The sequence below is a fragment of the Streptomyces sp. NPDC000941 genome (genome assembly GCF_053599555.1).
In genome coordinates this window covers 1-47167 of sequence record NZ_JBSFMM010000077.1, presented here as the reverse complement: position 1 = coordinate 47167, position 47167 = coordinate 1, and the positions used below count along the sequence as shown (strand labels likewise).

Sequence of the window (47167 nt, the reverse complement as noted above, 5' to 3'; positions counted from 1 at the left end):
TGGCGTTGACTTTTGGCACGCTGTTGAGTTCTCAAGGAACGGACGCTTCCTTCGAAACCGTTTCACCGGTTTCTCCGGGCGCTTCCCTTCGGTGTTTCCAACCTTACCAGATCCGCTTTCCGGTCCGTTTCCGGTCCGAATTTCATTTCTGATGGCCGTTGGAGTGGCCTTTGCCTTTCGGCTGTTCCCGACTTTATCAGAATTCTCTGAGCCGGATTCCCACCCGCCTTCCGGGTCATCCTTCACACGCTGAGTGCTCGGGGTTCCCGTTGTGGCGGAGCCGTAAACGTACTGGAGCGGGGCTCCCGGATGCAAATCGGGGAGCCCCGCTCGTGAGTCGGCGCAGTGCGGGTGCTGAGGCTGCGTCAGACCTCGACGACGATGGGGAGGATCATCGGGCGCCGGCGGTAGCTGTCGGACACCCACTTGCCCACCGAGCGGCGCATCAGCTGCTGCAGCTGATGCGGCTCGACGACGCCGTCGGAGGCGGACCTGGCCAGGGCTTCCTCGATCTTCGGGATGACCGCGGAGAAGGCGGAGTCCTCGATGCCGGAACCCCTCGCCTGGATATGCGGGCCGCCCACGATCTTGCCGGTCGTGCTGTCGACGACCACGAAGACCGAGATGATGCCCTCCTCACCAAGGATGCGGCGGTCCTTGAGCGAGGACTCCGTGACGTCCCCGACCGAGAGGCCGTCGACGTACACATAACCCGCCTGCACCTTGCCGACGATCTTCGCGACGCCGTCGACCAGGTCGACCACCACCCCGTCCTCGGCGATGACGCAGCGGTTCTTGGGTACGCCGGTCAGGGCGCCCAGTTCCGCGTTGGCGCGCAAGTGGCGCCATTCGCCGTGCACCGGCATCAGGTTCCGGGGCTTGCAGATGTTGTAGAAGTAGAGCAGTTCCCCGGCCGAGGCATGCCCGGAGACATGAACCTTGGCATTGCCCTTGTGGATCACGTTCGCGCCCCAGCGGCTCAGACCGTTGATCACGCGGTAGACCGCGTTCTCGTTGCCCGGGATGAGCGAGGACGCCAGGATCACCGTGTCGCCCGGGACGATGCGGATCTGGTGATCGCGGTTGGCCATCCTGGACAGCGCGGCCATCGGCTCGCCCTGGGAGCCGGTGCAGACGAGGACGATCTCGTCGTCCGGCAGATCGTCGAGCGTCTTCACATCGACGACGAGCCCGGCCGGTACCCGTAGATAGCCCAGGTCGCGCGCGATGCCCATGTTGCGGACCATCGAGCGGCCGACGAAGGCGACCCGGCGCCCGTACTCATGGGCCGCGTCGAGGATCTGCTGGATGCGGTGGACATGGCTGGCGAAGCTCGCCACGATGATCCGCCGCTGTGCGTCGGCGAAGACCTGACGCAGCACGCCGGAGATATCGCGCTCGGGCGGGACGAAGCCGGGGACTTCGGCGTTCGTGGAGTCGGAGAGCAGAAGGTCGATGCCTTCCTCGCCGAGCTTCGCGAACGCGGGCAGGTCCGTGAGGCGGCCGTCGAGCGGCAGCTGGTCCATCTTGAAGTCGCCGGTGTGCACGGCCATGCCGGCCGGGGTGCGGATGGCGACCGCGAGGGCGTCCGGGATGGAGTGGTTCACCGCCACGAACTCGCAGTCGAAGGGGCCGATCCGCTCGCGCTGGCCCTCCTCCACCTCGAGCGTGTACGGGCGGATGCGGTGCTCCTGAAGCTTCGCCTCGATCAGGGCGAGGGTCAGCTTGGAGCCGATCAGCGGGATGTCCGACTTCTCGCGGAGCAGGAACGGGACGCCGCCGATGTGGTCCTCGTGGCCGTGCGTGAGCACGATGCCGTCGATGTCGTCGAGCCGGTCCCGGATGCACGTGAAGTCCGGCAGGATCAGGTCGACTCCGGGCTGCTCCTCCTCGGGGAAGAGCACTCCGCAGTCGACGATCAGCAGCCGACCGCCGTATTCGAAGACCGTCATGTTGCGGCCGATCTCGCCGAGCCCGCCGAGCGGGGTGACGCGGAGTCCCCCCTCGGGGAGCTTCGGCGGAGGGCCGAGTTCAGGATGCGGATGGCTCAAAAGACTCTCCTCACCACGCGCGCCACGTGCCCCCCTGGGGCACATGGCGCGCGTGACATTCGTGCACTTGCTTGATGTGTCTGTATGAACTTGTGAAGTACGAAGTTGCGAAAATCGCCACTAGTTACAGCTGTACCCCGCCAGCGGCCAGATCGCGCTTGAGCTGCCCCGTTTCCTCGGCGCTGAGCTCGACCAGCGGCAGGCGCAGCGGCCCGGCCGGCAGTCCCTGAAGGGTGAGCGCGGCCTTCGTCGTGATGACGCCCTGGGTGCGGAACATCCCGGTGAAGACCGGGAGGAGCGTCTGGTGGATCTCGGTTGCCTTCGCGACATCGCCCGAGAGGTGGGCTTCGAGCAGCGCGCGCAGCTCGGGCGTGACGAGATGGCCGACCACCGAGACGAATCCGACGGCACCGACGGAAAGCAGCGGCAGGTTCAGCATGTCATCGCCGGAGTACCAGGCCAGGCGCGAGCGGGCGATGGCCCAGCTGGCGCGGCCGAGGTCGCCCTTGGCGTCCTTGTTGGCAACGATGCGTGGGTGCTCGGCGAGCCGGACGATGGTCTCGGTGCTGATCGGTACGCCGCTGCGGCCGGGGATGTCATAGAGCATGACCGGCAGCTCGGTGGCATCGGCGATGGCGGTGAAGTGCCGGAAGAGGCCTTCCTGTGGGGGCTTGCTGTAGTACGGCGTGACGGCCAGCAGACCGTGGGCGCCCGCCTGCTCGGCAGCCCGGGCGAGCTCGAGGCTGTGCCGGGTGTCGTTGGTGCTCGCTCCGGCCACGACATGGGCACGGTCACCGACCGCCTCCACCACGGCCCGTACAAGCTGAGCTTTCTCCGCATCGCTGGTGGTCGGGGACTCTCCGGTGGTGCCGTTGACCACCAGACCGTCATTGCCGGCGTCGACCAGATGGGCGGCGAGTCGCTGAGCGCCGTCGAGGTCGAGCGCGCCATCAACGGTGAATGGCGTGACCATGGCGGTCAGCATGCGCCCGAAAGGGGTCTGCGATGTGGATGTCGGTGCCATGGGTCCCACGCTACTCGTAGCACGCCTCGCGGTGCTCCCTCGGGGCAGCGACCGGGACGGCGGTCATGGGACCCGGCACTGCCTGCTCGGGGGTTCAGACAGTGCCGGATCCGTTTGTTCAGCCTAGATGAACTTCACGAAACGCCGCAATACGGACACCGCTCGCGCATGACCCGTCCGAGGAGTGACCAGGGGAGTGTCCGAGGACCGCCATGCGCCGCGGTGCGGGCGGCGCTACGGGGCTACGCGCCCGTTGGCGTTGAAGGCGGCGTGGGTGAGCGGCATCAGCTCGGCCCATATCGCCTCCATCTTCTCGCCGACCATCTCGATCTCCCGTTGCGGGAAGGACGGCACGGCGGCCTGCTCGTGCTGGGTGCGCAGACCGAGGAAGTGCATCAGCGACCGCGCGTTGCACGTCGCGTACATGGAGGAGAACAGGCCGACGGGCAGGACGGAGCGGGCCACCTCCCGGGCGACACCCGCGGCCAGCATCTCCTGGTACGCCTCGTACGCGTGGCGGTAGGCGTCCTCCATCACGCGGCCGGTCAGCTCGTGCTGCGCCGCTGTGCCCTCCACGAACTCGTACTTGCCCGGGCGGCCCTGCTGGATCAGCTTGCGGGACTCCCCGGGGACGTAGAAGACCGGCTGGAGCTCGCGGTAGCGGCCGGACTCCTCGTTGTACGACCAGCCCACGCGGTGCCGCATGAACTCCCGGAAGACGAAGATCGGGGCGTTGATGAAGAAGGTCATCGAGTTGTGCTCGAAGGGGCTGCCGTGCCGGTCCCGCATCAGGAAGTTGATCAGCCCCTTGGAGCGCTCGGGGTCCTTGGTGAGCTCCTCGAGGGACTGCTCGCCGGCGGTGGACACCCGGGCGGCCCACAGCACATCGGAGTCGGCCGCGCTGTGCTTGACCAGCTCGACGGTCACATCGCTGCGGAAGCCGGCCTTCTCGCTCTCGGTGGGGATATCGGTCACCAGCGGGTCCTTCCATGGTTCATCGCTCAGGGCGCGCCCAGCTTACGGGGCGGCTCCGACATCCCCTCCGACCGGTCGTAACGCTGAAAATGCCGAAGGAAGTCGTTGAAAAAGGGCACCTCGTCCCTCGTTCACGCGTCCTACCTACTGAAGTACCCACGTTCGAGGTTCCAAGGAGAGCCCCCGTATGTCCCGCCGGCGCGAGCCCGTCCCCTTCGCCTTCATCGCCGAGGCCGACCAATTCCGCAGCAATGTCACCCCGCCGCCCCGGCCCCGCGCCACCCCGTCGCAGATAGCGGGCCGCACGCTCATCACCCTGACGATCATCGCCGGGTTCGTGGGCTCGCTGATGTTCGGGTTGCCCGCGCTCGAGAGCGGGCCGCGGACCACTCACCAGGTACAACAGTCGGAGGCGTCGGACGGCCGTTGAGCCCCTGGGATAGCCTCAGCCAGCACAGGCCCATCCGGACGTGTGTGTGAGTGAGGACCTTCCGTGCCCCTGCCTTTCCTGACAGCGGACCGCGCCCTTGACGAAGACGGACCGGCGGCCGGAGACGCCTCCTTGCCGTACGAGGACCCGAGCCGCCGGCGCCGACCCTACCGGCCGGGTCCCTGGAGGATCGGCGGAGGCGCGCTTCTGTTGCTGCTCGCTTCGTATGTGCTCTTCTCCGCGATGATCATCGCCCTCGCGGGATCGGTGCCCGCCGCCGGCATCTGTGTCGGGGGCGCCGCGGTGGTGATCCTGTGCGCCGTCCGGCTGGTGCGTGCGGGGGTGTGGATCGACGAGAAGGGGCTGCGGCTGACGGGCCTGTTCTCCGCCACGACGGTGCGCTGGTCTCAGATCACGGCGATACGCACCACCCAGCAGCCGGTGCGGTGGCTGGGGCTGCCGCGCAGTGTCCAGGGGCAGGCGGTGCTCATCGAGCTGACGGAGGGCGGGGCCCCGCGGGTGGCCTTCACCGATCACGGCGCCGACTTCCTCGGCCGCCCCGAAGCCTTCGTCATGGCGGCCGACGCGATCGAGAGCCGGGCGGCCCGTTACCGCTGAGGCCGCCCCGAACCGTCTGACGATCCCGCCGCCGTCTGAACGATCCCGGCTGATCCCGGGCTCCCGGAGCCCGGGATCAGCCTTGGGCCCAAGATCAGCTCTGGGCCCGAGGTCAGCTCTGGGCCCGTACCGGTCGGCCGTCGTGCAGGGCGATGGCGCGCTGCATCGCCTTACGGGCGCGCACCGTGTCACGCGCGTCGTGGTAGGCGACGGCCAGTCGGAACCAGGAGCGCCAGTCGTCCGGCGACTCCTCCGTCTCGGCCCGCCGTTTGGCGAAGACCGCGTCCGCGGAGTCCCGGTCGATCCGTCCGCCGGGCGTCCGCACCAGCTCGTCGACCGGGAGGCCGCCCTCGGCCTCCAGCTCGCGGGCCAGTCGGTTCGCGCTGCTCGCGAATACGGTCGTCTTCCACAGGAACCACGCGCCGATGAACGGCAGCACCAGCACGGCCACGCCGAAGGCCACCGTCAGCGGCATGCCCTGCTCGATGAGCAGCACGCCCCGGCTGCCGACCAGGACGAAGTACACGACCAGGACGGCCGCGAGGACGAAATACGTGATCTTTGCGCGCACCGCTGTGCCTCAGTCCAGATCGAGGAAGTGTTCCAGGCCGAGGGTCAGGCCGGGAGCGGACACCACACGCCGGACGCCCAGCAGCACGCCGGGCATGAAGCTGCTGTGGTGGGTCGAGTCGTGCCGGATGGTCAAGGTCTCGCCCTCCCCGCCCAGCAGGACCTCCTGGTGGGCGAGGAGCCCGCGCAGCCGTACCGAGTGCACCCGCACCCCGTCCACATCGGCGCCGCGCGCCCCCTCCAGCGCCGTGCTCGTGGCGTCGGGCTGCGGTGCGCACCCCGCCTGCTCCCGGGCCGCCGCGATGAGCTGCGCGGTGCGGGCCGCGGTGCCCGAGGGGGCGTCCACCTTGTTCGGGTGGTGCAGCTCGATGACCTCGACCGACTCGAAGAAGCGGGCCGCCTGTCGGGCGAACTGCATGGTCAGCACGGCGCCGATGGAGAAGTTCGGCGCGATGAGCACACCGGTGCCCGGCGCGGCGTCGAGCCATCCCCGCAGCCGCGCCAGGCGCTCGTCCGTCCAGCCGGTGGTGCCCACCACGCCGTGAATGCCGTGGCGGACGCTGAATTCGAGGTTGCCCATCACCGAGTCGGGGTCGGTCAGCTCGACCACGACCTCGGCGCCCGCCTCGACCATGGTCTCCAGCTTGTCGCCCCGGCCGAGCGCGGCGACCAGCTCCATGTCCTCGGCGGCTTCGACGGCCCGTACGGCCTCGGAACCGATCCTGCCCTTGGCACCGAGAACGGCCACGCGGAGCTTGCTCATCGTTCGAATCCCTTGTGTCGTCCGCCGGTGTACGGCGGTCTTGCGCGGTCTCGCCAGGCGCCAGGCGCTAGGCGACGGCCTCATGCAGGCGCGATGCCTGCTTGTCCTTCAGCGGGCCGATGACGGACAGCGAAGGACGCTGTCCCAGTACATCGCGGGCCACCTCACGCACCTCGTCCGGGGTGACGGCCGCCATCCGCGCGAGCATGTCGTCCACCGACATCTGGTCGCCCCAGCACAGCTCGCTCTTGCCGATGCGGTTCATCAGCGCGCCCGTGTCCTCCAGGCCGAGCACCGTGGAGCCCCGCAGCTGGCCCACCGCGCGCCGCAGCTCCTCATCGGTCAGCCCGTGCTGCGCGACATGGTCGAGCTCGTCACGGCAGATCTTGAGGACGTCCGCCGCCTGGCTCGGGCGGCAGCCCGCGTAGACGCCGAACAGGCCGCAGTCGGCGAAGCCCGAGGTGTACGAGTAGACGCTGTAGGCGAGCCCGCGCTTCTCCCGCACCTCCTGGAACAGCCGGGAGCTCATACCGCCGCCGAGCGCCGTGTTGAGCACGCCGAGCGCCCAGCGCCGGTCGTCGGTGCGCGCGATGCCCGGCATGCCGAGGACGACATGCGCCTGCTCGGTCTTGCGGCCCTGCACCTCGACTCGCCCGGCCGCCCGGATGGTGCGGGTGCCGTCGCGCGGGGCGACGGGGACCGCGTCCGTACGGGACAGGGCGCCCGCCTTGTCGAACGCCTTGCGCACCTGCCGGACGACCGCGGCGTGGTCCACATTGCCCGCGGCGGCGACCACCAGATGGGTGGGGTCGTAGTGCTTCTTGTAGAAGCGGGCGATCTGGTCGCGGCCGAGGCCGTTGACCGTGTCGACGGTGCCGAGGACGGGGCGGCCGAGGGGGGTGTCACCGAGCATGGTGTGCGCGAACAGGTCGTGCACACAGTCGCCCGGGTCGTCCTCGGTCATCGCGATCTCTTCCAGGACGACGCCGCGCTCGGCCTCCACGTCCGCGGCGTCGATCAGCGAGCCGGTCAGCATGTCGCAGACGACGTCGATGGCCAGCGGCAGATCGGCGTCGAGCACCCGCGCGTAGTAGCACGTGTACTCCTTCGCCGTGAAGGCGTTCATCTCGCCGCCGACCGCGTCGATGGCGGAGGAGATGTCGAGCGCGCTGCGCCGCTGGGTGCCCTTGAAGAGCAGATGCTCCAGGTAGTGGGTGGCGCCGTTCAGCACGGGGGTCTCGTCCCGGGAGCCGACGTGCGCCCAGATCCCGAAGGTGGCCGAGCGCACGGACGGCAGGGTCTCGGTGACGATGCGCAGACCCCCGGGAAGGGTGGTCCTGCGGACCGTCCCGATGCCGTTCTCGCCCTGGAGAAGCGTTTGGGTACGGGCGACGGCCCGCCCCTCCGAGGAGGGGCGGGCCGTCGCCGCATGGGCACGGGACGTCACTTGGCGTCCGCGTCGGAGCCGCTGTCGGCGGCGTCCTTCGACTCGTCCTTCGACGCGTCCGAACCCTCTTCGCCCTCGATGACCGGGTGCAGCGAGAGCTTGCCCCGCTGGTCGATCTCGGCGATCTCGACCTGGACCTTGGAGCCGACCGCGAGGACGTCCTCCACGTTCTCCACGCGCTTGCCGCCGGCGAGCTTGCGGATCTGCGAGATGTGCAGCAGGCCGTCCTTGCCCGGGAGCAGGGAGACGAAGGCACCGAAGGTGGTGGTCTTCACGACCGTGCCCAGGTAGCGCTCGCCGACCTCGGGCATCGTCGGGTTGGCGATGGCGTTGATGGTGGCGCGGGCGGCCTCGGCGGCCGGGCCGTCGGCGGCACCGATGTAGATGGTGCCGTCGTCCTCGATGGTGATGTCGGCGCCGGTGTCCTCCTGGATCTGGTTGATCATCTTGCCCTTGGGGCCGATGACCTCACCGATCTTGTCCACCGGGATCTTGACGGTGATGATCCGCGGCGCGTTCGGCGACATCTCGTCCGGGACGTCGATGGCCTCGTTCATCACGTCGAGGATGTGCAGCCGGGCGTCACGGGCCTGCTTGAGGGCCGCGGCCAGCACGGACGCCGGGATGCCGTCCAGCTTGGTGTCCAGCTGGAGGGCGGTCACGAACGTCTTGGTGCCGGCGACCTTGAAGTCCATGTCGCCGAAGGCATCCTCCGCACCGAGGATGTCGGTGAGGGTGACGTAGTGGGTCTCGCCGTCGATCTCCTGGGAGATCAGGCCCATGGCGATACCGGCGACCGGGGCCCTCAGCGGCACACCGGCGTTCAGCAGCGACATGGTCGAGGCGCAGACCGACCCCATAGAGGTCGAGCCGTTGGAGCTGAGCGCCTCGGAGACCTGGCGGATGGCGTACGGGAAGTCCTCGCGGGACGGCAGCACCGGCAGCAGCGCCCGCTCGGCCAGCGCGCCGTGGCCGATCTCGCGGCGCTTCGGGGAGCCGACGCGGCCGGTCTCACCGGTGGAGTACGGCGGGAAGTTGTAGTTGTGCATGTAGCGCTTGCGGGTCTCGGGCGCCAGCGTGTCCAGCTGCTGCTCCATGCGGAGCATGTTCAGCGTGGTGACACCCAGGATCTGGGTCTCGCCGCGCTCGAACAGCGCCGAGCCGTGAACCCGCGGGATCGCCTCGACCTCGGCGGCCAGCGTACGGATGTCCGTGACGCCGCGGCCGTCGATGCGCTTCTTCTCCTTGATCACGCGCTCGCGGACCAGGGTCTTGGTCAGCGACCGGTACGCGGCGGAGATCTCCTTCTCGCGCCCCTCGAACTGCGGCAGCAGCTTCTCGGCGGCCAGGCCCTTGACGCGGTCCAGCTCGGTCTCGCGCTCCTGCTTGCCCGCGATGGTCAGCGCCTGGGCGAGCTCGTCGCGGACGGCGGCGGTGAGCGCCTCCAGGACGTCGTCCTGGTAGTCGAGGAAGATCGGGAACTCGCCGGTGGGCTTGGCAGCCTTGGCGGCGAGGTCCGACTGGGCCTTGCAGAGCACCTTGATGAAGGGCTTCGCGGCCTCGAGGCCCGCGGCCACGACCTCCTCGGTCGGCGCCTCGGCGCCGTCCTTGACCAGCTGGATGGTCTTCGTGGTGGCCTCGGCCTCGACCATCATGATCGCGACGTCGCCGTCCTCCAGGACGCGGCCGGCCACGACCATGTCGAAGACGGCGTCCTCGAGCTCGGAGTGGGTCGGGAAGGCCACCCACTGGCCCTTGATCAGGGCGACCCGGGTGCCGCCGATCGGCCCGGAGAAGGGCAGGCCGGCCAGCTGCGTGGAGCAGGAGGCAGCATTGATCGCGACCACGTCGTAGAGGTGGTCGGGGTTGAGCGCCATGATCGTCTCGACGATCTGGATCTCGTTGCGCAGGCCCTTCTTGAAGGACGGGCGCAGCGGGCGGTCGATCAGGCGGCAGGTGAGGATCGCGTCCTCGGACGGGCGGCCCTCACGACGGAAGAACGAACCGGGGATGCGCCCGGCGGCGTACATCCGCTCCTCGACATCGACCGTGAGCGGGAAGAAGTCCAGCTGGTCCTTGGGGTTCTTGGATGCGGTGGTGGCCGACAGCACCATGGTGTCGTCGTCCAGGTAGGCCACGGCGGAGCCGGCGGCCTGACGGGCCAGGCGGCCCGTCTCGAAACGGATGGTGCGGGTGCCGAAGGCGCCATTGTCGATGACGGCCTCGGCGTAGTGGGTCTCGTTCTCCACCAGGAAAATCTCCTCTTCTGCGTCCCTCGTCCGTGTGACGGAGGAACGGTGGTGGAGCAGCGCCCCTGGCCTTGGTCCGGCGGCCGGGCCGGTCTTCGATCGAAGCCACCGGAATTGCCAGTTCCGGGAGCCACTACCGAGGACCGGCTCCTGTGGCGCCGGTGCCGCGGGGAATGAGGCGCTCCTCCTCGTTCGTTATGACGTTGTTGGGACCAGACTACAAAGCTTCGCCCGTCCTCACGACGGCTGTGGATATCGACGAGGACGGTGCGTGCGCTGCGCGGGCGTCGGCAGGTCCCGGGGCGCGGCGCCCCGCGCGGGTGTTACGGCTCGTACAGCAGCCGATCCGCGGCACGTACGGCAAGCCGATCTGCGGCACGTACGGCAAAGGGAGCGGCCCCCCTGTTCCGGGAACCGCTCCCTACCACGGCGTCTTACTTGGCGCCCGCCGCACCGCGGCGGATGCCCAGGCGCTCGACCAGCGCACGGAAGCGCGTGATGTCCTTCTTCGCCAGGTACTGCAGCAGACGGCGGCGCTGGCCGACCAGGAGCAGCAGACCACGGCGGGAGTGGTGGTCGTGCTTGTGGGTCTTGAGGTGCTCGGTCAGGTCGGAGATGCGGCGCGACAGCAGCGCGACCTGGACCTCGGGGGAACCGGTGTCGCCCTCCTTGGTGGCGAAGTCGGCCATGATCTGCTTCTTCGTAGCGGCGTCGAGCGACACGCGGTACTCCTTCAGGGTTCTTCTGTTCAGCCGCCGAGTGCCCCTGGTCTTGGTCTCAGGGGAGCTTCCGTAACTCGGGAGGCGGGGTCCGCTGGGCGCTGTCTCCAGAGTGCTCATACGAGAGCTCCGGGGGCGCGTACACAAACGGCCGTCACACAGCGTACCAGCCGACGGCCATCCGTTTACCCGTCGGCCTCAGCTGAAGGCTTCGCCCACGGCCCCGCTCCTGCCCCACCCCTGCTTCAGCTGGTCAGGCCCCTGTCCTAGCTGGTCAGGCTGCGCGCGGAGGAGTAGACGTCCAGCACGGCCAGGGCGAGGGGCACCAGGGACAGCAGCAGAGCGCTCTCGGCCAGGTCGGAGAAGCGGCCCCAGAACGGGGAGAGCCCCTTCTTGGGAATGATCAGCGCGATACCGGTGATCAGCGCGGCCCCTGCCACGACGGAGGCGGCGAGCCAGATCGTACGGACGTCCAGCGGCCCGCTGTCATGCCGCACCAGCAGCTTGAACATGGCGTCGGCCGGCGGGTTCAGGGACAGCCCGAGCACAAGCAGCCCCAGGCCGACCAGGCCCGCGGCGAGGACGGAGGCGACCTGCGCGGTGTAGCGGAAGAGGCGGGCGCGCAGCAGCATCGCGAGGCCGGAGACGAGGGCCAGCACCTGGCCCCAGACGTTGTCGGAGAAGCCGAGCACGGCCGAGGCGCCGACGACGACGGCGGAGCAGCCGCCGACCAGGCCGAGCAGCATCTCGTGGCCGCGGCGGGCCTGGGCGGCGATCCGTTCGGCGTCCACGGGCTCGGGGGCGGGCCCGGACGCCGGGTCGAGGTCGTCGTCCTCGGCCGCCGAGCGCGGCGCGGCGTATCCGATGGGCAGCCGGGCGACGCGCGCCGACAGGCCCGGTAGGAACGCGACGGCGCCGATCGCGACGGCGGCGCACGCCGCGGCGGTCTCGGTGGGGCTGACCTCGGTGAGGATCGCGCAGAAGGTGGCGAGGGTGCCCACGGTCGAGGCGAAGACCGCGGCGACGAACGGCGCGTCACCGGTCGGCATGGCGACCACCAGGGCGACCGAGACGACGAGGACGGCGACACACCCGAGCAGGAACTGCAGCCGGCCGATGCCCTCGCCCTTGTCCAGGGCGAGCAGCCCCGAGCCCGCGATCATGGCGTGCGGCAGAGCGGCCAGACCGAGCGCGATCGCGGAGGCGCGGTCCTCATAGACCCGCGCCCGTACCCCCGCGAGGGCCGTGAGCAGCACCGCGACGGCGGCGGCGATGATGCCAGGCAGGCCGTGCATATCGTGTTTGAGAGGATCTGCGAACCAAAGCACGAATCCCATGAGGACCAGCAATAGGGAGCCGCCGAACAGCCCGAAGGCACGCAGGAACCGATCACTCCACAGCGTGCGGTCACGGGTGACGGCGGAGGCGATCGCGTCCGAGACGTCGTCGTAGACGGCGGGCGGCAGCGACTCCGCGAAGGGGCGCAGCGACAGCAGTTCGCCGTCGAGCACCTGCTGGGCGCCCAGCGACAGCGCGCCGTCCAGGACCGTGCCGTCGCGGCGCACCAGGTGGTAGCCGGTGGGGGCGCCCACGGGCTGGGTCTGGCCGGTCAGGCGGAGGATCTCGGGGTAGACGTCGGCGACGGCGATGTCCTCCGGAAGAGCCACATCGATCCGACTGTCAGGTGCGACCACGGTCACCCTGCAGAAGCCGGTCGTGGCGGACGTACTCACCTTAAAGGCCCCCTGTTCGCTGTGGCGCGGCACCGGTACCACCGCGTGCGGCGGCCACCCTACCGGGGCCTGGCAGCTCATACGTCGGTAGGATCGCCGTCTCGCAGAGGGAGTCCGTCGCCACGGGGGTGCCGGAGAGGAACTGTTCATCTGCGTTGAGGGGTTGAGAGATCCGGTGAGCCAGGTCGTCGTCAAGCGCCAACCGCGGGCTCTCCCGCCCGAGGTGCCGAGCGAGGAACTCCGCCTCGAATCGCCCCCTGAGCTGCCGCGAGGCCAGCAAGAGGGCGTCCTGATGCAGCTGCTGCCCACACTGGGCATGGCTTCGTCGATGGTCTACTTCTTCATGCCCGGCGCCGCGCCGATGATGAAGATCATGGGCGTCATGATGATGTTCTCCACGCTCGGTATGACCGTGGCGATGTTCATCAGGCACCGGCAGGGCTCGCAGGGGCAGCTGGCGGACATGCGCCGCGACTATCTCAAGTACCTCGCGCAGACCCGCCGTACGGTACGGCGCACCGCGCGGGCGCAGCGCGACGCCCAGTTCTATCTGCACCCCTCCCCCGACCAGCTGTGGTCGGTGGTGGCCGAGGGCAGCCGGGTGTGGGAACGCCGGGCGAACGACAACGACTTCGGACAGATCCGGATCGGGCTCGGCTCGCAGCAGCTGTCCACCCCGCTGGTCGCCCCCGACACGGCCGCGGTCGACGACCTGGAGCCGCTGACGGCGGGCGCCATGCAGAAGTTCCTGGCGACCCAGGGGTCGCTGGAACACATGCCGATGGCGGTGTCGCTGCGCGCCTTCTACCACGTGACGGTGTCCGGCGAGCCGGACTCGGTACGGGGCACGGCGCGGGCGCTCGTCGGCGAGCTGGCCACCTTCCACTCGCCCGAGGACCTCGTCATCGCGGTGGTCGCGCCGCGCAGCTCGGCGGCCTACTGGGACTGGACGAAGTGGCTGCCCCATGTGCAGCTGCCGGGCGCGCTCGACGGGGCGGGTTCGCGGCGGCTGTTCAGCGACTCCCTCGCGGAGATCGAGGAGCTGCTCAAGGGGCGCCTGGAGGGACGGTCCCGGTTCAGCAAGGACGCCCAGCCGATGCTCGACCAGCCTCATCTGGTGGTCGTACTGGACGGTGGAATGGTGCCGCCGGAGTCGGCGTTCGCGGCGCAGGAGGGTCTGCAGGGCGTCACGGTCATCGAGGTGGTGGCGGGCGACCTGGACGAGCTGCGCGGCGGGCTCTCGGTGATCGTACGGCCGGGCAAGCTGGAGCTGCTGTCGCAGGTGGCGGCGTACGACGGGGCCCCGGAATCGCTGTCTCTCGAGGCCGCGGACGCGCTCGCGCGGCAGCTGGCGCCGCTGCGCATGGGAGGGGGCGACGACGACGAACCGCTGCTGGCCAACCTCGACTTCACCGACCTGCTGGGGCTCGGCGACGCGGGCTCGGTGGATGTCTCCCGCACCTGGCGGCCGCGCTCGGTGTCCGAGCGGCTGCGGGTGCCGATCGGGGTCGGCGAGGACGGCTCGCCGGTCATGCTGGACCTCAAGGAGGCGGCGCAGGACGGTATGGGCCCGCACGGCCTGTGCGTCGGCGCCACCGGCTCCGGCAAGTCCGAGCTGCTGCGCACCCTGGTGCTGGGGCTCGCGGTCACCCACTCGTCCGAGACGCTGAACTTCGTTCTCGCGGACTTCAAGGGTGGTGCGACCTTCGCGGGCATGTCGCAGCTGCCGCATGTGGCGGCGGTCATCACCAACCTCGCCGACGACCTGACGCTCGTCGACCGTATGCGCGACTCGATCACCGGTGAGCTTCAGCGCCGCCAGGAGCTGCTGCGCTCGGCGGGCAACTACGCCAACATCCACGACTACGAGAAGGCGCGGGCGGCCGGCGCCCCGCTGGAGCCCGTGGCCTCACTCGTCCTGGTGATCGACGAGTTCAGCGAGCTGCTGACGGCCAAGCCCGACTTCATCGACATGTTCATCCAGATCGGCCGTATCGGCCGCTCCCTGGGCGTACATCTGCTGCTGGCCTCGCAGCGGCTGGAGGAGGGCCGGCTGCGCGGTCTGGAGACCTACCTGTCGTACCGCATCGGTCTGCGGACCTTCTCCGCCGCCGAGTCCCGTACGGCGCTGGGCGTGCCCGACGCGTACCACCTGCCGTCCGTCCCCGGCTCCGGCTATCTGAAGTTCGGCACGGACGAGATGACGCGCTTCAAGGCCGCGTACGTCTCGGGCGTCTACCGCACCGGGGCGGCGCCCGCCGACTTCGACGGCACCTCGCTGCCCATCGAGCGCCGGCCGGTCATCTTCACGGCCACCCCGGTCCCGGTCACCTACACCACACCGGACCCGGCGGCGCTCATCACCCCATCCCGCCAGGAGGACGACGCGCTGGCCGATACGGTCCTCGACGTCATCGTCCGCCGCCTGGAGGGCCAGGGCGCCCCGGCCCACCAGGTCTGGCTCCCGCCGCTGGACGAGGCCCCCTCCCTGGACCAGCTGCTGCCGGCGCTGTCCCCGGTCGAGGGCCGCGGCCTGACCGCGCCCGAATACCCGCGCCTGGGCAACCTCGTCGTCCCGCTCGGCCTCATCGACAAGCCCTTCGAGCAGCGGCGCGACGTGCTCTACCGCGACTTCTCCGGCGCCGCGGGCCATATGCTGGTCGTCGGCGGCCCGCAGTCCGGCAAGTCCACGCTGATGCGCACCCTGATCTCGGCCTTCGCGCTCACCCACACCCCGGCCGAGGTGCAGTTCTACGGTCTGGACTTCGGTGGCGGCGGTTTGAGCGCCGTGGCCGACCTACCGCATGTGGGCGGCGTCGCCTCCCGACTGGACCCGGAGCGGGTACGGCGCACCATCGCCGAGGTGGCCGGCATCCTGGCCCGGCGCGAGGAGTACTTCCGCGCCAAGAACATCGACTCGATCGGCACCTACCGTCGCCAGCGGTCCCGCGGCGAGCACGCGGAACAGGGCTGGGGCGACGTCTTCCTCATCATCGACGGCTGGGCAAACTTCCGGCAGGAGTACGACATACTGGAAGGGGTCGTGGCCGATATCGCGGGCCGCGGCCTCGGCTACGGCATCCACATCGTGGTGACCGCTTCCCGCAACATGGAAGTCCGCGCCGCTTTGAAGGACCAGCTCCTCAACCGCCTCGAGATGCGCCTCGGCGACACGATGGACTCCGAATTCGACCGCAAGGTCGCCGCGAACGTCCCCCCGGGCGTCCCCGGCCGCGGCCAGCTCCCCGAGAAGCTGCACTTCATGGGCGCCCAGCCACGTATCGACTCGGGCAGCGACCCCGAGGAGATCACGGACGCCGCCGGCGAGCTGGTCCGCGCGGTGACCACCAACTGGAACGGCCCGCACGCCCCCCGCGTACGCCTCCTCCCCCGCCGGCTCCGCGCCGAGGACCTGCCCAAGGGCTTCGAGTACCCCCAGCAGGGCGTCGCGATCGGCATCGACGAGACCAACCTCGAACCGGTCTTCGTCGACTTCGAATCCGACCCCTTCTTCCTCATCTTCGGCGAGAGCGAATCCGGCAAGACGGCCCTGCTGCGGCTCATCGCCAAGCAGATCACCGAGCGGTACGGCCCGGACGAGGCAAAGATCGTGGTCGGCGACTACCGCCGCTCCCTGCTCGATGTCATCCCCGACACCCACCTCCTGGAGTACGCCCCGATCGCCTCGGCCCTCCAGGTCCACACCTCGGCTCTCAACGGCCTCATGGAACGCCGCGCCCCCAAGCCGGACATCACCCCCCAGCAGCTGCGCGACCGCAGCTGGTGGAGCGGACCGCAGTTCTTCATCATCATCGACGACTACGAACTCGTCTCCACCAGCAGCGGCAACCCGATGGCCGTCCTCACCGACAACCTGCCCTTCGCACGCGACGTCGGCATGCGTTTCATCATCGCCCGCAACTCCGCGGGCGCCTCGCGCTCGATGTTCGAGTCCTTCATGCAGCGCATCAAGGAACTCGGCGCCCAGGGCGTCATGCTCTCCGGCGACCCCACCGAAGGCGACCTCCTCGGCGGCGTCCGCCCCCGCCCCATGCCCCCGGGCCGCGGCTTCTTCGTCTCCCGCAAGCGGGGGACGCCGCTTGTGCAGCTGGGGTGGCTGCCGGACCAGTAAGCCCGCACCGTCGATCACGGACAGACCTCTGCCTCAGGCCGCATGGCCCGAGGCAGAGGTCTTTTTGTACGGCGACACGCCCCGTCAGCTACCCGCACGTACGGTCAACTCCCCTAAGCTAAGCGTGACTTATGACTTTGACTCTCGAACACGCACACCAGGGGAGAGAAGCGTGTCGTTCGAAGAAGAGTGGAACGGGCTCCGGGCCGAGGCGACGACGCGCATGCGGCTCAACGAAGCCGGCAAGGGCTCGTCCGGGGGTGGCGGCGGTTCCGGCGACCTGATCGTGCACCAAGACGATCTGGGACGGGTCGGCCACGAGGCCTTCTTACTCCACGACCGCCTCAAGAAGGCGGGAGACATGACCCGTGGAGCAAAGGACGACGGCTCGACCGCCAAGGCCACGAGCGCGCTGACCACCCACCATTTCACCTTGGGCAGCGCTCTCACCACCATGGCCACGACCTGGAACGACCAGCTCAAGACGCTGCTACAGGCCTGCGCCCATATCTCCAACCACCTCGACTACTCGAAGAAGTCGCAGGCCCATACGGACGCGAAGATCGCCACTGACATGGCACGCCGGGACGGAACCGCCATGCCGGTCTCCGAGATTTCCAGGTACTACAAGTAGGGGACGGGGCGGGACCGCATATGGCACACCTGACTTTCGACGACCTGTATCACGTCTCCTTAGCGAGCCTCGGCTCGGCAGCCGACGACTGGAAGGAGATGGTGGATCAACTCGAGACCCTGGCCACGGACGCCAGGGACGGCATGGTGAAGCAATCCGAAGCCGCCCGCTGGGCCGGCGTCAACGCCGATGTAACCAGGCCCTTCGTACGCAAGACCGGTAAAGAGTTCAGCGACGCCCATGCCGAGGCCAAAGCCATCTGGGCCATGCTCCGCGACGCTCACAAGGAGCTCGCGGCACTCCAGTCGGCACTCAAGGAGGCCGTGGACGTCGACGCCAAGCACAAGTTCATTCAGGTCACCGGCCTATCGGACGGCACGGTGTCGTGCGTCTACCTACACCGGCGCGACACCAATGACGTGCAGACGCAGGCGCAACTCGACTACAAGGACCGCCTGGAGAGCCGGATCAACAAACTCATCGCTCAGGCCGATGACATCGACAAGTCCGCGGCACACGCGCTGAAGACGATTCATGGTGGCAACAGTCACGACTTCGGCCACGCAAAATACGACTCCCTGGATGACGCCCAGTCCGCGCGAGCAGTTCAGCTTGCCAGGAAGAGCCTCGCGAAGTACCGGGACGGTGATGAGCTCAGCATCACGGAACTCGCCGAACTCAAGCGGCTTTTCGCGCAAAACTCCAAGGACCGCGAGTTCGCTGTAGATTTCTACAAGGCTCTGGGCCCGAAGGACGCCCTGCGCTTTCAGGCCCAGATTGCACTCGATGCTTCAGCAGAGGGCGACAAGACGCAGTTCAAACTCGCCCACAGCATTCAGACGAGCATGGGCGAGGCACTGGCCACGGCGACCCGGCCGCCCACTGGAAAGGACGACCCCAATACCGCCTTCCGCGAGGACAGGGACTACCTCGGGAAATCTTGGCAGACAGAACTCAAGCGGGTGGGCCGTGAGCGGCTTCCGCTTTCCATGAATGACGCCAGGATTGAACCACGCGGCTATCAAGTGCTCTCGACCCTGCTGCGCCACGGAAGCTACGACAAAGCGTTCCTCACCTCCGTCGCAGACGACATGGTCACCTTCGAGCGCAAGCACCCGAGTGCGTGGGCATGGGCGGACAACGCATACGCGGGCGATGGGATGGATAAGTTCGGCCTCAACCTCGACAAGAAGGGCGGCCCCGGGTGGGACCCCATGACCGGCCTTCTGGAAGGTCTCGCGCACAACCCTGACGCGTCTACGGAGTTCTTCAGCGGATCCACGGGCGAGGGCGAGCACGACGGCCTCAAGAAGCTCAGCAATCTTGACTATTTTCTGGGCGACACGCATGGAGAGAATACGCGTCAGTGGCTCCCCGACGCCACGGGCGGCACGGGCTCCCCGGATGCTGAGGACAAGATCTTCGGCAAGGAAGCACTCGGCCACGCGCTTGAGTCCGCCACGTCCGGGAACCCGTACGGCAGCGACGCCCCTTCAAAACACCACACGCAGACCGAGGCAGATGTCTTCCACTCGATCGTGAAAAAGGTGGCCGCAAACCCAGAGCTCTTCAAGGATGACGGCGAATTCTCTACGATCGTCGGCAGCCTTGGAAATATGTCGGCTGAATACATGCACGATATTCAGCGAGTTTACGCGGGGGGAGATGATAGTGGCTTCATCAGGCACACAGGAGCTGAGCCAGATTTCAGAGGGCAAAGGGATAAACTGGATCTATTCCTGGAAACAACTGCAGAGGATCCTAAGGCATACTCAACCATCACACACGCCCAGCAGGCCGTGACGACTGAAATGTTCCGCGAAGCAGTAGCACAGAGCGGAGACAGCAAGGACCTCAAGGGCGTTGCCGCGATTGCCGCTGAGGCGGGAGCGCGACTCGAGGGCGTCACCGCCGAAGGTCGAGCCAATGCGATAGCAGCAGCCGACAACAGCCTAGAGAAGATCGATGAATACAACGAGTCACTGGAGAAAGGAGACGCATGGCTCGGTCGATTCGTGGACCTAGGGATGAGCACCCTGGATAACATCCCCGTGGCCGGCGAAGTCGCAGGATGGGTAATCGAAGACTTTCGGGAAGCCATCCTGAACCATAAAGTAGAGAGTTCAGACGATGCAGTCGAGCAAATCGAAAGGCACCGGAAGGCATTTCTGGACAACGAGCACGACCGCATAGGCCAGGCATCGAAAAAAGCGTTCCTCCTTGCCGCGAAAGACGCAGGCCTTAGTATGAAAAGCGACAACGTAAAGAATGCCGCCGACAGTGTTTATAACGGGGCATACGACGCAAATTCGGGCGAGAATTCCTGAAGGAAGCAGGCGTTTTACAGATGCGGCTCAAATCATGGAACTCAAGTCGAGGCAGAGGCATTACAGCCACCCTGATCTTGTTGACCGCCGGAATCGGGGCATGGTGGGCTATCTACTCAGACAGCGACGCCACTAGTTTCCCTGAAACGCTCTGCAATCACCGCATATCCGGAGATAGGGCAGAGCCTCTACTGCCCCACAAGGGGGCGAAGCCACAGGAGGACACCTACAACTTCGATTCATGGACATCTCTGGGGCACTGCATCATCAAGAGCGGCGGGGATACGGTTTCCGTAACATATGAGGATGCCCTAGGAGAGAAACCCGCCCAGAACAAGGATATCCCGGTCTCGCTCGGTGACGCCTACGGATATTTGTCACCCAGAGGCGGCATTGAAATGTATTTATCCTGTAGGTCGATCCCTAGATCGGTTTCAAATAAAATTTTGATAGGCGCAACCGCCTCCGTTGTGGAGGACAAGCTGGAGGCAGGAAGTAAGCTCGACGAGTCGACCAGCGGCCTGTCTGCCTTCACCGCGTTTACCGCTCAGGCGCTCCGTGACCTGACCCAGAATTGGTTCAAGTGCCCCGGTGCCGACAAACTTCCGGACGGCCCCGTAACCATCCACTGGGACAAGCCAGTCGTTCGCTAACCTCGATCTTCGTGACGGTCTGTCGTCGGAGTCGGTGGACCGTTTCGCTGTGTGTAGCTGACGTTGGGCAGACCAGCGGCTCGGTTGTCGCACCCGGGTGGGCGCCAGGATCCACTGCTCCGGGTCAGATGGTGCTGTCGCCGGGACGTGGAAAGTGTCGGTCAGCCGGGATTCGGAGTTGAGCGAGCCGGTCGAGGGCGGCCGCGATGTCGCGAGTCCAAGGTCAGCGGCCGGCAAGGCGGAGGATCCAGCGGCGGCCGGTGGTGACGAGTTGTCCGGCCGCGGTGTACAGGCGGAGCCGCAGGCGACGGGGCTCCCAGAGACAGGCCTTGCCGGACAGGGCGAGCATGGGCGTCCAGGCCAGCAGGACGAGCGCGATCTGCACGATCTCCAGCCACACCCGGTTCCGTGCGGCTTCGGGCAGGGGAAGGTTCCGCAGACCGGCGCCCCAGGCACCGTCACGGATCCCGCCGTCCGACGCGGCGGCCGACGTCCAGGCCGCCTTCGGGCCCTTCAGTACGTGCTGGTGGATGGTGTCGGTGATCACCATGCAGACCGGGTAAGACAGCCACCAGGCCCTGCCGGGCGGGCCAGGCGACGAACTCGTCGGTGCCCCGCCTGAGTCGCAACGGATGAGGGTCCGCCGTCCCGCCGGTAGGGCTTGGGCAGTTGGGCCAGAGCGAGGCGGGCAGCAGTGACGTGATCGGCGGCCGTGTTCCAGCCCGTGCTCCCCGGCCGCAGCCCCGTTAGGTGCGTCCTGGCCAGGCCTCAGCATGACGTGACGGCAGTAGTTGACGCCAGCGTCATCGGACAAGGACCGTGTTGTCGGCGTTCGGACCTTGCTCCCCAACTGCGTACGCATGAACGTCCTCAGCTGTTAGGCGACTTTGGTCTCTCGCTCGAGGTCGCTGTCACAGTCCCAGTAACCGCTACGCCCATGGGTGTCGGTCGCGCTCTGATTCGCGCCTACCCCAAGCACATCTGGGCCATGGTTTCTCAGCAAGTTGAAGGCCGCTCATTGAGGATCGGGCTCAGCGCGTCGAGCGGCAGGATGACTTTGCACCACACCTGTTTCACGTCCGTGCCGATGCGGTGCCATCCCCAGCCGGCCGTCAGCGCCGTGACCATATGCAGTCCACGTCCGTGTTCGCCGAGCTCGGCGTTGGGATCATCGGTGATCCGCGGATGCGCATGGGGCCGGTAATCGCCGACCAGGATGCGCAGGCTGGGCGGGCAGTAGGCCGTCGCCTCGCAGAGAATCAAGTCCAGCGAGGCGAGGCCGCCTCCGTGACGCAGAGCGTTGGCGCACAGCTCGCCCACAACCGATTCAATCTGGAAGGCCGCTTCGGGCAGGCGCCACTCCTCGCGAACCCAGGACGCAGCTCTGTGGCGCGCGTGCACCACAACACGGTCGCGACCCAGCACCGGGCCTTCCCAGCCGACTCGCGTCGGTGGACACCCAGACAAGGTTGGGGATGAGGGCACGCCCATGTGATCACCTCGCACAAGGAGTTGGCGGCAGCAGAACGGCAAGCCGTGACGCACTTGCCACGATCCGTAACCATGCCAGTGCAATCTGCTACTCGGCAAGTCAGTAGGAAATATTCCTCGTGTTCGATTGCTCCTCCCCGCACGTCCCACCACACTGTGATCCATGGCTTGGAAGAAGAGCACGGTGTCGAAGTCCGTGTACCGCCGCCAACTTGCATCACGGCTCCGAGAGTTGCGCGAGGACGCGGAGCTGACCCTGGCTGATGTCGCCCGCCTGGTAGAGGTCAGCCAAGGGTCATTGAGCCGCATTGAGACGGGTGATCGCGGCACCACTCCGCTCCTCGTCAAGGCACTTCTCGACTGCTACGAGGTCACCGACACACACCTCCGCGAGGACCTCCTTGATCTGGTCCGGGCCGACCAGGCTCAGAAGCGGCCGTGGTGGAAGAAGTACGCCACGGTGGTCAACACCACGCAGTACGGCGGATATTTGACGCTGGAGTCCAGCGCCACTTCGCTACGTACGTACCAGCCCCTGCTCGTGCCCGGCCTCCTGCAGACCGAAGCGTACGCACGGGAGATCATCACCGAGATGCGCCCCGACCTGTCGGCCCGGCAGGTTCAGGCGCTGGTTGATGTACGCATGCGGCGCCAGGAGATGCTGGATACGGAAAATGCACCCACCCTGTGGGCTGTCATCGACGAAGCTGCAATCCGACGCCACATCCGCTCGGCAGAGGTTGCGAGACAGCAACTGGAGAGGCTAATGCATGCATCTGAGCACCCTCGCATCACTATCCAGTTCCTGCCGTTCACAGCGGGTGCACACGCTGGTCTCTACGGTTCGTTCATGCTCATGGATTTCCCTGCGCCCACTCCCGAAGTAGTGTGGGTCGAGAATCTGACCAACTCCGTCTGCTTTGAGGATCCCGGGGATGTGGACCGATACATCGAGGTTTTCGACCACTTGAGGTCCCGAGCACTGGAACCATCAGAGACTTGCAGACGTTTCCGGACAATCGCGAGGGAGTTGCAGCATGAAGAACATTAACGCCACCCTCTCAGCACTCCATTCCGAAGGCCCTCATTGGCGAAAGAGTTCGTACAGCGGAGGCAATGACGACTGCGTCGAGCTCGCAGTCACCCCAGGCCAGATAGCCATCAGGGACTCCAAGCGCCCCGACCTCACTCACACCTCATTCACCGCCCCCGCCTGGCGCGAGTTCGTATCCGCCATCGCGGCGGGCACCCTTGCCTGAGAGCGCCGAACGAGAAGCATCCTCAACTTAACGTCCCGCTAACCCAAGGCGCCGACGAGATGACTTAAGGTGTCGGGCTACCACGGCTTGGGCCACAGCCACTTCATAGCCCATGAATGGCGCCCGCCGTGGAACCCAAAGAGACGCACGCGCGTCTCACCCCGTAAGTTTCCCTTCCGGACACCACTGATTCGAACCTCCGACACGCCGCGTAGTCGGTACGTCATTCTCCGCAAGGAGAAGCCGTGCGCTCAAGGGCCGAAAGGCGCAAACCGACCGATCGGTCGACCAGTGTGCCCGGAAAGGGGTGAATAACAAGGCACCGGCGTGCTAACTTCGGAAGGCTAATCGCCGTATGCGACGCGCCACTTGATGCCTAGCCATGGGGGAATCATGACCTTTGAGGACGAGTGGTCCAAGCTGCGCACTGATGCTGCCGCGGGGCCGAAGTCCACCCACATGCAGCTCAACCAGACTGCCCCCTCTGGTCCGAGCCTCCCTGGAACGCTCACCCTGAAGTCGAGCTCATCCAGGAAGAAGAGCGCCGTCAATGCTTTGACAACAGACGTCGAGCCGGACACGAAGAAGGCTGGCGAGTGCGTCGACGAAACGACCGAGAAGGCCGAGAAGGAGTTCAAGGACTGGGCCACCGGGAGTGGGATCACCGAGGCCCTCAAGGGCTGGCACACCTCGGTCAAGGCACTTCAAGCACGGCTCTCGCAGGAAAAATCCGCACTGAGCGGGACCAACAAGTATTTCCTGGGCAATGACTTCCAGGTTGGGTCGCAGCTCACCACGGCCGTTCCGTCTGCTCAGTACCCGGACAACGTTCCGTTCTCGTCTCGTATCTCGGACTACTACGGCTAGGGGGGCCCGTGCTCACGTACCACCAGGTCATGACCATCGACCTGTCCCTCCTCGAGACGGCCGCCACCAAGTGGGATGAGGCCGCCAAACAGTTCGAGGCAGTCCGGAAGATTTATGACAGCAAGGTCAAGTCGGTCGGGCTCGACGGGACTTGGAGTGGTGTGTCGCTGCTGGTCGCGCGCCCCAACATGCAGGTGACGGACGAGCAGTTCACGGCGGCGCCGAAGGAAGCCCGTGCCATCGCCTCGATCCTGCGGGACGCACATACCCAGTTCGTCGATCTGCGCGGGAAGGTGAAGTCGGCCGTCGCGGACGCCGTGAAGGCCGGTATGAAGGTCTCGGAGGATGGCATCGCGAGCTATGACTATGCGAAGGCCAGTGCCTCCGAGGCCAATGCCGCGCGTCATGAACCGGAACTGCGCAGCATCGAGCAGTCATGGACCCGGCATATCGAAACGGCAGTCAGGGCGGTCGACGACGCCGACCAGGGCGTAAAGCTCGCACTCAAGGCGGCGGTGCAGGACCCCAACATCCTCGACCCCGCGGCCAGCGGGTTCAACGGCAAGGCGGAAGGCGACATCGAGAAGGTCGAGGCCAAGGAAGCCGAAGACCTCGCTACCCGGATCAACTCCGGCGACAAGCTCAGCGACAAGGAGATGGCTGAGTTCCAGCGGCTGTTCCGGGACAACGAGCACAACAAGGTGTTCAGCCAGACGTTCCTGGCCGGCCTCGGCCCCAAGGGCACCATCGATCTGAACCTCAAGTTCAACGACCTGGCCAAGGGCGACGACAAGAAGGACTTCCGCGCCCTCCAGGAAGGCGTGGCCACCTCCCTGGCCACCGCCACCAAGTCCCCCTCCGACCCCTTCTACAAGAAGTGGCGCGAGGACCTGCGCAAAGCGGGTGCGAAGGACTTCGACGGGGGAACGGTCCCGCTCTACGGGTATCAGTCGTTCGTGGAGCTGATGACACACGGAAAGAACTACGGAAAGCAGTTCTTGACCGACGTCGGCAACGACATCATCGCCCTGGAGAAGAGCGATGACATGGGGACCGGCAGATGGGACTCCTGGGTGGGCGCCGGATTGGCCCCCCACAAGAACATAGCGACCGACCCGCTCGACACCCTGCTCGGCATCATGAGCCAGCAGCCCGACGTCGCGACGTCGTTCCTCGACCCCGGTGCGGACGGCAAGAACGATCACCTGCAGTATTTGCTCAAGGATCGTCATTGGCCGACGACGGCCTCGCCCAACTCCATAGGCATCAGCCACATGGACCTCCCCGGCACCCGTATGGGCTTTGGCGCGGCGCTGGAGGCGGCCGCCACCGGGAATGTACCGGGCTCTGACCACACCCTCGGCTACCACACCGAGGCCGAGTCCCGGGTGATGCACGACACCATCAAGATCCTCGACGACGGCCGGAAGGGCACCGACGTACCCTACAATCTGCGGTCGAACCTGGGCCGCATGCTTGTCGACTACACGCCCGAAACCCATGAAATCCTGAGCGGCACTGGTCCGTACATGGACAAGGACGGCGTGTGGCACGACGGCACGGGTGGCAAGGACGCCCATATGTCCGTTCCCAAAGAGAGCCTCACCCGCATCATGCGTGGTGTGGCAGAGGACGGTAAGGCATTCGGCGAGATGTTCGAAGCCGAGAAGTTCTACTCTGCGGGGACCCTTTCCCAAACGAACTTCAGCGATCCGAACGAACGTGCTGCAGCCATCGAAGGGGCGTCGCACGTCTTCGGTTTCTACGACGGCATCAACTCCGACATCGTTCGCGACGACAAGGACCACGCCGTCTCGCGAGCGAATCACATTCAGACAGCCGAATTCGTCGTCACCGGCGGCATGCAGGCTGCTGCCAGCGCCCTCAAAGGCCAACCCACCGGCTTCATCACGGATGCCGCCTACCGCATTCTCTACGCGGCCACCTACGACTGGAAAGAGGACCAGATCGCTCAGGCGAACGCCGCGGCGGCCCAGCAGACCGAGTATCACTTCACCACCGGCCAGAAGCAGGTGAACCATATGGTCGCGGGGTGGGCCCAGGAGAACGGCTACAACAAGGAAACCGGGCTGTCGCGGCACCTCGTCGGCTCCGGGCAGGAGCGTTACGACAGCGCGCGGTCGGAAGCCCTCATTTATCTGGACTGATGAGCCGACGAGCCGATCGTCCGGGAAACCGCTCGGCTCGCCGGCTCGGCTGCTTGCGTCTGTCTGTCAGCCGCCGGTGGGGGCTTCTGCCTCCCCGGCGGCTTTTGCATACGGCGCAAGAACCGGTCACCGTTCAGCTGTTCAGTGCCTGTGCGGGACTCCGTCAGAACGCCGATGGGGTGGGCGGCGGTGTAACCGCTGCCCACCCCATCGCGGAGGCAAAGCGCTCAGCTCAGTAGCTCACGCTGAACAGCTTCGACGCCTTCACGTCCGTCGCGTGGTACGCGTCCTTGCCCGACTCGACCAGAGTCGCGACCCTGGTCACGAGACCCTGAATGTGGTCGGCCCGGGCCTGGAACTGCTTCTCAGCCGCGAGCATGGCCTGGTGAGCCTCACCCTCCCAGCCCGCGGTGACCTTCTTCACAGCCCCTTGGATGTCCTGCATCTCCTTGCGGACGTTGCCGGCCGCCGTGCGGAGCTGCGTGGCGAGCTGCAGTACCGACTCGTAGTCGACGAGCATTCCGTCTGGTGTGGACACTTGTCCCCCAACTCGATAGTTCTGTATACGTGGTTGTTGGTCGCTGAAGGGGTGCCACGGTGCAATCAGGCACCCCTTGTTGAATGGCTTAGAAGCCGTCGACCTTCGAGTACGAAGCGATCGGGGCGTCGGTGCCGGCACCGAGGCCGCCCACGCTGCTGCCCGGGGTGATGTGTCCGCCAGCGGCAGCGCCGTTGACGTCGATGCCCTTCAGCTGACTGGCGATGTCGTCGTCGTTCGCGCCGCTGGCACGGTGGGTCAGGGCCACGGCCTCACGGATGCCGTCGACCAGGCGACGGACGGCGTCGTGGTCCTGCTCCAGGTCCATCTGAGCCTTCTTGAAGGCGCCAGCGCCCTGCCCCTGCCAGCCCGAGTCCACCGTGGCGAGGATGTCCGCCATGAGCTTCATGTTGCTGGCGAATCCCTGGATGGACTGGTCGAGCTCATTCGTGAATATACGGAACGCGGAGTCACTAACGTGCTGCCTGCTCATTTTCCACCTTCCCCCATGAAGTGTTGGTGAGTTGACATGGGGTTTCGCTCTTCAACTCACCGCTGTGCGCGAATCCCGTGGGATTCATCGTACTGCTTACAGGTGTCCTACACATTGTAGTAAGCGTCCGCAACACCTCGCTCAACGTTCACAGTTATTTCATTTGTTGAACGAGAGCTCAGTGCTCGGCTGCACCCCAGCTCCCCGGGGGTGTCTTGGCGGAGTACCCGGTCCGGCACCCGGCAGTGGCAGCTGGTCATAGGCCGACCGATGCGCTGCCGCGGCGACGGACGAACACGATGGCGACGGCGGCCGCGAGGAGGACGGCGACACCTACGCCAACGGCGATCCAGAAGGTACTGCTATCGTCGTCGTTTTTCTTGGGCTCCGCGACAGTTTTCTTGTCGCCCTTTTTGTCGTCCGTGGCCGTTGGCGTCGACTTTGGGTCGGTGCTTGGGGACTTGGAGGCGGAGGCCGATGCGGAGGGCTTCGGGTTCGTCGCACCCTCGCGGGCAAGCAAGGGGTTGACGCCGGCGGGGCCAGGGGCTCCCTCTCCATCCAGGAGGATCTTACGGGGGCGGATGGTTCCGTAGCCGGCGTAGGAACTCGGGATTTCGCCGGTTTTAGGCCTTCCGGCAGTCTGCATCATGACCCGCAGAACCTGATTATTATTCCATTTGGGGTGCTTGGCCCAGATGAGAGCCGCAGAAGCGGACGCGATGGCAGTGGCCTGGCTCGTACCCCAGGAATTACAGAGTCCCTTGGACTTTGTGCAGTGCGTGGCCATATCAACCCCGGGCGCTACCAAGGCCACTTGGTCACCGGCAGTAGACCACTTGGCCACCTTACCGGTGCTATCAATCGCACCTACCGCAACAACACCAGGGATTGCGGCGGGAAGCTCAACTGGATTGTTCTCGTCTCCGCTGTTTCCCGAGGCAGCAAAGATCAGACTTCCCCTTTTGAGCGCATACTGAACAGCCGACTGAGTAAGAGGGAATTGCTTCGGGAGGCCAATCCCTCCCAAAGAGATGTTGATGATCCGTGCGCCATGGCCTGCAGCATACCGAATGGACCTTCCCAGGATGGCATCAGCAGGGTCGTCCCAGTCACCTGCCGCACTCCTTACAGGAAGGATCTTAGCTTTCGGAGCAAGACCCTTAATCCCGCCTCCAGCACCCGTACCGGCAATCAGAGTGGCCATGTTGGTACCGTGACCATCCGGGTCCTGACGAGGGTTCAATGACTTGTTGGACGCGTCCGCACCTTCCAATACCTGTCCCCGCAACTCCGGCAGCGAAGCGTTAACCCCCGAATCGATGACGGCGACGACAACCCCTTGCCCCTGGCTCACTTTCCACATGTCGTCCGCTTTCATCGCGTCGAGATACCACTGTCTCGAGCGAATATCCTGTGCCTCCGCAGGAGGTGCGATACCTCCTGCGGAAACGAGCACAGCACCGGCCAGAGCCAAAAAGACCCGACGCCGTACTCCGAGGGATGAAAGCAGCATCTAGTGGTTACTCCTCGCGTGAGCAGCTTTCCGTAAGTTATTCAATGACCGGCGGGACGGTGTTACGCCGACCACCGGACCAGGTCTCCTCGTCCTCTACGAGGTAGTCCGGCCTACTCCCGGCGTTACGCTGATTACCACCGTGCGGAAGAGCTGTGGAGTGCGGTGCCACGGCGGGGCCGTGGTTACCACGTACAAGCCCCGAACCTCCCTGAGTGAACTCGGAGCGCCCCTCACGCGGGACCCGCGTCCCTCCCGTGACACCACCAGGCTCCGACGTCAACCGTCGGCCCGAGCCTGTGCCACCAGTAGCGTGCGGGCCGCCGTCGACCGGGTGAACTCCCGCGCTCAGAGGTCCACGAGGCAGAACACCGCGCTCCTCCCCCACGACCATGCTGCGCGGCAAACTCCGCCCAGGCGGGTTGGTTCCCTTCGGGCGGTCAACCATGCCTCCGGGCTCCGTCACAAGTCGTCGTCCGGGAGCGTTGGGGCCGGTGGAGGTGGGGCCGTGGTGCATGTAACCGCCCGGCCCGATGGGGCCGCGGGCCATCGGGGCGTGTGGTTCCTCCCCGACCACCATGCCACGCGGAACCCGCGGCGCGTTGGTCGCCCCGACGTTGCGCTTCCCTCCGACGATTCCATCGTTCGTCGGAATGCGTGGGGGCACACTCGAAGTCCGCGGCGTGGTTGGTGCAGTCGGGGGAAGCTTGCCCAGTTGTCCGGGGCCAGGGACCGGAGTGGTTCGGCTGATAGGCGGAGCAGTGGGGATGACCGGCCGCGGCCCCGGGAGGCCAATGACCGGGGGCACCTTGGGGCCATTCGAGGGGACGTTGGGAACATCCTGCAGGGGAGGAAGAGTGCTGGGCCTATCGATCGTGTCCGGCGCCGGCGGGGTCTTGACAGAGTCGATAGCCGTGTTGGTCGGATCCGGGACGTTCACTCCGGGGATCACGCTGCCGACGTTCGGGGGCACAGGCGTGTGGGGGCTCACTTCAGCAGGGTGTACGGGCGCGGCCTTCGGGCCCGAGACAGTGCGGTCGACAGCGGACAGCGGAGCAGGGCGGGCTGCACTTCCGTAGCCCGACGCTGTCGCCACGGAAGAGTTCCCGAGGGGAGTCTCGCCTCCCTCTCTGCCATCCTTCCGGATCAACTCACTTGGGAGGGTTGGGAAATTCGGCTCCTGCTTCCCAAGTGCCGCTATATCCGTATGCGCCGTCATGTAGTGCGAATCGAGCTTTTCGATCTGCCTGATGGCCTCTTGCCGGTTAGGCTCGTTCTTCAGTCGAGCCTTCTCTTTCTCCTCATCTGCGTAGCAGAGAGGAGCCAGCTTCGCGGCATCGGAGTCCGGCTTCGGTATGGCCGACTTGACCTGGGCCAACCCGGAACCGGCATCGGCCATTTTCACACCGACGAGCAACGTGTAGTCAGCCAACTTGCGGGTCTGCTTGGACATGTCTTCGACCCACGTACGGAAGGCTTCGCTCCCCTGCCCCTTCCACTTGACGTTGTCGGCGTGTGCCAACATCTCGTCCGCGACACCGTTCAGGTCGGTAAACGCAGTAATCAACGCGTAGCTCACGTTGGTCAATTTGTCCGGCTCAGCCCCCTGCACCAAGGCGTAGAGCTGAGAATGGCTCAAGCCATCGAACTTGCCAGGTTTCCCCTTACTCATCCGTCTCTACCCCCTCAGAGTGTTCCACTGGAGCCACTGCCGTGCTTCTCTCCCGCCGGGCGCCCGGTCTCGGGATCACGGTAATTCTTCGCTGCCTCTGCCTGGATCTCCTGCAGGCGGCGCCTCTGCTCAGCATCAACGGCGTCAATTCCCTTTTCGGCAATCAGCGCCGTAATGCCCATCGCTTCGAGCTGATCACCGAAGATCTTGGACCAGCTCTTGAGCTTCTCGTGAACGCCGTCGTAAAGCGTGGACAAATCACCAGCAGAATCGATGCTGCCACCGTAAGCAGCACGGATGATCGTTTGCTCGTCAATCGTCTTCTTGGACGCCGGCGACTTCTCAAGATCGGACAAAACCTTGTCAATCCGACTCTTGAACTTTGCCAAGGTTTCCGCCTCCTTGGCCATGCCCTTGCCGAATGGCGACTGCACCGAACCGCCCGGTTCTAGTGGCTCCACCGCATCCTCCCCGTATGACACCAACGATGCCCTGAACCACTCTAGCGATCCCGCCTGCGTGGCCCAACTATCATATGGTCAAAGTAGATCGACGAGTCTGTAACAGATCGGCGCCCAGCGGACCCCACGCATCCACCGCTCCGTCAGCCATGGGCCGGACGCTGCCGCTACGACGAGCATCGCTCCCAGCGGCCCCTAAGGTTCTCGCTGGTAAACCCGCACTTCTCCCCTTGGGTGAAGCGACCCGTCCCAGTTTCAACCTTTCTCGGCAATACCTTCGCGACGCTTGGTGATCTTAGCTCGGGTGATTGACGATACCGTGGACGGAGTCAGCCCATCGGATGACAACGCTGAAACACCACACCTTGGTCCGGCGAGTTTACCGTGGCGAACTCCTGGGCGGTTGACGGAAACTGGGCCCGGCGCTCTGGTAGCCGAGGTCGGTCAGGGCAGGCAGGCGACGGCTTGTTGGGCAGTCGGTTGTGGGTGCGACCAGGCTGCGGCCGCCGGTGCAGGTGGCGTCGCGTTCGTGATCTAGGCGGACTACGGAAACCACGACGGCCGGCCGTCCGGGGCGAGGATGACCTGTACGTCCTGCCGCGACGCTCGTGCTTGCCCGATCACGACTGATCGACTCTGTTGGGGCCATCGTCCGCGACATGGTCAGGCGGATCGGGGATGCCGTCCAGGCTGAGGGCGACGGAGCTGGAGCCTCCAGGGTGGTTCCAGCGCAGTGAACAGATCCCGCGTGGTCGGCCGTGGCCTCCAGGACCCCCGGACAGGTGGCGCTTGCTGTCAGAACACCGGCATCGCCGTCAATTTGCCGCTGTGCACCAGGAACACACGGTTTCCCGAAGCCGCCATCCCCCACTCGCCCCTGCCGTCCCGAGCATAGGTCCACGCCGGTTCACCCGTGTCCTTGTGCAGGACCGCGATGCCACCCGAATCGAGGTTATGGACGTTCGCCCAGACAGTCTTCCCCTGGACTACGGGCGGATCGAGTTGCTGGAGGACATCGCCGAGAGAACGTGTCCAGTCAGCATCCCCGTGTCTTCTGTCGCGACGGCTGATCTCCTCGCCATCCAGAGCGTACAGCGCATCGCCGTCGAGCGCCGGCGCACCCCAGCCCCCGTAATTCTTCCTAAGCTCGCTTCTGGCTGGCACCGACCATATCTCTTCCCCATCCTCGAGATTACGGGCTGTCAGGGATTTTCCACCCAAGTAGACGATCCCTTCGGAAACGGCAGGGGCAATGGGCTCGATGGCCACTGCCTGCCTCTGCAGCGTCCAGACTTGTTTTCCTGTGCGAGTGTCGAGTGTGACCACCTTGCCGTTTTGGCCGCAGAGAACCAAGCGTCCGCTGTCCGTTACTGCCTTGGGTGGAGTGACCAGTGTGCACTCCACAGGCACCGGAACTGTCCAGCGGGCGGTGCGCGAGGCGATGTCCAAGGCGCCTAGGAGGCTGACATCGGTCAATGTCGGGTCCCTCCTGGCCGTGAAATAGACGCTCTTGGTGTCCGCGGCGATGACATGGACGGCATTGGCGGGGGCCGTCCACTTCTTACTGCCGGTAGCACTGTCGAGGGCAAGAAGCCTTCCCGTACTGCCAACAGCCATAGGGCCAACGGTCACAACGAGTGCCTCGGAAGGTGCGACATAGTGGGCGTACGAGCCTACGTCCGTGCCCCATTTACGTGTCCCGTCCATCACGTTATAGGCGCCCAGCGTGGTGCTTCCTCCCTCATGGACCACGACGAGATCGCGCACAGGCAGTGGCTCGATAACAACCGGGGAGGGGCCGTCCTGCGGTCCCCACAGCGATGGCGGCGCGGTTCCGTCCTCGTACTGCGAAGCCGTCAGACGCTTCGCGTCCCACGGTTTCGGTGGCTTCGTGCTCTCCTCTTCAGCCGGTTTGCTGCGGGCCTCCCCCGCTCCGGTGTCCTTGGACAGCAGCCACCAGCCGAGTCCTCCGCCGCCCGCCGCCAGTACGGTGCCGCCACCCGCCGCGAGCGCAGTAATGAGACGGCGCCGAGAGGGAGCGGAGGGAGTACGCGCTTCCGGGAGACTGATCAGCCGCTTCGCGGCTACCTCGCGCAGCTTGATGTCAGCGGCCAGCTCTCCCAGTTGCCAGACTTTTTTGGCACCGGGCTTGGCGCCGGGCGGCGGGGCGAAGACCGCAGCGATCTGCTCGGGAAGTGGGCGGTAAGCGGGGTCCTTGGTGAGGCAAGGAGCGACGAGCGCGCGTACCGGCTCTGGTACCTCGGACAGGTTGGGCTCTCCGTGGACCACTTCGTACTGCACCGTCGCTACGTGTCCGCCGTCGTACGCACGCTCTCCACTCGCCGCGTACGCAAGCACAGCTCCCAGAGAGAAGACATCGGCGGGCGGGCCGACCCGCTGCCCCAACACTTGCTCGGGTGCACCGTAACCGGGCGTGACCGGGATCTGGCCAGTGAGGGTGAGGGTGAGACCGTGCTCAGGGCGCGCGATGCCGAAATCGATGATGCGGGGGCCCGAGGACGTCATCACGATGTTGGCCGGCTTGAGATCACGGTGGACCAGTCCCGCGGCGTGAATGTCCTGGAGCGCACGGGCGAGGGCGGCGCCCAGTTCCCGAACACCTTGGTCGTCGAAGGGCCCGTACTCATCGATGTGCTGGTCCAGCGTCGGACCCGCCAGGAACTCAGTCGCCATCCACGGCCAGCCGCCCTCGTACCACGCTCCGAGTACGCGCGCGACACCGGTGCTGGTGACGGCCTGCGCGACCTGCGCCTCGCGGACGAAACGCTGAGCCATGTTCTGGTCATACGCCAGCTCCGAGCGGAGCACTTTGACCGCCGCGGCCCGGCCGGTACGGTCCCGCCCGAGATAGACCCTGCCCATACCGCCATCGCCGAGCACGGCAACGAGGCGGTACGGGCCGAGGCGAAGGGGGTCGCCAGGACCGAGAGGGTTCATGGGGTGAATGTCTCCCTGCCGAGGGTGAGTTGGGTTACTCAAAGGGGATGGCGTACACGAAATCGCCACTCGCCAACACGAGAGTTCCGGCACGCTCGTGAGCCACGAACGCGCCATCGAAAACATCGGGGACACGGAAGGTCCAGGCGACTTTGTGCGTATGCAGGTCCACCGCGCTGATCCTGGCGTTGCCGTCCATGGCGACGTAGGCGTATTTCCTGCCGATGACGGGCGTGATCAGAAGACTGGGTACACCGCCCAGACTGGTCTCCCACAGCAGCTTGCCGCTGTCTGCCTGCAAGGCGACGAGTCCGCGGGTTCCCTCGGCCACATACACCACGCCGTCCTTCACCGCGGGTCTGCCATACGGGCGTGTGTCCTTCTCGATGTCGCCCTTGTCCCGGCCTTCGCCGAACGTCCATGCCTTGTCTCCATCGGAGAGCCGGAACGCGTAGAGCTGCCCGGTCCCGAAGTAGACACGATCGTCGTCAGCAACGAGTTGGCCCGGGTCAAGGTAGGAATCGGAGTCCAGCCGTTCCCTGGACAGGTCCCAGGACCAGAGCATCCGGCCCGTGCGGGTGTCCCGGCCGCCGATCCCGTCCACGATGTCGAGTACGCCGAGTCGTCGGGTGACGACCAGACGGTTCCCCACAGCCTTTGCGACGATGGCGTCCCTGGAGATGTCTGGAGAATAGGCTCCCTTGAACGACTGGCGCCAGAGCTCCTTGCCGCTTTTGAGATCGGCGGCTATCTCATGCCAGCCCGTCTCTCCAGAAGGGTCGCCATTCCGTTCTCTGGCAACCAGATAGATCACTCCGTCAGCGACGATCAGTGCCTGTGCCGGCGCTCCTTCAGCTCCGTTAAGGTCCGGGATCGGCCCTACCAGGCGCCGCGGCCTGCCGCTTTTAAGGTTGACGGAGTAGATTGACAACCCTTTCTTGGGCATGTTTTCGGGTATGAAGGCATAGGCTTGCTCGCCATCCGAGACGACTTGCCAGGCGATCTTGAACTTCTCGGCGGTCGACCCGATTTCCCACTTGCGGGTCCAGCGCGCCTCGCCGGTCTTCGCGTCCAGCCCCACAAGGCCGTCGCCGTTCGCCACCAGGATCAGATCCCCGACGGGCGTCGGGGCGAAGGTTTCGTCCGTGTTGTTGATCTTTGCCCACCACACCGCCTGTGAAGGGATGTTGAACGGGCGCCTGGTGGAGGTCGGCCGTGGGCCAGCGGTGTCAGCATGTTCTCCCCGCTGGGTCAGCCATGCCCACGTCCCGACGCCCGCGGCGGCTGCCCCGAGGACCGCACCGCCGGAGAGGGTCAGGAGCTTCCGTCTGGACATGCCGGGCCGGGGAGCCGCCTCGTCGACGGATCCAGGTGGCGCGGGCAGCCGCGTCGGCTGGATCTGCCATACCTCTGTGGCCCGTCGGCCGATCTCCGCCAGGGCCGGCTCTGGGAGGTAGTCCGTGAACTCCGTCTCCTCGAACTCCCCTTCCTCGTGGTTCAGTCGGCCTGCGAGCTCGGCCATACTCGGCCGATGAGCGGGGTCCTTGCTGAGGCAGCGGCTCAGGATCGGCAGCAGCCCCTCGGGTACCCCGCCGAGGTCGGGCTCCGCGAAGCGCACCCGGTAGAGCAGGTCGGCCGGCTGGCCGCTGCCGAAAGGGCCGTGCCCCCTGGCAGCGAAAATCAGTACGCCGGCGAGTGCGAACACATCGCCCGCGGAGGTGTGCTCCGCGCCCATCGCCTGCTCCGGCGACATGAAGGCCGGGGTACCCGCCGTTACTCCTACGCTGGTGAGCCTCTGATCGCCGATGGCCCGCGCGATACCGAAATCGATGACCTTCGGCCCAAAGGCGGTGATCAGGATGTTGGACGGTTTGAGGTCGCGGTGCACGACGGCCGAACGGTGCAACTGTCCGAGCGCGGCGCACAGAGCAGTGCCAAGAGCCCGTACCGACCGCTCCGGGAGCGGGCCGCAGAGAGACACGGTGTCGTCGAGGGGCGGGCCGAGCACGTACTCGGTGGCCAGCCAGGGGACGGCTCCGAAGGGGTCGGCGTCGACGACCTCGGCGCCGTACCGGTCACCCATCACACGGGCGGCATCGATCTCCAGCTGGAATCGGGAGCGGAACGTCTCCTGCGAGGCGATCCGTTCATGCATGGTCTTCAGCGCGACCGTACGCCCGCCCGGCGAGCGGCCCAGATAGACGGTGCCCATGCCGCCGCCGCCAAGCCGGGCTATGAGCCGGAACGGGCCGAGCTGCTGCGGGTCGTCATGGGTGAGGGGGAGGGCCATCAGGTCGGTCCACTGTGAAGGCGCGGGCGTCGCGCGGGCGTCATGGGGCAGGAGGGGTGGGGAAGCCGGTGGAGACCGGGGGCATGGACGCGGATCCGAACGCCGCCGACGGGTACGGCTGCGAGGCTGGGACATGGCTCACCATGCTGTCGGCGTCCAGACCGGCGACGGGGCCATACCGGTCCGGCGCCGCGGTCTCCGTGGCCAGGAGGTCGGCGGACTGCCGGGCAAGTGCCGCGATGACCCGTCCCGGCAGCCAGCCAGGCCCGAGAGCCGCGGATGCCCGGCTCACCCCGCCGTCCAGAACGGTTCCGTGTGACTCGGTCACGTGATGTGCGGGCGGACCGTAAGCGGACCCGGCGGTCCCCTCCACAGGCATCAACTCGTGTAGCAGCTGGGCCGCTTGCGGCCTGGACGCAGCGTCCCGGGTGAGACACAGCGCGATCGTCCTGCGCAGCCCCTCCGGCAGTTCGCGCCGTTCGGGGACCAGGTGTCCCGTCGCGGCGTACGCCAGCACCGAGCCCAGGGCGTAGATGTCGCCCGGGGGCCGGGGTCTTCCGCCCGCGATCTGCTCCGGAGGCAGGCTGCCCGAGGCGAGCCCCGGCAGTCCCGATCGCTGCTCACCGTCCGGGGCTGCTGCCCGTACCGCGCCGAAGCAGGTCAGACGAGGGCCGTCGGTGGTGAGCAGCACCGTGGCGGGTGAGAGGCCGCCATGCGTCACGCCCGAGGCGTGTAAGGCCGCCAGGGTCTCTGCGAGGGCGGCGCCCAGCGCGCGGACCGTGCGCTCCGGGAGGGGGTCCCGGTGGGCGGCAACCGCGGCCGTCAGGGGTAGCGCGGGGAGGTACGGCACGGCGTACCAGGGGGCTACGGCCGTGCCGCCGATCTCCACCACAGGTGCGATCCACGTCCCGGGCAGGCCTTGCCGGGCGGCTGCCGCTTCCGCGGCGAAGCGGCCCGCGTCCACGCTCGGCAGCGGCATGCTGATAACGGCCGTACGGTCCCCGCTGGGCAGCCGGGCGATGAAGCGACGCTCCGGGACCGGCACTTGGCCGCTGTCCGTATCGAACCGGGCGACCGCGTCATACGGTCCGATCCGCCGGGGATCGTCCGAGCGCAGCGGTTCCATGGATGACGATTCCCCCTTCACGGAAGCCAGCGGAGCAACCCTACCGACGAGCCAGGACAATGAAGACGTCGACCGCCGACCTGAGGTGGTTTGCTACGTCGGTCTCGGGTTGCTGAGCTCTTTTGATGTCACTTGTCGTCTGAGTCTGACGAGTCGCGAAAGCACCTGGAGTCGAGGTCTATGGAAATCAGCGGTTCGTGGCCGTCAAGCCCCTTCATCCACGTGACAGCAAGCTGCGTAGATGTCGCCCGGTGGACAGCGAGGATTTCAAGATTTTTATTCTTGCTGGCGTCCGGTCCATGCGCCACAATCTTCCAGCCCTGCTTCGGAAGCTTGTCCGCGAGATTGTTCATCCCCGTATGCAGGACGCTGTTGTCGACTCCATACACAGACCATGGATGATTAACCCTGCGATACCCTTCGGTATCGGTATCGTCACCGCTCAGGTCGCAGGGGCCGGCCATTGGGTCAAGGTCTGTGACTTGCCCTTTCACCTGCAGCATCCCCAAGATCCTGCCGGACAGGGCTCCTACCTCGGCTTCGACTTCCTCACTTGGGCGAACTTTCGGCTTGTAGCCGAGCTCCCCAGGGCCCCTGTTCGCCGATGAGCATCCCGTGGCCAGCACCAGGGCAACCGACAGGCATGGCTTTACCCCGATTCGCATATTCACCTGAATCACCCATCAGATTTAGCTACGCAGCCCGGCGGCGTCGCTTGTGTTCGTGGAGTACGGCTGCCGCGCCGGTGATCATCGCGACGAGGAGGGCGCCGCCGCCCAGGACGTAGGTGGCGAGGCGTTCGCGGCGTTCCTCGGGGGTTTCGCCGAGGGTGAGGGTGGCGGGTTGGGGGGCGTCGACGTTGTGGGCGGCGCCTTTGTCCAGGGTGACGTGCTCGATGGGGTGGTCGTCTTCGGTGAGGGCGCGGACCGGGTCCACGACGCCCCAGCCGACGTAGGGGTCGTGGCCGTTGACGGCGCGTTCGGCGGTCTGCTCGATTTGGGCGACGACCTCGTGCTGCTTCCACTTGGGGTGCTTGGCACGGATGAGGGCCGCGACGCCGGCGACGTAGGGGGCGGAGAAGCTGGTTCCGTTGTCGACGCACTGGCCGCCGCCGGGGACGGTGGAGACCATGTCGACGCCGGGGGCCGCGACGCCGACGAAGTCGCCGGCCTGGGAGAAGGGGGCGCGCTCGTTGTTGCGGTCGGAGGAGCCGACGGCGAGGACGCCCTTGTAGGCGGCGGGGTAGGTCTTCTTGACCTTGCCGTCGATGCCGTCGTTGCCGGCGGAGGCGACGACGACGACGTCGTGCGCCAGGGCGTTGTTGATCGCGCGTTCTAGGTTGTTGTTGGACTGCAGCGGTTTGACGGTGTCCTGGGAGATGTTGATCACTCGGGCGCGCCTGTCGACCGCCTTGTCGATGGCGTCCGCCATCGTGTCCGTGGTGCCCGAGCCCTTTTCGTCGTTCTGGCGGATCGGAAGGATCTTGGCGGCCGGTGCGAGGCCGACGAAGCCCGTGCCGTCGTGGGGGCGGGCGGCGATGATGCCGGCGACCTTGGTGCCGTGGCCGACCAGGTCGTCCGTGCCGTCGCCCTTCTTGCCCTTTTCCAGGCTGTTCTTGCCGGGTTTGCGGACCTCGAAGCCGAGCTTGGCGTCGACCGCGTCGGTGAGCTGTGGGTTCTTGTTGTCGACGCCCGTGTCGATGACGGCAACGAGAACGGGGCGGCCGGTGTCCTTGTCGATGCCCTTGGTGTCCTGCCACAGCTGGTCGAGCAGGACGCGCTGCAGCGACCAGGGGGTGCCCTTGATCTGTTTGGCGGGGTATGTGCACTCGCCTGTGCCCGCCAGGGATAGGGGTCCCGCCGGTATCGCCGGGCCTTGGGACGCGGAGAGGGCTGTGAGGGCCGCCGCTGTTGATAGGAAGAGTGCCTTCTTCGTCCTCTTCCGCTGCGTGTTCCTCATCGGCTACGACCCCTGCGGCTGCTTGGCGCTGTTGGTGTCCAGGCGCGGTCCCCTCGGCAGGAACTCCGACCAGTTGGCGGGTACGGGCACCGGAATGAGTTCCTTGTAACCGAGCCTTATCTGAGCCTGATTGACGTCCTGCTGCGCGGAATTGGTTCCCGACTGATCGGAACTGCCATCGCTGATCTTCGACTTGTCTGTATCACTGTCGTTGTTGGACTGGACCACATAGCGAAGCCCGGTGTCCGTGACGAGAAAGATCGCGCCGCTCGTGTTCTGGCGGCCGGCGACCTGGCGATAGAGCAGGCCGGAGCCCGGGGTCACGTACGCGCTGGTGGCGCCGTCCGGGATGGTGGCGGGGAAGTCGGTGCCCGCCCAGGTGGCCAGTTCGGGCGTGTGCTTGGACGTCATTCCGCTCATGATGCTGCAGACGGTGTCCCGCTCGGCGCTGCCCTGGGTCTCCTGCTGCTCGATGGAGTTGGCCTGCTCCGGGATCTTCGTCGGCCACTCGTACTTGTCGTAGAAGTCCCCCTCCGGGGTGAAGGTCGCGCCGCTCACCCGCTCCGCCCGGCCGGCCTGGCCGAGGTCCTTGAGCTGTTCGCTGCTGAGGAGGAGCTTTTCGATGAACTCCGAGATGCGCTGCACCTTGCCCTGCAGGACGACGTAGTACTGGGTGCCGGTGCCGGTGTTCGCTTCGAGGACCATGCCGACCTTGTCGGCGTCGTCCGGGAGGGTGCCGACTCCGGCGTCGGCACCGATCCGGCCCGGGACCTCGGGGAAGGAGATGGGTGCGCCGTCCCGGAAGGTCGCCAGCCAATCCTTGGTGACGCGCTGCGGTTTGGCGCCGTCCCGGAAGATGGAGCGGAGCAGGAGGTCGTACTTCTCCGACGGCAGCTGCTTCCACTTGGCGCCGCCGATCAGATACTTGGTGCCCTGTGGATCGACCAGATAGCGGGCGTCGTCCTGGCCCTGCACATAGAGGGCCTGGGCGCCGCTCAGCCGCTGCGAGCTCCGCAGCTTCTTGCCCTTCGGGTCGCGATCGGAGAAAAGGAAAACCGCCTTTTGGGTGGTTTTCCCCTTGCCTCCGGGCTGCTCGCAGACGGCCCACTCCTTCTGCTTGGCCGCCTCGTCGGCGCTGGGCAGGCGGTCGGGAGCGTACGGGATGCCGATCGTCGGGCCGCGCGGGATGTGGCCGTTGTCGAGCTCGGACTCCTTCACCTTGACGACGCTGGACTTGTCGCCGGTGAGCAGGAGCTTGGCGGAGGCGAAGTTGAGGACGGGGTGCAGCTGCACCTTGCCGTCGGTCTTGAGGATGACATAGCGGGTGGTGGAGTTGGAGCCGACGATGACGTGGGCGCCCACCTCGTCCCAGCCCTTGGGGGCGACCGGCTTGAACATGCCCCAGGCCCCGAATCCGGCGAGGATCAGGGCGCCTATGACGACGCCGGGGAGGACCGTACGCAGCGGGCGCGGGGCGCCCTCCTCCGTACCGCTCGGTGAGGGTTGCAAGAACGCAGCGACTGTCCGCTTCTTCGCGAATGTATAGGCGTTGAGCTCATCCCGCCGTGATGCCATCTTTAGCCGTATCTCCCCGCTTTTCGGCCTCGGCCTTCGGGCACTGCCCTCGGTCCGGGTGTCGTACCGACCCTCTACTATGCCGGGAAGGAATTGGCTCGTGTCGCTCGGGGACGATCCGGCCACGGACGTCCGCCGGGCCTTTCGGGTGTGTTTCGGACTTTAAGGGGCTGACGGGGATGGCTGCCGCCACGCGCGCACGCACCGCGGGGAGCGGATCCGGTCGGAGAGGGTCGGGCGAATCTCGTCCGCGGGCTTCCTCCGGGTCTTCGCCCGCCCCCGCGCCCGCATCGGCGGTGCCACCCGCCTCGGGAGCGGTCACGCCGCGGCCGGCCTCCCGGTCGGGCAGTTTCGGGCCGGTGCGGCTGCAGCAGCTGGTGCTGATCGAGATGGCCGCGGCGATCGTGCTGGTCGCGTGGGTCGTCGACGAGCTGATGCTGGTGCCCGCCGCGGCCGTGGGCCTGGTGCTGGTGCTGCTCGCCGTCGTACGCCGCCGTCAGCAGCCCATATCGGAGTGGCTGAGCACCGCCGGCTCGCTGCGGCGGCGCAAGCGGCTGGCGGCGAAGCCCCTCGACGCGGGCACGGACCCCGGCTTCGCGATCGCCGTGGAGTGCGATCCGGCGCTGCGTACTCTGACGTTCATCGACCGCGACCGGCGCGCAGTGGGCATGGTCGGGGACGGCACCTTCCTGACGGCGGTGATTCAGGTGGAGGCGGTGGACGCGCCGCTGCGGCCGCAGCGCGCGCAGCAGCCGCTCCCGCTGGCCCTGCTGCGGGACGCCATGGAGGTGGACGGGATCCTGCTGGAGTCGGCGCAGGTCGTCCAGCACACACTGCCCGCGCCCGCGTACCATCTGCCGGCCCAGTCGCTGGCCCTGCGCAACTACGCGCCGCTGCAGGCGCAGACCGGCGCGCCCGCGGTCCGTATGACGTGGGTGGCGCTGAAGTTCGACCCGGAGCTGTGCCCGGAGGCCGTGGCCGCGCGCGGCGGCGGCATGGGCGGCGCGCAGCGGTGTCTGCTGCGCGCGGCGGACCAGCTGGCGAGCAGGCTGCAGGGGGCCGGCTTCGGGGTGACGGTGCTGACGGAGGAGTCGCTGACCGCCGCGGTCGCGACCGCCGCGAGCGCCAACCAGCGGGCCACGGCGCAGGCCGGGCGGCGGGACACGCTCAACCGCCGCACTCTGGAGAGCGCGCGGGCCTGGCGGTGCGACGACCGCTGGCACACCGCCTACTGGATCGGTCGCTGGCCGCAGTTGGATGCGGCGTCGGCTCCGCTGCCCCAGCTGGCCGCGCTGCTGACCTCGCTGCCCGCGCTGTCGACGACCCTCAGCCTCACGCTGCGCCGCGGTGGCAAGCTGGGCGGTCGGCACGCGCCGACCATCAGCGGCCATGTGCGGATCACCGGCCGTAGCGCCGATGAGCTGGTCAGCATCCGCAAGGAGCTGGAGCGTACGGCGCGCGGGGGGCGGATCGGGCTGGTGCGGCTGGACCGCGAGCAGGTGCCCGGTGTCCTCGCCACTCTGCCCCTGGGAGGGACCCGCTGATGGCCACGCCCGCAACCGCCCCGAACGGCGCCGGTTTTCCCGGCCACGGTCCTGGATTCCCCGGTCCTGGTCTCCCCAGCCCTGGCTCCGGTCCGGGTTTTCCCGGCCCCGGGCAGGCGCCCGAGCCGGAGCCCGCGCCCGCGCCGCCGCGCAAGCAGTGGTCCGGCTTCGGGCTGCTCGGGCCGCGCCGGCAGCGCCATGAGGTGCCGCCCGAGCAGTTCGAGTCGCTTGCGCTGCCCATCGGCGACGACGGCATCGTGATCGGCGCGGACGGGCAGGGGCAGCCCGCGGTGCTGGGGCTGCACCGCCCCTCTCCGTTCAACGTCCTGTTGGTCGGCAGCCTGTGGACGGCGCAGGTGATCGGCCTGCGCACGGTCGCCACGGGCGCCCGGGTCACCGTGGAGACCGGCCGGCAGCAGATGTGGACGTCGCTGGCCCAGGCCGCGAACAACAACCAGCAGTGCATCACCCTGCACGACGTGGGGCGGGTGCCGCCGCAGGGCGCCTCGGTCAGCAGCCCGGTGCTGGTCGTCCGGGACGCCGGGATGCGGCCGCCGCGGGGTCGGGTGACCGCCGCGCCCTGGCAGTCCGTACTGACGCTGCTGCCGTATCTCAGCCCGGTCGCCCCCCGGTTGATGGAGAACGCGGGCCTGGTCGGCATCCAGCGGGTGTCCCCGGACGAGGCGACGCAGATCGGCCGCATCATGGGGTTGCCCGCCGTCGACGTGTCCGCGCTGTCCACGCTGGCGGACGGGGTCACTCTCTGGTGCACCCGCCATGCGCGGCTGTACGTGGCGACGCAGCCGACCGACGCCGAGTCGGGTCTGCTGGGCGCGCCGCGCCGTATGGACTGACGGGCAGTTGGGCTGAGGGGCAGATGGACTGAGTCAGGCGAGCGAGGGGCCGGTTCGCGATTAAGGGCTCCGGGGCGGCTGTCAAGTTCGATTGCCTCGGCGCGCTCGGCGGACGACACTGGGCGCGACCGTGCCCACGCGGCTCCTTTCCGTGAGCACGTTGGTTTCCGCAGTTTCCGAAGGGACGTACGCACCAATGGCCGACGCCAACGAGAAGGCAGAGCTGTACGCGCTCGACATCTCCGATGTCGAGTGGCTCAGCGCGCCCGGCAGCGCCTCCGAAGACCGGGTGGAGATCGCCTATCTGCCGGGCGGCGCGGTCGCCATGCGGAACTCGGCCGATCCCGAGACGGTGCTGCGCTACACCGAAGCCGAATGGCGCGCCTTTGTGCTCGGCGCGCGGGACGGTGAATTCGACCTGCAGTGAACTGCTGTGAGCGGCCCGATGGCGGTCAGCGGCAGAAAGCCATGATCATCTCTTCGGCCGCTCCCGAGCCCGTCAACCGGTCGGACGCGATATAGAAAACGCCGTTCCGGTAGACCCGGGTCGCGGAGGCGAGGCCGGCCTCCGCGACCCGGGTCGCGCTCGGCAGCCGCAGCAGTGTCCTGGGCCTGCCGCCGCCCGTGCCGATGCCCACGACGGAGCCCGCCGTACGGTCCGTCGGCTCCTCGTACGCGATCAGGGCCCCGCCCTCCGCGCTCAGCGGGAACAGCGTCCGGCCGGGCACCTTGGCCGCCCACTTCCGCTGCCCCGTCCTCAGGTCGAAGGCGTGGATCTCGCTGCTCGGGCGCCCGTCACGGGCCAGCGTCAGCTCGGTCGGGAGGTAGAGCGTGTCCGAGGAGACCGCGACGCCCCGGCAGCCGCCCAGCTTGGTGCCGAAGAGGTCCAGACCGCACTCCGGTTGATAGGACCGCTTGCCCAGGTCGAGGGTCGAGCGCCGCTTGCCGCGATCCGATAGCGCGAGAACGCCACCCGACTTGTGGTGGTCATCGGCGAGGGCGATGACAACGGGGGCGGTCGAGAAGATCGTGCTGACCTTGTAGCCCTTGCGTACGCGGTAGGTCCAGGAGACCTCGTCCGTGGATGTGTTGATCCGCTGCAGCCCCGCGGTGCCGTCGTCGCAGGAATAGGCGCGCAGCAACGCCCGGCCGCCCGCGAAGCCGTCCACATCGCAGCCCGGGCCGGGTGCGCCGGGCGAGACCTGGCGGCCGTCGTCGACCTTGAGGACGGCCGAACCGCCGTACCAGGAGAGGCCGACCAGATCACCGCTCTGTGCCAGGCCCATGCCGAGGTGGTCGCCGCCGGAGGCAGTGGCGGCATGGGGAGTGGAGGCGCCCTGAGTGGCGGCTCGTGGGGTGGGGGCGTCCGGTGCGGAGGGGGCCGTATACGGGGCGCGCCGGTCCCAGAGCTTGACGCCCTTGTCGAGGTCGATGAGCGCCAGCCGACCGCACTCGTCCTTACCGCCGCCGCGGTAGGCGATGACCACCTTGCCGTCGGTGGGGGATTCGGGGACCGCGCACACCGCATCACGGAGCTTGACGGTCCACTTGGGCTCGCCGTGGTCGCCGTAGGCGATGACCCTGTTCTGGACGGGCTTGACGACATAACCGTCCATCACCCAGAAGCCGGGGATGTCGGCGCCGGTCTTGGGGGCCCGGGGCGCGGGTTTCCGGAACAGCACCCTCGCCTCGCCCGGCCGGCGCGCATCGTCGGGGCCGCTCTCGCCGCCGTGCCGACCGCTGGTGGTGCCGGGCCCGCCGTTGGGCCCGGTCGGGACCGCGTCCGTATGCCGTCCGGCCCGGTCGGTGTCCCGCGTCCTCGGCCCGGCGTCGGGCCGCCCGCCGCCGTACCCCACCGCGGCCCACACCCCGACTCCCACCGAAGCGAACAGGGCGGCCACGGCCGCGCCGACGACAAGGGACTTGCGACGTCTGTCACGCTCTCGTCCACCGCCCGCCGGAGGCGACGGCGGCCGGTCGGGGGGCTGGGGCGGCTGCGGCGGTTGCGGCATCGCGCTTACCTCTTACCCGGGTCCACGGACCGGTCGGCCTCCCCCCGCGATCCAGAAGGCCGTTCCTCCCGGAAAGGAGCGATTCGGTCGGGATCCCGCTGTACGAAGGGCATTCGAGCGGGGAATCTTTGTATCACCCGGGGCAGGGGTACACCGATGGTCGTGCGGCCACCTGTTGGCGCCGCCCGGTCCGTACGCGCGCCGGGCCATGGGCGTATTGACGGGCACAGCGCGCGAAGAGGTACAAGGAGAAAGTGTGCGCGCGGCATACGGGATGTTGCCATGACACGTGCGTCCGGTACCGGACAGGTTCGAGGGCGGGGACGGGCCTGCCCCCACGGCGCCCATGGTGATTAGTCTTGGTGTGCACGATGGAGAACCTGATCTCGGGTTCCCGGCGTCGCAACGGGGAAAGCCGAGCGGTCGGACGACAGTAACGATCGGCAACGATCGGCCTCGCCAAGAATTTCAAAGGTGCTCGACCACACCAGGAGGCATTGTGAGTAGCGATCGGGACGAGATCCGCGCGGGCGGAACCACACCCGGCGATGATCGGTCCGACGCGGAGACCGAGCACACGGGCGAATTCACCATCGATTACACCCCGCCTGCCTGGTACACGCAGAACGCCTCCTCGTCGTCGGCGGCGCCGGGCGGTCCGGGTGCCGGGGTCGGCGGGAGCGCATCGGCGCCGCCTCCGCCCCCGGCGGGCGGTCCGGTGGCTACGCCCGGGGTTCCCGAGCCGCACGGCTTCACACCCGCGTGGCCGGCGGCGGGTGCGTCCGCCCCCGGCACTCCCCCCGCCGGAACCCCCGTGGGGCAGGCCGCGGGCGAGTTCGCCGCCGAGCGCCCCCAAGCGTCGGGCGCGCCGTCGGATTTGCCGGATTCATCCGACTACACGCTCCAGCCCAGCGCTCCAGCCCCTCCCACGGTTCCCGCCCCTCCCACGGCTGACGCCCCGACAGCTGACACCGCGTCGCCGTCCGGGGCCGGTGGGGAGGGACCGGCCGGGGACGGCCACGCGGCGGGCCAGGCCCCGGGCGCGGGCGACGCCCCCGAGGGGCGGGAGCCCGCGGCTCCCCAGGTCGCCGATGTCGCCGAGGCCCCCGCGACAGCGGACGCCGGCACGGCCGCGACCGGTTCCGGCCACGTCCGGGACGACGCGGCGCCGCAGCCCGGCGATTCCGGTTCCGGTACCGGTTCCAGTACCGATTCCGGTTCCGGTTCCGGTTCCGGCGACGTGGGTGGCCACGCCACCATGCGGTTCTCCCCCGCCGCCCTGCACCGTGAGATCGCGGAGCGGGCGGGCGACGGGACCGGCGGCGCTGATGGTCCCGGTGGGGCCGAGCCGTCCGATGCTGTTCCCGCCGACGTGCCCCCCGCCCCTCCCGCGCCCGCCGACGCCGCCCCGCCCGCCGACGCGGCGCAGAGCGGCGATGTGCGCAGCGAGGGCACCCTGCGGTTCTCCACCGCCTCCCTGCGCCGCGACATCGCCGAGCGCAGAGCCAAAAGCACCGAAGGGGCGGACCCTGTGCCGCCTGAGGGCCAGGGCTCCGAGCCCGGACCCCAGGACGCGCCGCCCGCCGGGCAGCCGCCGCAGTCCGGCCAGCAGCCCGCCGCGTGGGCCCCGCCGGGCGCTCCGCAGGCCGGTCTGCCCCCGCTGCCCCCGGACTTCCAGCCCGCCGCGCCGCAGAGCGCGGGCGGTGCTACGGGCGCGCCGGGCGCGGCCGAAGCGCCGGGTGGCGGCGCACAGCCCGTCCCGGGCGCGGCGTGGTCGGCCCAGGGCGCCGCTGCCGCGGGTCCGGGCGCACCGCTTCCGCAGCAGCGTACGGACGCCCCGCAGCAGGCGCCCGGCGCGACCGGCGGGCCCGGTGCGGACGGCTCGTTCGCACAGCAGGCCGCCGCGTGGCCGCCGCCGGCCCCGGGCACCGAGGGGCAGCCCGCCCCCGGCACCCCGACCGGCCCTCAGGCTTCCCCGGCGGCCCCCGGCCAGGCCCCGGCGGGCCCGCAGCAGGGCGGCTACGGCTTCCCCGGCCCGGCCGCCGGACCCGGAAACCCACAG

Annotated in this window: 35 protein-coding genes and 1 pseudogene; 14 read left to right on the top strand and 22 right to left on the bottom strand. The window is 67.3% G+C overall.

Going from position 1 to position 47167, the window contains the following annotated elements; translation table 11 throughout:
• Positions 1-365: 365 nt before the first annotated feature.
• The 3 genes from ACWDSL_RS24525 to thyX all read right to left on the bottom strand — a co-directional run bounded on the left by ACWDSL_RS24525 (position 366) and on the right by thyX (position 4050).
• Positions 366-2051: a ribonuclease J gene (locus tag ACWDSL_RS24525; RefSeq protein ID WP_450488758.1), complete on the bottom strand. Its 1686-nt coding sequence runs from the start codon at positions 2049-2051 to the stop codon at positions 366-368.
• A 124-nt stretch (positions 2052-2175) separates the two neighbouring features.
• The gene (gene dapA, locus ACWDSL_RS24520; RefSeq protein ID WP_450488756.1) at positions 2176-3075 is read right to left on the bottom strand and encodes a 4-hydroxy-tetrahydrodipicolinate synthase; all 900 of its coding nucleotides are present in this window, start codon (positions 3073-3075) and stop codon (positions 2176-2178) included.
• A 234-nt stretch (positions 3076-3309) separates the two neighbouring features.
• A complete protein-coding gene (gene thyX, locus ACWDSL_RS24515; protein WP_450488754.1) occupies positions 3310-4050 on the bottom strand; it encodes an FAD-dependent thymidylate synthase in 741 nt (246 codons plus the stop codon).
• A gap of 187 nt (positions 4051-4237) precedes the next feature.
• On the opposite strand from thyX, the gene ACWDSL_RS24510 reads away from it, so the two are divergent.
• Together ACWDSL_RS24510 and ACWDSL_RS24505 are read left to right on the top strand one after the other, a co-directional pair.
• The gene (locus ACWDSL_RS24510) at positions 4238-4480 is read left to right on the top strand and encodes a hypothetical protein (protein WP_089510677.1); all 243 of its coding nucleotides are present in this window, start codon (positions 4238-4240) and stop codon (positions 4478-4480) included.
• Positions 4481-4543: 63 nt separating this feature from the next.
• Positions 4544-5098: a PH domain-containing protein gene (locus tag ACWDSL_RS24505; protein WP_450488752.1), complete on the top strand. Its 555-nt coding sequence runs from the start codon at positions 4544-4546 to the stop codon at positions 5096-5098.
• Between the two features lie 112 nt (positions 5099-5210).
• Here the strand turns inward: ACWDSL_RS24505 and ACWDSL_RS24500 are convergent, their stop codons facing one another.
• From ACWDSL_RS24500 to eccD, 6 genes are all read right to left on the bottom strand, one after another.
• On the bottom strand, positions 5211-5669 hold the full coding sequence (locus tag ACWDSL_RS24500) for a hypothetical protein (RefSeq protein ID WP_450488750.1): 459 nt from the start codon (positions 5667-5669) through the stop codon (positions 5211-5213).
• A gap of 9 nt (positions 5670-5678) precedes the next feature.
• Positions 5679-6431 carry a 4-hydroxy-tetrahydrodipicolinate reductase gene (gene dapB / locus ACWDSL_RS24495; protein ID WP_450488748.1) on the bottom strand — a complete coding sequence of 251 codons (753 nt, stop codon included), beginning with the start codon at positions 6429-6431 and terminating at the stop codon, positions 5679-5681.
• Between the two features lie 67 nt (positions 6432-6498).
• Positions 6499-7878 (bottom strand): M16 family metallopeptidase, encoded by a 1380-nt coding sequence (locus ACWDSL_RS24490; RefSeq protein WP_450488746.1) that lies wholly within the window; start codon positions 7876-7878, stop codon positions 6499-6501.
• On the bottom strand, positions 7875-10127 hold the full coding sequence (locus ACWDSL_RS24485; protein WP_450488744.1) for a polyribonucleotide nucleotidyltransferase: 2253 nt from the start codon (positions 10125-10127) through the stop codon (positions 7875-7877). The genes ACWDSL_RS24490 and ACWDSL_RS24485 overlap by 4 nt, the downstream gene beginning before the upstream one ends.
• A 434-nt stretch (positions 10128-10561) precedes the next feature.
• The gene (gene rpsO, locus ACWDSL_RS24480; RefSeq protein ID WP_014175967.1) at positions 10562-10849 is read right to left on the bottom strand and encodes a 30S ribosomal protein S15; all 288 of its coding nucleotides are present in this window, start codon (positions 10847-10849) and stop codon (positions 10562-10564) included.
• A gap of 263 nt (positions 10850-11112) precedes the next feature.
• Positions 11113-12579: a type VII secretion integral membrane protein EccD gene (gene eccD, locus ACWDSL_RS24475; protein ID WP_450488742.1), complete on the bottom strand. Its 1467-nt coding sequence runs from the start codon at positions 12577-12579 to the stop codon at positions 11113-11115.
• Between the two features lie 175 nt (positions 12580-12754).
• Between eccD and eccCa the strand changes: the two genes are divergently transcribed.
• The 4 genes from eccCa to ACWDSL_RS24455 all read left to right on the top strand — a co-directional run bounded on the left by eccCa (position 12755) and on the right by ACWDSL_RS24455 (position 20325).
• Positions 12755-16711 (top strand): type VII secretion protein EccCa, encoded by a 3957-nt coding sequence (gene eccCa / locus ACWDSL_RS24470; protein WP_450488740.1) that lies wholly within the window; start codon positions 12755-12757, stop codon positions 16709-16711.
• Between the two features lie 172 nt (positions 16712-16883).
• The gene (locus ACWDSL_RS24465; protein WP_450488738.1) at positions 16884-17345 is read left to right on the top strand and encodes a hypothetical protein; all 462 of its coding nucleotides are present in this window, start codon (positions 16884-16886) and stop codon (positions 17343-17345) included.
• A gap of 20 nt (positions 17346-17365) precedes the next feature.
• Positions 17366-19672 (top strand): hypothetical protein, encoded by a 2307-nt coding sequence (locus ACWDSL_RS24460; RefSeq protein ID WP_450488736.1) that lies wholly within the window; start codon positions 17366-17368, stop codon positions 19670-19672.
• A gap of 80 nt (positions 19673-19752) precedes the next feature.
• Complete coding sequence (locus tag ACWDSL_RS24455; RefSeq protein ID WP_450488734.1) at positions 19753-20325, top strand: hypothetical protein; 573 nt, start codon at positions 19753-19755, stop codon at positions 20323-20325.
• Positions 20326-20449: 124 nt separating this feature from the next.
• Here the strand turns inward: ACWDSL_RS24455 and ACWDSL_RS24450 are convergent.
• Positions 20450-21066, bottom strand: a pseudogene (locus tag ACWDSL_RS24450) (transposase); the annotation flags it as partial.
• A gap of 255 nt (positions 21067-21321) precedes the next feature.
• Positions 21322-21750: an ATP-binding protein gene (locus ACWDSL_RS24445; protein ID WP_450488732.1), complete on the bottom strand. Its 429-nt coding sequence runs from the start codon at positions 21748-21750 to the stop codon at positions 21322-21324.
• 229 nt (positions 21751-21979) lie between these two features.
• Between ACWDSL_RS24445 and ACWDSL_RS24440 the strand changes: the two genes are divergently transcribed.
• From ACWDSL_RS24440 to ACWDSL_RS24425, 4 genes are all read left to right on the top strand, one after another.
• Positions 21980-22867, top strand: coding sequence for a helix-turn-helix domain-containing protein (locus ACWDSL_RS24440; RefSeq protein WP_450488730.1), 888 nt, complete (start codon positions 21980-21982; stop codon positions 22865-22867).
• Positions 22854-23075, top strand: coding sequence for a DUF397 domain-containing protein (locus ACWDSL_RS24435; RefSeq protein ID WP_450488728.1), 222 nt, complete (start codon positions 22854-22856; stop codon positions 23073-23075). Before ACWDSL_RS24440 ends, ACWDSL_RS24435 begins: the two co-directional genes overlap by 14 nt.
• Before the next feature lie 393 nt (positions 23076-23468).
• Complete coding sequence (locus ACWDSL_RS24430; RefSeq protein WP_450488726.1) at positions 23469-23942, top strand: hypothetical protein; 474 nt, start codon at positions 23469-23471, stop codon at positions 23940-23942.
• Between the two features lie 29 nt (positions 23943-23971).
• Positions 23972-26110: a hypothetical protein gene (locus tag ACWDSL_RS24425; protein WP_450488724.1), complete on the top strand. Its 2139-nt coding sequence runs from the start codon at positions 23972-23974 to the stop codon at positions 26108-26110.
• Positions 26111-26342: 232 nt separating this feature from the next.
• Here the strand turns inward: ACWDSL_RS24425 and ACWDSL_RS24420 are convergent, their stop codons facing one another.
• The 10 genes from ACWDSL_RS24420 to eccB form a co-directional block, all read right to left on the bottom strand.
• Entirely contained in the window at positions 26343-26648 is a 306-nt protein-coding gene (locus tag ACWDSL_RS24420) for a WXG100 family type VII secretion target (protein WP_450488722.1), read from the bottom strand.
• A gap of 88 nt (positions 26649-26736) precedes the next feature.
• On the bottom strand, positions 26737-27141 hold the full coding sequence (locus ACWDSL_RS24415) for a WXG100 family type VII secretion target (protein ID WP_450488720.1): 405 nt from the start codon (positions 27139-27141) through the stop codon (positions 26737-26739).
• 256 nt (positions 27142-27397) lie between these two features.
• The gene (locus ACWDSL_RS24410; RefSeq protein WP_450488718.1) at positions 27398-28654 is read right to left on the bottom strand and encodes a S8 family serine peptidase; all 1257 of its coding nucleotides are present in this window, start codon (positions 28652-28654) and stop codon (positions 27398-27400) included.
• Between the two features lie 1686 nt (positions 28655-30340).
• Entirely contained in the window at positions 30341-30787 is a 447-nt protein-coding gene (locus ACWDSL_RS24405; RefSeq protein WP_450488716.1) for a hypothetical protein, read from the bottom strand.
• A 795-nt stretch (positions 30788-31582) separates the two neighbouring features.
• A complete protein-coding gene (locus ACWDSL_RS24400) occupies positions 31583-33745 on the bottom strand; it encodes a protein kinase domain-containing protein (RefSeq protein WP_450488714.1) in 2163 nt (720 codons plus the stop codon).
• Between the two features lie 34 nt (positions 33746-33779).
• On the bottom strand, positions 33780-36035 hold the full coding sequence (locus ACWDSL_RS24395; protein ID WP_450488712.1) for a protein kinase domain-containing protein: 2256 nt from the start codon (positions 36033-36035) through the stop codon (positions 33780-33782).
• 40 nt (positions 36036-36075) lie between these two features.
• Entirely contained in the window at positions 36076-37161 is a 1086-nt protein-coding gene (locus ACWDSL_RS24390; protein WP_450488710.1) for a serine/threonine protein kinase, read from the bottom strand.
• 128 nt (positions 37162-37289) lie between these two features.
• The gene (locus ACWDSL_RS24385) at positions 37290-37664 is read right to left on the bottom strand and encodes a hypothetical protein (RefSeq protein WP_450488708.1); all 375 of its coding nucleotides are present in this window, start codon (positions 37662-37664) and stop codon (positions 37290-37292) included.
• Positions 37665-37854: 190 nt separating this feature from the next.
• Entirely contained in the window at positions 37855-39120 is a 1266-nt protein-coding gene (gene mycP / locus ACWDSL_RS24380; protein WP_450488706.1) for a type VII secretion-associated serine protease mycosin, read from the bottom strand.
• A gap of 3 nt (positions 39121-39123) precedes the next feature.
• The gene (gene eccB, locus ACWDSL_RS24375; protein WP_450488704.1) at positions 39124-40695 is read right to left on the bottom strand and encodes a type VII secretion protein EccB; all 1572 of its coding nucleotides are present in this window, start codon (positions 40693-40695) and stop codon (positions 39124-39126) included.
• Between the two features lie 179 nt (positions 40696-40874).
• On the opposite strand from eccB, the gene eccE reads away from it, so the two are divergent.
• The 3 genes from eccE to ACWDSL_RS24360 all read left to right on the top strand — a co-directional run bounded on the left by eccE (position 40875) and on the right by ACWDSL_RS24360 (position 43520).
• Positions 40875-42239: a type VII secretion protein EccE gene (gene eccE / locus ACWDSL_RS24370; RefSeq protein ID WP_450488702.1), complete on the top strand. Its 1365-nt coding sequence runs from the start codon at positions 40875-40877 to the stop codon at positions 42237-42239.
• Positions 42239-43093: a hypothetical protein gene (locus tag ACWDSL_RS24365; protein WP_450488700.1), complete on the top strand. Its 855-nt coding sequence runs from the start codon at positions 42239-42241 to the stop codon at positions 43091-43093. Before eccE ends, ACWDSL_RS24365 begins: the two co-directional genes overlap by 1 nt.
• Before the next feature lie 196 nt (positions 43094-43289).
• Entirely contained in the window at positions 43290-43520 is a 231-nt protein-coding gene (locus tag ACWDSL_RS24360; RefSeq protein ID WP_014175992.1) for a DUF397 domain-containing protein, read from the top strand.
• 25 nt (positions 43521-43545) lie between these two features.
• On the opposite strand, the gene ACWDSL_RS24355 is transcribed toward ACWDSL_RS24360, so the two are convergent.
• On the bottom strand, positions 43546-45105 hold the full coding sequence (locus ACWDSL_RS24355) for an outer membrane protein assembly factor BamB family protein (protein ID WP_450488698.1): 1560 nt from the start codon (positions 45103-45105) through the stop codon (positions 43546-43548).
• A gap of 499 nt (positions 45106-45604) precedes the next feature.
• Here ACWDSL_RS24355 and ACWDSL_RS24350 point away from each other — a divergent pair.
• Positions 45605-47167, top strand: a 1563-nt coding sequence (locus tag ACWDSL_RS24350) for an SCO5717 family growth-regulating ATPase (protein ID WP_450488697.1), incomplete at its 3' end; no start/stop codon positions are given.

What these genes read in the sequence shown, in the direction of transcription:
- dapA (WP_450488756.1), bottom strand. Translation starts at nt 3,075, where the DNA reads ATGGCACCGACATCCACATCGCAGACCCCTTTCGGGCGCATGCTGACC.
- ACWDSL_RS24510 (WP_089510677.1), top strand. Translation starts at nt 4,238, where the DNA reads ATGTCCCGCCGGCGCGAGCCCGTCCCCTTCGCCTTCATCGCCGAGGCC.
- dapB (WP_450488748.1), bottom strand. Translation starts at nt 6,431, where the DNA reads ATGAGCAAGCTCCGCGTGGCCGTTCTCGGTGCCAAGGGCAGGATCGGT.
- ACWDSL_RS24460 (WP_450488736.1), top strand. Translation starts at nt 17,366, where the DNA reads ATGGCACACCTGACTTTCGACGACCTGTATCACGTCTCCTTAGCGAGC.
- ACWDSL_RS24440 (WP_450488730.1), top strand. Translation starts at nt 21,980, where the DNA reads ATGGCTTGGAAGAAGAGCACGGTGTCGAAGTCCGTGTACCGCCGCCAA.
- ACWDSL_RS24435 (WP_450488728.1), top strand. Translation starts at nt 22,854, where the DNA reads ATGAAGAACATTAACGCCACCCTCTCAGCACTCCATTCCGAAGGCCCT.
- ACWDSL_RS24430 (WP_450488726.1), top strand. Translation starts at nt 23,469, where the DNA reads ATGACCTTTGAGGACGAGTGGTCCAAGCTGCGCACTGATGCTGCCGCG.
- ACWDSL_RS24425 (WP_450488724.1), top strand. Translation starts at nt 23,972, where the DNA reads ATGACCATCGACCTGTCCCTCCTCGAGACGGCCGCCACCAAGTGGGAT.
- ACWDSL_RS24415 (WP_450488720.1), bottom strand. Translation starts at nt 27,141, where the DNA reads ATGAGCAGGCAGCACGTTAGTGACTCCGCGTTCCGTATATTCACGAAT.
- ACWDSL_RS24410 (WP_450488718.1), bottom strand. Translation starts at nt 28,654, where the DNA reads ATGCTGCTTTCATCCCTCGGAGTACGGCGTCGGGTCTTTTTGGCTCTG.
- ACWDSL_RS24400 (WP_450488714.1), bottom strand. Translation starts at nt 33,745, where the DNA reads ATGAACCCTCTCGGTCCTGGCGACCCCCTTCGCCTCGGCCCGTACCGC.
- ACWDSL_RS24395 (WP_450488712.1), bottom strand. Translation starts at nt 36,035, where the DNA reads ATGGCCCTCCCCCTCACCCATGACGACCCGCAGCAGCTCGGCCCGTTC.
- ACWDSL_RS24390 (WP_450488710.1), bottom strand. Translation starts at nt 37,161, where the DNA reads ATGGAACCGCTGCGCTCGGACGATCCCCGGCGGATCGGACCGTATGAC.
- ACWDSL_RS24385 (WP_450488708.1), bottom strand. Translation starts at nt 37,664, where the DNA reads ATGCTGCAGGTGAAAGGGCAAGTCACAGACCTTGACCCAATGGCCGGC.
- mycP (WP_450488706.1), bottom strand. Translation starts at nt 39,120, where the DNA reads ATGAGGAACACGCAGCGGAAGAGGACGAAGAAGGCACTCTTCCTATCA.
- eccB (WP_450488704.1), bottom strand. Translation starts at nt 40,695, where the DNA reads ATGGCATCACGGCGGGATGAGCTCAACGCCTATACATTCGCGAAGAAG.
- eccE (WP_450488702.1), top strand. Translation starts at nt 40,875, where the DNA reads ATGGCTGCCGCCACGCGCGCACGCACCGCGGGGAGCGGATCCGGTCGG.
- ACWDSL_RS24365 (WP_450488700.1), top strand. Translation starts at nt 42,239, where the DNA reads ATGGCCACGCCCGCAACCGCCCCGAACGGCGCCGGTTTTCCCGGCCAC.
- ACWDSL_RS24360 (WP_014175992.1), top strand. Translation starts at nt 43,290, where the DNA reads ATGGCCGACGCCAACGAGAAGGCAGAGCTGTACGCGCTCGACATCTCC.
- ACWDSL_RS24355 (WP_450488698.1), bottom strand. Translation starts at nt 45,105, where the DNA reads ATGCCGCAACCGCCGCAGCCGCCCCAGCCCCCCGACCGGCCGCCGTCG.